The sequence below is a fragment of the Sphingomonas sp. UNC305MFCol5.2 genome, from assembly GCF_000712135.1.
Classification (GTDB): domain Bacteria; phylum Pseudomonadota; class Alphaproteobacteria; order Sphingomonadales; family Sphingomonadaceae; genus Sphingomonas.
This window is the reverse complement of the sequence record NZ_JOOE01000001.1, coordinates 1,183,933-1,239,798: the sequence shown is the minus strand read 5'-3', so window position 1 is coordinate 1,239,798 and position 55,866 is coordinate 1,183,933. Positions and strand designations below refer to the sequence as shown.

General features: G+C 67.0%; 53 protein-coding genes and 1 tRNA gene (2 of these 54 cut by a window edge). 32 read left to right on the top strand and 22 right to left on the bottom strand.

The window, feature by feature from the left end; all coding sequences use genetic code 11:
• On the bottom strand, positions 1-1,121 hold the 5' portion of the coding sequence (locus BR78_RS0105980; protein ID WP_029935678.1) for a methyl-accepting chemotaxis protein. The gene continues 769 nt to the left of window position 1, outside the view; only the first 1,121 of its 1,890 coding nucleotides appear in the window; its start codon is at positions 1,119-1,121; its stop codon lies off the left edge, out of view.
• Between the two features lie 259 nt (positions 1,122-1,380).
• Between BR78_RS0105980 and BR78_RS0105975 the strand changes: the two genes are divergently transcribed.
• Positions 1,381-2,763 carry an alginate export family protein gene (locus tag BR78_RS0105975; protein WP_029728723.1) on the top strand — a complete coding sequence of 461 codons (1,383 nt, stop codon included), beginning with the start codon at positions 1,381-1,383 and terminating at the stop codon, positions 2,761-2,763.
• Between the two features lie 7 nt (positions 2,764-2,770).
• On the opposite strand, the gene BR78_RS0105970 is transcribed toward BR78_RS0105975, so the two are convergent.
• Together BR78_RS0105970 and BR78_RS0105965 are read right to left on the bottom strand one after the other, a co-directional pair.
• Entirely contained in the window at positions 2,771-3,385 is a 615-nt protein-coding gene (locus tag BR78_RS0105970; protein WP_029935675.1) for a response regulator transcription factor, read from the bottom strand.
• Positions 3,386-5,977: a PAS domain-containing sensor histidine kinase gene (locus BR78_RS0105965; RefSeq protein ID WP_081855619.1), complete on the bottom strand. Its 2,592-nt coding sequence runs from the start codon at positions 5,975-5,977 to the stop codon at positions 3,386-3,388.
• 331 nt (positions 5,978-6,308) lie between these two features.
• On the opposite strand from BR78_RS0105965, the gene BR78_RS0105960 reads away from it, so the two are divergent.
• From BR78_RS0105960 to BR78_RS0105950, 3 genes are all read left to right on the top strand, one after another.
• On the top strand, positions 6,309-7,727 hold the full coding sequence (locus BR78_RS0105960) for an amidohydrolase (protein ID WP_029935671.1): 1,419 nt from the start codon (positions 6,309-6,311) through the stop codon (positions 7,725-7,727).
• Positions 7,727-9,034: an amidohydrolase family protein gene (locus BR78_RS0105955; protein ID WP_029935669.1), complete on the top strand. Its 1,308-nt coding sequence runs from the start codon at positions 7,727-7,729 to the stop codon at positions 9,032-9,034. The genes BR78_RS0105960 and BR78_RS0105955 overlap by 1 nt, the downstream gene beginning before the upstream one ends.
• A 104-nt stretch (positions 9,035-9,138) precedes the next feature.
• Positions 9,139-9,507, top strand: coding sequence for a hypothetical protein (locus BR78_RS0105950; protein ID WP_029935667.1), 369 nt, complete (start codon positions 9,139-9,141; stop codon positions 9,505-9,507).
• A 191-nt stretch (positions 9,508-9,698) separates the two neighbouring features.
• Here the strand turns inward: BR78_RS0105950 and BR78_RS0105945 are convergent, their stop codons facing one another.
• Positions 9,699-12,167, bottom strand: coding sequence for a PhoX family protein (locus tag BR78_RS0105945; RefSeq protein ID WP_029935665.1), 2,469 nt, complete (start codon positions 12,165-12,167; stop codon positions 9,699-9,701).
• A gap of 162 nt (positions 12,168-12,329) precedes the next feature.
• Here BR78_RS0105945 and BR78_RS0105940 point away from each other — a divergent pair, with 162 nt between their 5' ends.
• Genes BR78_RS0105940 through BR78_RS0105930 form a run of 3 tightly spaced genes read left to right on the top strand, consistent with a single transcriptional unit; the run spans position 12,330 to position 13,743 of the window.
• Positions 12,330-12,872 (top strand): hypothetical protein, encoded by a 543-nt coding sequence (locus BR78_RS0105940; protein WP_029935662.1) that lies wholly within the window; start codon positions 12,330-12,332, stop codon positions 12,870-12,872.
• Positions 12,869-13,327, top strand: a complete 459-nt coding sequence (locus tag BR78_RS0105935) for a hypothetical protein (RefSeq protein WP_029935660.1) — start codon at positions 12,869-12,871, stop codon at positions 13,325-13,327. The genes BR78_RS0105940 and BR78_RS0105935 overlap by 4 nt, the downstream gene beginning before the upstream one ends.
• A complete protein-coding gene (locus BR78_RS0105930) occupies positions 13,324-13,743 on the top strand; it encodes a hypothetical protein (protein ID WP_029935658.1) in 420 nt (139 codons plus the stop codon). The genes BR78_RS0105935 and BR78_RS0105930 overlap by 4 nt, the downstream gene beginning before the upstream one ends.
• On the opposite strand, the gene gspD is transcribed toward BR78_RS0105930, so the two are convergent.
• The 5 genes from gspD to gspG are packed head-to-tail and all read right to left on the bottom strand — an operon-like array spanning position 13,740 to position 18,087.
• Positions 13,740-15,806 carry a type II secretion system secretin GspD gene (gene gspD, locus BR78_RS0105925; protein WP_231478172.1) on the bottom strand — a complete coding sequence of 689 codons (2,067 nt, stop codon included), beginning with the start codon at positions 15,804-15,806 and terminating at the stop codon, positions 13,740-13,742. The two genes, BR78_RS0105930 and gspD, sit on opposite strands and share 4 nt — an antisense overlap.
• 10 nt (positions 15,807-15,816) lie before the next feature.
• Positions 15,817-16,662: a type II secretion system protein N gene (locus tag BR78_RS0105920; protein ID WP_029935655.1), complete on the bottom strand. Its 846-nt coding sequence runs from the start codon at positions 16,660-16,662 to the stop codon at positions 15,817-15,819.
• Entirely contained in the window at positions 16,659-17,090 is a 432-nt protein-coding gene (gene gspI, locus BR78_RS0105915; RefSeq protein WP_231478171.1) for a type II secretion system minor pseudopilin GspI, read from the bottom strand. Before gspI ends, BR78_RS0105920 begins: the two co-directional genes overlap by 4 nt.
• A 23-nt stretch (positions 17,091-17,113) precedes the next feature.
• On the bottom strand, positions 17,114-17,593 hold the full coding sequence (locus BR78_RS0105910; protein ID WP_231478170.1) for a prepilin-type N-terminal cleavage/methylation domain-containing protein: 480 nt from the start codon (positions 17,591-17,593) through the stop codon (positions 17,114-17,116).
• Positions 17,594-17,598: 5 nt separating this feature from the next.
• Positions 17,599-18,087, bottom strand: coding sequence for a type II secretion system major pseudopilin GspG (gene gspG / locus BR78_RS0105905; RefSeq protein ID WP_231478169.1), 489 nt, complete (start codon positions 18,085-18,087; stop codon positions 17,599-17,601).
• Positions 18,088-18,132: 45 nt separating this feature from the next.
• On the opposite strand from gspG, the gene gspL reads away from it, so the two are divergent.
• The 4 genes from gspL to BR78_RS0105885 are packed head-to-tail and all read left to right on the top strand — an operon-like array spanning position 18,133 to position 22,469.
• Positions 18,133-19,242: a type II secretion system protein GspL gene (gspL, locus tag BR78_RS0105900; protein ID WP_037565989.1), complete on the top strand. Its 1,110-nt coding sequence runs from the start codon at positions 18,133-18,135 to the stop codon at positions 19,240-19,242.
• Positions 19,239-19,736 (top strand): type II secretion system protein GspM, encoded by a 498-nt coding sequence (gspM, locus tag BR78_RS0105895; RefSeq protein WP_029935645.1) that lies wholly within the window; start codon positions 19,239-19,241, stop codon positions 19,734-19,736. Before gspL ends, gspM begins: the two co-directional genes overlap by 4 nt.
• Complete coding sequence (gspE, locus tag BR78_RS0105890; protein ID WP_029935643.1) at positions 19,733-21,217, top strand: type II secretion system ATPase GspE; 1,485 nt, start codon at positions 19,733-19,735, stop codon at positions 21,215-21,217. The genes gspM and gspE overlap by 4 nt, the downstream gene beginning before the upstream one ends.
• A gap of 25 nt (positions 21,218-21,242) precedes the next feature.
• Positions 21,243-22,469, top strand: a complete 1,227-nt coding sequence (locus BR78_RS0105885) for a type II secretion system F family protein (protein ID WP_029935641.1) — start codon at positions 21,243-21,245, stop codon at positions 22,467-22,469.
• A 40-nt stretch (positions 22,470-22,509) separates the two neighbouring features.
• Here the strand turns inward: BR78_RS0105885 and BR78_RS0105880 are convergent, their stop codons facing one another.
• Complete coding sequence (locus BR78_RS0105880; RefSeq protein ID WP_029935638.1) at positions 22,510-23,403, bottom strand: hypothetical protein; 894 nt, start codon at positions 23,401-23,403, stop codon at positions 22,510-22,512.
• 230 nt (positions 23,404-23,633) lie between these two features.
• On the opposite strand from BR78_RS0105880, the gene BR78_RS0105875 reads away from it, so the two are divergent.
• On the top strand, positions 23,634-24,080 hold the full coding sequence (locus BR78_RS0105875) for a hemerythrin domain-containing protein (RefSeq protein WP_029935636.1): 447 nt from the start codon (positions 23,634-23,636) through the stop codon (positions 24,078-24,080).
• Between the two features lie 277 nt (positions 24,081-24,357).
• Here the strand turns inward: BR78_RS0105875 and BR78_RS0105870 are convergent, their stop codons facing one another.
• Positions 24,358-25,050: a hypothetical protein gene (locus BR78_RS0105870; RefSeq protein WP_231478168.1), complete on the bottom strand. Its 693-nt coding sequence runs from the start codon at positions 25,048-25,050 to the stop codon at positions 24,358-24,360.
• A 23-nt stretch (positions 25,051-25,073) separates the two neighbouring features.
• Between BR78_RS0105870 and BR78_RS0105865 the strand changes: the two genes are divergently transcribed.
• From BR78_RS0105865 to BR78_RS0105855, 3 genes are read left to right on the top strand one after another with little or no spacing between them, the layout of a single operon-like run.
• Complete coding sequence (locus tag BR78_RS0105865; protein WP_029935632.1) at positions 25,074-26,117, top strand: ABC transporter substrate-binding protein; 1,044 nt, start codon at positions 25,074-25,076, stop codon at positions 26,115-26,117.
• 14 nt (positions 26,118-26,131) lie between these two features.
• Positions 26,132-26,740, top strand: a complete 609-nt coding sequence (locus tag BR78_RS0105860) for a type II secretion system protein GspJ (RefSeq protein ID WP_081855617.1) — start codon at positions 26,132-26,134, stop codon at positions 26,738-26,740.
• Positions 26,737-27,615: a general secretion pathway protein GspK gene (locus BR78_RS0105855; protein WP_037565986.1), complete on the top strand. Its 879-nt coding sequence runs from the start codon at positions 26,737-26,739 to the stop codon at positions 27,613-27,615. The genes BR78_RS0105860 and BR78_RS0105855 overlap by 4 nt, the downstream gene beginning before the upstream one ends.
• Here the strand turns inward: BR78_RS0105855 and BR78_RS0105850 are convergent.
• A complete protein-coding gene (locus tag BR78_RS0105850) occupies positions 27,612-28,934 on the bottom strand; it encodes a sensor histidine kinase (protein ID WP_029935626.1) in 1,323 nt (440 codons plus the stop codon). The genes BR78_RS0105855 and BR78_RS0105850 overlap by 4 nt on opposite strands.
• Complete coding sequence (locus BR78_RS0105845) at positions 28,924-30,318, bottom strand: sigma-54-dependent transcriptional regulator (RefSeq protein ID WP_029935625.1); 1,395 nt, start codon at positions 30,316-30,318, stop codon at positions 28,924-28,926. Before BR78_RS0105845 ends, BR78_RS0105850 begins: the two co-directional genes overlap by 11 nt.
• A 152-nt stretch (positions 30,319-30,470) precedes the next feature.
• Here BR78_RS0105845 and BR78_RS0105840 point away from each other — a divergent pair, with 152 nt between their 5' ends.
• The 5 genes from BR78_RS0105840 (at position 30,471) to BR78_RS0105820 (ending at position 37,846) form a co-directional block, all read left to right on the top strand.
• The gene (locus tag BR78_RS0105840) at positions 30,471-30,704 is read left to right on the top strand and encodes a hypothetical protein (RefSeq protein WP_029935623.1); all 234 of its coding nucleotides are present in this window, start codon (positions 30,471-30,473) and stop codon (positions 30,702-30,704) included.
• 58 nt (positions 30,705-30,762) lie between these two features.
• Positions 30,763-32,070: an efflux RND transporter periplasmic adaptor subunit gene (locus BR78_RS0105835; RefSeq protein WP_029935621.1), complete on the top strand. Its 1,308-nt coding sequence runs from the start codon at positions 30,763-30,765 to the stop codon at positions 32,068-32,070.
• Between the two features lie 20 nt (positions 32,071-32,090).
• Positions 32,091-32,771 carry an ABC transporter ATP-binding protein gene (locus BR78_RS0105830; RefSeq protein WP_029935620.1) on the top strand — a complete coding sequence of 227 codons (681 nt, stop codon included), beginning with the start codon at positions 32,091-32,093 and terminating at the stop codon, positions 32,769-32,771.
• A 121-nt stretch (positions 32,772-32,892) separates the two neighbouring features.
• On the top strand, positions 32,893-35,325 hold the full coding sequence (locus tag BR78_RS0105825; RefSeq protein WP_029935618.1) for an ABC transporter permease: 2,433 nt from the start codon (positions 32,893-32,895) through the stop codon (positions 35,323-35,325).
• A 10-nt stretch (positions 35,326-35,335) separates the two neighbouring features.
• Positions 35,336-37,846: an ABC transporter permease gene (locus BR78_RS0105820; RefSeq protein ID WP_029935616.1), complete on the top strand. Its 2,511-nt coding sequence runs from the start codon at positions 35,336-35,338 to the stop codon at positions 37,844-37,846.
• A 163-nt stretch (positions 37,847-38,009) separates the two neighbouring features.
• Here the strand turns inward: BR78_RS0105820 and BR78_RS0105815 are convergent.
• Positions 38,010-38,086: transfer RNA gene (locus tag BR78_RS0105815), tRNA-Pro, on the bottom strand.
• 90 nt (positions 38,087-38,176) lie between these two features.
• The gene (locus BR78_RS0105810) at positions 38,177-39,475 is read right to left on the bottom strand and encodes an FAD-dependent oxidoreductase (protein WP_029935613.1); all 1,299 of its coding nucleotides are present in this window, start codon (positions 39,473-39,475) and stop codon (positions 38,177-38,179) included.
• Between the two features lie 93 nt (positions 39,476-39,568).
• On the opposite strand from BR78_RS0105810, the gene pnuC reads away from it, so the two are divergent.
• Genes pnuC through lepA form a run of 3 tightly spaced genes read left to right on the top strand, consistent with a single transcriptional unit; the run spans position 39,569 to position 42,502 of the window.
• Positions 39,569-40,123 (top strand): nicotinamide riboside transporter PnuC, encoded by a 555-nt coding sequence (gene pnuC / locus BR78_RS0105805; protein WP_029935612.1) that lies wholly within the window; start codon positions 39,569-39,571, stop codon positions 40,121-40,123.
• Positions 40,120-40,638 (top strand): AAA family ATPase, encoded by a 519-nt coding sequence (locus BR78_RS0105800; protein WP_029935609.1) that lies wholly within the window; start codon positions 40,120-40,122, stop codon positions 40,636-40,638. Before pnuC ends, BR78_RS0105800 begins: the two co-directional genes overlap by 4 nt.
• A gap of 55 nt (positions 40,639-40,693) precedes the next feature.
• Entirely contained in the window at positions 40,694-42,502 is a 1,809-nt protein-coding gene (gene lepA / locus BR78_RS0105795; RefSeq protein ID WP_029935607.1) for a translation elongation factor 4, read from the top strand.
• A 521-nt stretch (positions 42,503-43,023) separates the two neighbouring features.
• On the opposite strand, the gene BR78_RS20865 is transcribed toward lepA, so the two are convergent.
• A complete protein-coding gene (locus tag BR78_RS20865; protein ID WP_051683204.1) occupies positions 43,024-43,875 on the bottom strand; it encodes a hypothetical protein in 852 nt (283 codons plus the stop codon).
• A 169-nt stretch (positions 43,876-44,044) separates the two neighbouring features.
• Here BR78_RS20865 and BR78_RS20860 point away from each other — a divergent pair, with 169 nt between their 5' ends.
• A complete protein-coding gene (locus BR78_RS20860; protein ID WP_051683203.1) occupies positions 44,045-44,791 on the top strand; it encodes a DoxX family membrane protein in 747 nt (248 codons plus the stop codon).
• Positions 44,792-44,797: 6 nt separating this feature from the next.
• On the opposite strand, the gene BR78_RS20855 is transcribed toward BR78_RS20860, so the two are convergent.
• Positions 44,798-45,334: a hypothetical protein gene (locus BR78_RS20855; protein WP_051683202.1), complete on the bottom strand. Its 537-nt coding sequence runs from the start codon at positions 45,332-45,334 to the stop codon at positions 44,798-44,800.
• Positions 45,335-45,463: 129 nt separating this feature from the next.
• Between BR78_RS20855 and BR78_RS0105775 the strand changes: the two genes are divergently transcribed.
• Positions 45,464-47,974 (top strand): DegT/DnrJ/EryC1/StrS family aminotransferase, encoded by a 2,511-nt coding sequence (locus tag BR78_RS0105775; RefSeq protein ID WP_029935599.1) that lies wholly within the window; start codon positions 45,464-45,466, stop codon positions 47,972-47,974.
• On the top strand, positions 47,971-49,014 hold the full coding sequence (locus BR78_RS0105770) for a glycosyltransferase family 2 protein (protein ID WP_029935598.1): 1,044 nt from the start codon (positions 47,971-47,973) through the stop codon (positions 49,012-49,014). The genes BR78_RS0105775 and BR78_RS0105770 overlap by 4 nt, the downstream gene beginning before the upstream one ends.
• Before the next feature lie 94 nt (positions 49,015-49,108).
• Here the strand turns inward: BR78_RS0105770 and BR78_RS0105765 are convergent, their stop codons facing one another.
• Positions 49,109-49,351 (bottom strand): hypothetical protein, encoded by a 243-nt coding sequence (locus BR78_RS0105765; protein WP_029935596.1) that lies wholly within the window; start codon positions 49,349-49,351, stop codon positions 49,109-49,111.
• Positions 49,352-49,627: 276 nt separating this feature from the next.
• Between BR78_RS0105765 and modA the strand changes: the two genes are divergently transcribed.
• Genes modA through BR78_RS0105750 form a run of 3 tightly spaced genes read left to right on the top strand, consistent with a single transcriptional unit; the run spans position 49,628 to position 51,663 of the window.
• Entirely contained in the window at positions 49,628-50,356 is a 729-nt protein-coding gene (gene modA, locus BR78_RS0105760; RefSeq protein ID WP_029935594.1) for a molybdate ABC transporter substrate-binding protein, read from the top strand.
• Position 50,357: 1 nt separating this feature from the next.
• Entirely contained in the window at positions 50,358-51,047 is a 690-nt protein-coding gene (gene modB / locus BR78_RS0105755) for a molybdate ABC transporter permease subunit (RefSeq protein WP_029935592.1), read from the top strand.
• The gene (locus BR78_RS0105750; RefSeq protein ID WP_029935591.1) at positions 51,037-51,663 is read left to right on the top strand and encodes an ATP-binding cassette domain-containing protein; all 627 of its coding nucleotides are present in this window, start codon (positions 51,037-51,039) and stop codon (positions 51,661-51,663) included. The genes modB and BR78_RS0105750 overlap by 11 nt, the downstream gene beginning before the upstream one ends.
• Before the next feature lie 29 nt (positions 51,664-51,692).
• Here the strand turns inward: BR78_RS0105750 and BR78_RS0105745 are convergent, their stop codons facing one another.
• Genes BR78_RS0105745 through BR78_RS0105735 form a run of 3 tightly spaced genes read right to left on the bottom strand, consistent with a single transcriptional unit; the run spans position 51,693 to position 53,352 of the window.
• The gene (locus BR78_RS0105745; RefSeq protein ID WP_029935589.1) at positions 51,693-52,556 is read right to left on the bottom strand and encodes a 2-dehydropantoate 2-reductase; all 864 of its coding nucleotides are present in this window, start codon (positions 52,554-52,556) and stop codon (positions 51,693-51,695) included.
• The gene (locus BR78_RS0105740; RefSeq protein ID WP_029935588.1) at positions 52,553-53,062 is read right to left on the bottom strand and encodes a DUF1993 domain-containing protein; all 510 of its coding nucleotides are present in this window, start codon (positions 53,060-53,062) and stop codon (positions 52,553-52,555) included. Before BR78_RS0105740 ends, BR78_RS0105745 begins: the two co-directional genes overlap by 4 nt.
• 32 nt (positions 53,063-53,094) lie before the next feature.
• The gene (locus BR78_RS0105735; RefSeq protein WP_029935586.1) at positions 53,095-53,352 is read right to left on the bottom strand and encodes a DUF6894 family protein; all 258 of its coding nucleotides are present in this window, start codon (positions 53,350-53,352) and stop codon (positions 53,095-53,097) included.
• A gap of 242 nt (positions 53,353-53,594) precedes the next feature.
• Between BR78_RS0105735 and BR78_RS0105730 the strand changes: the two genes are divergently transcribed.
• The 3 genes from BR78_RS0105730 to BR78_RS0105720 all read left to right on the top strand — a co-directional run bounded on the left by BR78_RS0105730 (position 53,595) and on the right by BR78_RS0105720 (position 55,720).
• Positions 53,595-54,347, top strand: coding sequence for a Crp/Fnr family transcriptional regulator (locus BR78_RS0105730; protein WP_029935584.1), 753 nt, complete (start codon positions 53,595-53,597; stop codon positions 54,345-54,347).
• A gap of 243 nt (positions 54,348-54,590) precedes the next feature.
• Complete coding sequence (locus BR78_RS0105725; protein WP_029935582.1) at positions 54,591-55,172, top strand: hypothetical protein; 582 nt, start codon at positions 54,591-54,593, stop codon at positions 55,170-55,172.
• Between the two features lie 53 nt (positions 55,173-55,225).
• Positions 55,226-55,720, top strand: a complete 495-nt coding sequence (locus BR78_RS0105720) for a DUF2846 domain-containing protein (protein WP_231478167.1) — start codon at positions 55,226-55,228, stop codon at positions 55,718-55,720.
• Between the two features lie 89 nt (positions 55,721-55,809).
• On the opposite strand, the gene rpoC is transcribed toward BR78_RS0105720, so the two are convergent.
• Positions 55,810-55,866, bottom strand: partial view of a DNA-directed RNA polymerase subunit beta' gene (gene rpoC, locus BR78_RS0105715; RefSeq protein WP_029935578.1) — the final stretch only. The gene runs 4,230 nt beyond the window's last position; 57 of the gene's 4,287 nt are visible here — the last part of the coding sequence; its start codon lies beyond the right edge, outside the window; its stop codon occupies positions 55,810-55,812.

Genomic DNA, 55,866 nt, shown 5'->3' with positions numbered 1-55,866 from the left:
CCGTCCATCTGGGTGACCGCCGCCGAAGTCTCTTCGAGGCTCGCGGCATTGGCTTCGGTGCGGCGCGCGAGATCCTCGGATGCCTGGGCGATCTCGCCCGAGCCGGTACGGATCGTCGCGGCGCTTTCCATCACGGTGCCGATCAGGTTGCGCAGCTCGGTGACCGCGGCGTTGAAGTTGACCTTCACTGATTCATAGGCCGGCGAGAAGGCGTCGTTGATCTCGCTGGTCAGGTCGCCCTGCGCCAGCTTGCTCAGGTTCACTTCGAGCGTCGAAACCACGCGCTGCTGCTCGGCATCGGCGATCTTCTTGGCCGCATCGGCCTTTTCCTTCTCGATCGCCTGCTCGCGGAACACCAGCACCGCCTTGGCCATCGCGCCGATCTCGTCGCCGCGGTCGGTGCCCGGCACGTCGGCGGCGTTGTTGCCCTCGGCGAGTGTCTTCATCCGTGCCTGAAGATTCGTGATGGGCGCCGTGATGCCCAGCCGCGAGACGAGCAGGCCGATGCCGATCGCGACTGCGATCGCGATCAGGCTGACGACGAGCATGGTGGTCGAAGTGCTGCTCGCGCTCGCCGAAAGATCGTTCGAAAGGGCCTTCGCGTCGGCGATGCGCTGGTCGTTCGCCTTGATGAGCTCTGCCGCCATCGTCACTGCCTTGGTGTCGAGATCCGCAAGGATCGCGCGCGCGGCATCATTTTCGTCGCGGCTGCCATGGCGGATCGCCTCGACTGCGCCCTTGTGGATTTCGTCGAAGGTTCCGCGGATCGTCGTGATCTCGCCGGCGAGGCCGGGATCCAGCTGCTTGACCTCGTCGAACAGCTTGACGGCGCCTTCATACGACGCGCGCTCTTCTTCCACGGCGGCGCGGCTTGCCGCGGACCCACCCGGATATGCCATCACGCGATAGCTGGCATAGAGCATCTGCGAACCGAGGCGGTTCGCGCGGGCAAGCTTGGTGGTGATCGGAAGCTTGACGTCGACCAGTACCGCATAATCGGCGTCGGTTTTCGTGAGCGCGCGCGAGCCATAAAAGGACACGCCCAGCGTGATCAGGCCGAGCATCAGCAGCAGCCCGAGGATCTTCACGGGAATTTTGATGCGGGCGAGGAGGTCCACCATAGGATAGCCTTTTCTGTTCGGAAGCGCGCAGCGCTCGCTGCTCGCGACAGGGATTCAGTATCTTATAGAAGCGGGCCGGGGCCGGAGGTCCTCGGCCGGGCGGATTGGCGCCTAGGGATTTTCCCGGATACGCGGGGCAGATCACCTCGGCGCGAGCCCTGTTTCCCGCAGTCCGGCACGGGCCAGTTCGTTGCCGCGCCACCCCGGCCCGCCGCTGCGCCTATAAAGAGGATCAGCCCTTTCATTCCCGGAGCCTGCCGTGACCTCGACTTTCCTCTCGCCCCTGTTGCGCGGCGCGCTCACGGGTTTTTGTGCGGTGGCGGCATTGCCGGCATTCGGGCAAATCGCCGGCGAGAAGGATGGTGGCGTCCAGTTCAGCATCGACGCCACCACGCGGGCGCGGGTCGAGGCGATCGGCGGCCAGTTCCGTCCCAATGTTGCAGCAGACGACGTGTTCGTCTCGTTCCGCACTACGGTTGCAGCGAAGGCCGAACTCGGAGCCGTCGCGATCGGAGGCGAGATCGTGGACGCGCGCGGCTATGGCCAGCGCGACGGTTCGTCGGTGCGGACCAGCGAAGTCAACGCGCTCGAGCCGATCCAGGCCTATGTCGCGTATCGCGCCTCCGACGCCTTCGCCAGGGGCGCGACGGCGACGATCACGGCCGGACGCTGGTCGCTCGATATTGGTTCGAGCCGCCTGGTCGGCCGCACCGACTTCCCCAACGCGGTTCAGTCCTATCTCGGCGGCCTCGTCGAGTGGCGCAGCAAGGGCAAGGACCGGATCGTCGCATTCTGGGCGAAGCCCTTCTCGGCGCTTCCCGATGACGTGGCCGGAATCGAAGACAATGCGATCGAGCTCGATCGCGCGGGCGGAAACCTGACCTTTTTTGGTGCCAGCGCGACGCTGGCCAAGGCCTTCCGCAATGTCGGCGTGGAGGCCTATGGCTATCGTCTCGCCGAAGATGACCGCGTGATGCGGCTGACGCGCAACCGCCATCTCGTCACGGCCGGCGTGCGCCTGCGCCGCGCGCCAGCAAAGGGCCAGTTCGATTTCGAAGGCGAGGCCGCGTATCAATGGGGCACCGCACGCGCGACCACCGCCGTCAGCGATGTGCGTAACCTCGATGTCCGCGCCGGCTTCGCGCATGTCGAGGCCGGGTGGACCGCGGCGCGGGGCTGGACACCTCGCGTCTCGGCGATGTTCGACTATGCCTCGGGCGACGGGCGCGACGCCGGCACATGGGGTCGATTCGATACGCTGTTCGGTGCGCGCCGTTCGGACTTCGGCCCGGTCGCGCTCTATGGCCCGGTGGGTCGCGCGAACCTGCTCTCGCCAGGGCTCCGGCTCGAAGCCAAGCCTTCGAAGCGGCTCGATTTCATGACTTCGCTGCGCGGACTGTGGCTGGCGCGGGCGACCGACAGCTTCGCCTCCACCGGCGTGCGCGATCGCAACGGCGCTTCAGGACGCTATGCCGGAACCCAGTTCGAAGCGCGCGCGCGTCGCTGGCTGGTTCCGGAGCGGCTGCGCCTCGAGGTCGGTGGCGCATATCTGGCGAAGGGCCGCTTCCTCGAGAATGCGACCAATGCCCCCGACACCGGCGACACGCGCTACGTCTATATGGACCTGGCCGCCAGTTTCTGAACGGGGCTCAGTTCTTCGGAAACAGCCCTGCCGCGAACGCGATGCGCAGCGCTTCCGAAAGGCTGCGCACTTCGAGCTTCTCCATCAGATTGGCGCGATAGATTTCCACCGTGCGCGGGCTGATGTCGAGCTCATAGGCGATGATCTTGTTCGATCGGCCTTCGATCAGTCCTTTGAGAACATCGGTCTCGCGCGGTGAGAGCTTGGCGATCTTCGCCTCGGCGGCGCCGACGCGGTTCGCCGCTTCATTATCCTCCTCGAGCCGGGCAAAGGCATTGTCGATCAGCTGGAGCAGCGTCTCGGCCTCATAGGGTTTTTCGATGAAGTCGAGCGCGCCGGCCTTCATCGCCTGGACCGCGAGGCCCACATTTCCCTGGCCGGTGAGAACGATCGGCACGAATCGCGGGCTGCCGTCGAGCGCGGTCAGCACGTCGAGGCCGGTGGCGCCGGGCATGTGAAAATCGAGCAACAACACGCCGGGGTCGAGTTCGTTCACGTCCTGGAGAAAGGCATCGCCCGATCGAAACCCTCGGACGATCAGATCCTGGCGTATCGACAGCAGGCTGTGAAGCGAGGCGCGGACAGCGTCATCGTCGTCCACGATGTAGATCGTTCTGCTCATCTATTCCACACCCTCCTCTATGGCGGGTAGAGTGAAGCGGAAGCTCGCTCCTCCCTCAGGCCGGTTCTCCGCGCTCAGTGTCCCGCCATGTGCCTCAATGATACGCTTGCTGATCGAAAGTCCAATACCCATTCCACCTCCGTTACCTTTCGTGGAGGTAAAGCGTGAGAATAGTTGCTCCAACACATGAGGAGGAATTCCAGGCCCGGAATCGCTTACGACAATTTCAACCATCTGGTTATTGGGCTTATGGGAAGAAATCGTGATGTGTCGATCCTGCAGGCCAGAAGTCCGCAGCGCTTCCATGGAATTGCGGAGAAGGTTGACGAGGACTTGCTGTACCTGAATGCGGTCTGCAAAGATAAATGGTGCTTCTGAATCAAGTTCGTAGCTTACCCGGATGTGGAACTGCCCCGTTCCGACCAATACCAGATCGACGGCGTCGTGAACCGTGCGCTCAACCGACTCGGTGCGCATCTCGACTTCGCCGCGAGCCATGAATGCTCGCATTCGTCGAATGATCTCCCCTGCGCGCTGGGTTTGTTCGGAGCCCATCCGGAGCAGCTCGACGACGCGCTCGCCGCTCTCCCCCTTCTCGATCAACATGCGCGCGGCGGCGAGGAAGTTGGACGTTGCGCTCAGCGGCTGGTTGAGTTCATGCGCGAGGTCCGCCGCGAGCTCGCTCATCGCGCTTTGGCGTGAGACATGCGCGATCTCGGCGCTTAGTTCGCTCAAGCGCTCCTCGGTGGCGAGCTGTTTCGAAAGATTGCGTACGAACACGGTCAAGAGCGTCTGGCCGTCGCTGCGGGCGACGCCAGTTCGCAATTCGATCGGGAAGCGGCGGCCGTCCGCCGATTCCGCTGTGCCCTTCATCACTTCGTTGACGATCCCTTCGCCGGTTTTCACATAGCGCTTCAGTGTCGCCATGTGCGCCGTACGCCGGTCGACCGGGACCAGCATCTGCGCCGATCGGCCGAGCACATCCGCGGCGCGATATCCCCAGAGCTCCTCCGCGGCGGCGCTGAACTGCATGATCGTGGCGTGTTGGTCGAGCACCACCATCGCGTCCGGGACCGTCTCGAGCACCGAGCGGAGCTGCGCCTCGCGCCGGCGGAGGGCCGCCTCGCGTTCTTCGCGCTCGGTGACGTCGAGAATGACGCCGACCGCGCGCACCAGATTTCCCTCCGCGTCATAGAAGGCCCGCGCGGAGCCTTCCACGGCGCGGATGCCGCCCAGCGGCTTGAGGAAACGGTATCGAAAGCTGAACTTGTCGGCCCGATCGCGGACCGTGCGCGCGAGTGTGTCGAGGATTTGCTGGACGTCCTCCGGCTCCACCTGCATGCGCCAGCTTTCGAAGTTGGACAACACGCCCGGAATGAGGCCGAGGCGTTGTTCGGTACCAGGCGACCATTCCACCTTGCCGCTCGGGACATCCCACTCGAACACGCCCAGTTCGTGCGCGGACATTGCCAGTGCGAGCCGCTCCTCGCTGACCTTCAGCGCTTCGATCGCGGCGACGCGTTGGGTGATGTCGGTGACCTTGAGCAGCACGACTGGGGGGGCGCCCGGGCTCGCGACCTGATGCAGGCGCTCGAGCACCGAAACCTCGCGCCCGTCGCGGCAAATCTCCAGGAGTTCGTGCCCGTCTTCGAGGCGATTGCCCCGCGTCGCGGAATCGAGGCGACACCGCGAATGCAGCAGAAGATATTTGTTCTGCCCGAGCGCCTCGCCCGACGCCCAGCCGTAGAGCTGTTCGCATCCGGCCGACCAGTGCGTGATGCGCCCCTCCGGCGTTGTCAGGACGACTGTCGTGTGATCGAGCGCCTGGCTCAGCTCCACCATCGCCGCTTGCCCGCGCGCGACCCGGATGACGGCCCAATAAGCGACGAACGCCACGATCAGGATGTTGCAGATCACGACCAGCGCCTCTGACATCAGCGGCGGCAGCAGGCCGTGGCGCGAAATCAGCAATTCCAGGATCGACGGTACCACCGGCACGATTACGGCGACGGGCACCAGGACGCGGATGACGCGCCAGTCGCCGCTGCGCATCGTCAGAGACCGGACCCACAGCAATCTGCTGTGCAGGATGAGGAAGGCGATCGCCAGCAACAGAGTCGCGACTGCCGCGGGCAGCGAGACGGAGAAGATCTGCGCCGTTGTATTGGTAGGGCTCGAGAACAGGATCAGCATGGCCGTGGCCGCGGTCAGCGCGAACGTGATCGCGGCGATCAGGCCGCTGGCTTCGCCCGATAGCCATTTGCGCACCCCCGCACCATAACCGGCCGTGGCGAGGAGGACGAAGATCGTGGTGGGACTGGGGCCAGGCCTGCCGGGATGCGGGGCTTCATAGGCGGACACCAGATTCCAGAACAACAGCCGGTCCGTGCCGAAATCGGTGGCCAGCGCGTTCTGCAGGATCGAAGCCAGCGCGATCAGCAACGGCACGAGCCAGAGCACCGAGGCGAGACGATCGCGGTCGAACAGGGAAGCGAGAAAGCCACATGCGAGGCAGAAATAGCCGATCGCGGTGAGCGGCCAGATCGGGAAATCGTCGAAGCCGAACCCGCGAAGTGCGGGAAGATCGAACATCCATCCGGAGAGGGCGATCAGGCTGCACAGAGCCGCGAGCGCAACAAGGACTGCCGCGACATTTCTTGCCGGAGGTGGCAGCCTTTCGGCCGGCGCACCGGGACGGTTACTTACTCGCAAAATACCTGCCCCTGTACAGGGTAAAGCGAAGTGCCTCTGCCTTAACACCGATCAATTCTCTGTGGAAAGCTCCGAACATCCGATGTGGGCATTCTTGTTAGCATACGATTTTGCGTGAGATTCCAATAGTCAGGGTGCGCTTGCCAAAACTGGCGTTTGCCACGATCAAAGCGCGGCGCCGCGAGCGCAACGAACAGGGAAGGAGTCGCGCTTGTTTCGACCGGTCTTGATCCTCGGTGCCATCCTGGCGCTGGCTGGCTGCGCAGAAAGCGGCGGCAGGGCGCAGAGCAGTTCCGCGGAGCCTGCTTCCTCCGGGCCGGGCAAGGGCAGGGGCTATTCGCACGATCCGTTTCCCTCGACCTATCGCGCCTATCCGGGCGCGCCGACGCTGGTGACCAACGTCACGATCCTCGACGGCGAAGGGGGGCGGATCGAGAACGGCTCCATCCTCTTCCGCGACGGCAAGATCGTCGAGGTCGGGCAAAATCTGGCGGCCGGGCAGGGCGTTACCGTGATCGACGGCCGCGGCAAATATCTGACCCCCGGCGTCATCGATATCCACAGCCATCTCGGCGATTATCCTTCGCCGGGCGTCGAGGCGAATTCTGACGGCAATGAGATGACTTCGCCGGTGACTCCGGAGGTCTGGGCCGAGCACAGCGTGTGGCCGCAGGACCCCGGCTTCGGCAGGGCGCTCGCCAATGGCGGCGTGACGACGCTGCAGATCCTCCCCGGCTCTGCCAACCTGTTCGGCGGCCGATCGGTGACGGTGAAGAATGTCTATGCCCGCACGATGCAGGGAATGAAGTTCCCCGGTGCGCCTTATGGCCTCAAGATGGCGTGCGGTGAGAACCCGAAGCGCGTCTATGGCGGCAAGGGACGCGCGCCTTCGACCCGGATGGGAAACATCGCAGTCGATCGCGCGACCTGGGCCAAGGCGGTCGAATATAAGCGCCGCTGGGACAAATATGAGGACAAGGGTGGCGATGCCCCGACCCGCGATCTGGCGATGGATACGCTGCGCGGCGTGCTCGAGGGTGAGATCCTCGTCCAGAACCATTGCTACCGCGCCGACGAGATGGCCGTCGTCCTCGATATGGCGAAGGAGTTCGGATACCATGTGACTGCGTTCCACCACGCGGTCGAGGCCTACAAGATCGCCGATCTGCTCAAGGCCAACGACACGTGTGCCGCGGTCTGGGCCGACTGGTACGGCTTCAAGATGGAAGCCTATGACGCGGTCCCCGAGAACCTCGCCATCCTCGAAAAGGAAGGCGCCTGCGCGATGATCCATTCGGACGACGGCAACGGCATCCAGCGGCTGAACCAGGAAGTGGCCAAGGCACGCGCTTCGGGCATCAAGGCGGGCTTCCCGATCACCGAGCAGGCCGCTTGGCGCTGGCTTGCGATCAATCCGGCCAAGGCGCTGGGCATTGCCGACAAGACCGGCAGTCTCAAGCCCGGCAAGATGGCCGATGTCGTGCTGTGGAACGGGAATCCGTTCAGCGTCTATACCCGCCCGCAGATGGTCTGGGTCGACGGCGCTTTGCTCTATGACGCGAATAATCCGAAGTTGCGGCCGGTTTCCGATTTCGAGCTGGGCCAGCCGGGCGAGGGGGATGTGAAGTGATCAGCAAGCTGCTTCTTTGCGCGAGTGCCACGCTCGCACTCGCCGCCCCCGCCGCCGCGCAGACCGTGGCGATCACCAATGCCAAGATCGTGATCGGCGACGGCTCGGGGCCGGCCGAGGGCGGCACCGTGGTCATCCGCGATGGTCGCGTCGTGGCGGCTGGCGCCGGCGTGGCCGCCCCCGCCGGCGCGCGCGTCGTCGATGCGGGAGGCCGCTGGGTAACACCGGGGATCTTCGCCGGATTCACGCGAATGGGCATCGTCGAGATCGATGCGGTTGACGGCACCAACGATACGTCGGGAGGAACCTCCCCGTTCAACGCGGCGCTCGACGTGACCCCTGCGGTCAACCCGAAGAGCAGCCCGCTTGCGATCAACCGGCTCGAGGGCGTGACTCGCGCGGTGGTGGCGCCCGATAACAGCAAGGGCTCGATCTTCGCGGGGCAGGGGGCGGTCATCGATCTCGGCGCCGATATGGGCCCGGTCGCCAAACCGCGCGCCTTCCAGTTCATGGAATATGGCGAAGCCGGCGCGCGCGCCGCGGGAGGCAGCCGCCCCGCCGCCTATGCGATGCTCAAGAACGCGCTGTTCGAAGTACGCGACTATGTCCGCAACCCTGCGAGCTTCAACGATCGCGGCAAGGATGCGCTGCTCACGCGCGCCGACGCCGAGGCGTTGACGCCGGTGGTGCAGGGGCGGGTGCCGCTGCTCGTCCATGTCGAGCGTGCCTCCGACATCCAGACGATGCTCGGGCTGAAGCGCGAGATGCCGACGCTTAGGCTGGTGCTGGTCGGCGCCAGCGAAGGCTGGACCGTCGCGCGCGAGATCGCCGTGGCGGGTGTCCCGGTGATCGCTTCCGCGCTGGCCGATCTGCCCGAAAGCTTCGAGCAACTCGCGGCGACGCAGTCCAACATCGGCCGTATGAAGGCGGCGGGGGTGCTCGTCGGGATCGGCACGATCAACCAGGACGAAGCGCGCCAGGCGCGCTGGGAAAAGCAGTATGCGGGCAATCTCGTCGCGCTCGGCCGCATCCCTGGGGCGAGCGGGCTCGACTGGGGCGAGGCATTTGCGACGATCACCTCGCGGCCCGCGGAAGCGCTCGGGCTCGGCGACGAATTCGGCTCGTTGAAGCCCGGCCGGCGCGGCGACGTGGTGATCTGGGACGGCGATCCGCTCGAAATCGGCACCAGCGCCGTCTCGGTGTTCATCGACGGCGTAGAGCAGCCGATGACCAGCCGCCAGACCCGGCTGCGCGAACGCTATTGGGATCCGAAGGAAGGTCCGATGCCCAAGGCGTATCAGCACTGATCGGGGTTCGCCCTCGGAACCTTCACGACGGGTGCGGCATTGGCGCTGCACCGGAGAGCTTTGACCGGCTGGCGCCAAGGCAGCCGGCGAACGGGAGAGTGCAGATGATCAAGCGCATTGCCCTGCCGGCGCTCGCGGCGCTGACCCTCGCGGGATGCGGGCCGGCCTCGGAGCCGGCGAACACGGTCAAGGCCGACAATTCCGATGTCGAAGCCAATGCGGTCGGCAACGAGGCCGCGCCGGGCAACGCGCTCGCCGCGGTACTCGGCATGTCCGATCGCCAGCGCAACGTGGTCTTCATCCGGGCATTGCTCGATGCGGGCATCGAGTGCCAGTCGGTGACCTCGTCCACACGGCTGCCCGATCAGGACGGCAAGCCGCTGTGGCGCGCGAATTGTTCCGACAAGACCGCGCACATGATCAGCATCACGCCCGACGGCACCGCCAACATCGTCAGCAGGACGGATCGGTAGCGAGTGCAGTTGGGTTGGGGCGATCCCGGCGAAGGCCGGGGCGCGGTTGCGAGACATCCTCGATCGTAGGACTAAGCCTCATGTCCGCCGATACTGGGCGGTCCCGCCTTCGTCGGGAACACCGACAGCAACGAACGCAAAGAAGAAGGGAGGCTCCTTGCGGAACCTCCCCCAAGTCGGGTGGAAACGGGTCAGAGGGCGACCACGCCGCCGTCATCCTTGGTGATCACCACCACTGCCGAACGCGGGCGCACGGTGGCGCCGGCGGTGCCGGTCGCCTGGCTGTCGGGCCAGTGGCTGGTCGGGGCCGCCGGCGTGCCGCCTTCGCCCGGATGCTGGATGCCGACGAACAGGGTACGACCGTCGGGCGTGGTGTCGATGCCGGTGATCTCGCATTCCACCGGGCCGACGAGGAAGCGCTTGAGCGTCGCCGCGCTCGGCGCTGCGCCGACACGGGTAGCCTGCGTCGCGGTCGCACCGCCGGTCCCCGTGTTGGTGATCGTCCGGGCGCCGCCGTCGCCGACAGTACCCGGCACCGCCGCAAGCAGCATGCAGTTGGTCACGTCGGTATAGGCTCCGTCGTCGGTCTCGATCCACAGCAACGGCTTGACCTGCCCTGCGGCGTTGGTCGAGCGGCTGAAATAGAGGCCGTCGGGGCTGGAGAAATCCTGATCGGCGGTCAGCCCCGAGATGTTGATGTTGGCGGGATCGAGATCGGCGCCGGCGCCGAACAGATAGATGTCCCAGTTGAAGGTCAGCGCCTCGGTGCTGTTGCCGGTTTCCTTGAGGCGGATGATGTGCCCGTTGGGATTGCCGTATTGGGCGCTCGCCGCGGCGCCGAAGGGGTCGTTATAGTGGCGCGGATTGGCGGCGTCGGTGCCGTTCAGCGGACGCAGCGTGGCGTTGTTGTTGGTGAGCGTCAGATAGACGTCGCCGGTCACCGGGTTGACCGCGGTCCACTCGGGACGATCCATCGGCGTCGCACCGACCACATCGGCGGCGAGGCGGGCGTTGACGAGAACATCGGCCTGGTCCGCGAAGGGGTAGACAGCAGCGGTCGAAGTGATGCCGTTCTGGCCGAACACCAGAGGCAGCCAGACGCCGGTGCCGTCGGCGTTGAACCTGGCGACGTAGAGCGTGCCGCTGTCCATATATTTGTCGCCGGTCGCGAGGCGGTTGGCCGCAGTCGCGTCGGCCGCCACCCATGCGGTGGCCGAGACGAACTTGTAGAGATACTCACGGCGTGAATCGTCGCCCATGTACCATGCCGGCTTGCGACCAGCGACGAACGCGCCGGGCCAGCAACCCTCATGGCCGAGGCGGCCGAGCGCGGTGCGCTTCTTCGGGACCGAAGTGGGCGAATAGGGATCGATCTCGACCACCCAGCCCATCTGATTGGGCTCGTTTCGATAGTCGGTGGTCGCGGTGCCACCGACAGTCGCGCGCGCGTCCCAGCGGCGGAACATGGTGTTGGTGGCGTCGGCCGGAGTCACCGTCGACCAGCCGAAGCTGCCGGTGCTGCTGGTTACGCCATAGCGGCTGAGCGCGGTCAGTTCCTTGGCGGTGCGCGCCGCATTGTCGCCGCTGCGGCGGAAATAGCCCGCCCAATTCTCTTCGCAGGTCAGCGCCGTGCCCCAGGGCGTGGTGCCGTTGGCGCAATTGTTGACCGTGCCGCGGCCGTCGGTGCCGGCGGTGGAGAAGGGCGTCTTGAGCAGATCCGAACCGCGCGCCGGGCCGCTGAAGGCCATCGGCGTGTTCGGCGTGATGCGGCGATTGAAGCTGCTGTTCTGGACCACGCTCCACGCGCGATTGGCGCCCTCGACGGCTTCGGTGACGCTGACGCCGTGATTCTCGATCTCCTTGAGCGCCTCGGCCTCGGGGCGAACGCCGCCCGGGCTCGTCGCGCCGGCGGGGTGGAGATATTGCTGGTTGATATTCTCGTGGTTCTGGACGAGCAGCCCGCGGGTCGAGCTGGTCTCGTCGCGCGCGGTGCCGGTGGCGGCGAGGCCATACCAGTAGAGTGCGTCGCCATGATCGCCGATGCGCTGGGCGAAATTGGTGTCGGTGCCGTCGTTCTTATAGGCGGGCACGCCCGCGGCGATCGGATCGCCGGTGCGGTTGATCACCTGCACCTTGTAGCCCGTGGGCACCGTGACGACGTCGAGCTTGTTCTTGGCGACGGCCGTGAAGCCGAGCTGCGCGGGGTTGACGGTAACCGTGGTGGTCGCGGTCGCCGCGGTGTTGCCGTTCGCCGCGGCGAACTGGAAGGTCAGCACCGTCGCGCTCGCGACGCTGGGGGCGAGGAAGGTGGCAGTTGCGCCGCCAGCGCCGTTCAGCGTCACCGCCGGACCGCCGGTCTGGGTCCAGGAGACTGCGCTCGCGTCGCTCGTGCCGGTCAGGGTGACGACGCGTCCGGCGGTGGTGGTCGTGGAGGCGCCCGCGCTCACCGTCGGCGCAGGAACGCCGTCCACGTCTCCGGAGTCGCAAGCGGAAAGCACGGAACCGCCGAGCGTCGCGGCGATGATGGCCGATCCGCCGCGCAGCGTCTGGCGACGCGAGAGCCGCTGCGCCGCGAGCTCGTTCAGAGTCACGGTGTCGGTGCGATTGGTGTCGGTATTGCCATCGGTATAACCGAAGGACGCGGGCGTCAGATCGTTCATGGAAAACCCCCAGGCACCCGGGTCAGGCGCGACCCGGTTCTTCCTGCCTTTGGAAGGGTGGCTTTACGGTGTGATGGAAGCGGCGTGGCTGTCTGATGACTCTTCGTGGACGCGATTGTGACGCTTTGCCCTGAGCGCCGCCAACGGCTAATCGGCGACACGATGCACGTCGGCAAACCCGATCCGGAAACCACGCCTCCAGCGCAGCCGAGCCTTGCCCAGCGCCTGCTGACCGCCGCTCGTAGCATGCCGGGAGGAGTCGGGCCCGCCACCTGGCCGGGTGGCAGGGTGGCGATGGCCGTTGCGGTGCTGATCCTCGCCGGGCCGCTGCTGACGATCGGTGGCGCGCAGGTGCTCGCCGACCAGCAGCGCGCCACTGCGAGCCGAATCGAGGCCGAAGTCGCGCCGCGTATCGCCGCCGCCGCGGCGGCGGCCGAGGCACGGACACAAATGAATGCGTTGCTCAGGCGGCGGACCTTGGGCGCAACGATCGAAACGCTCGCCCGTGCGCTCCCCGCAGACGCGACGCTGGTCCGCGCCGAACGCAACATGCAGGGCCGCCTTGCGCTCGAGATCGCCACCGCGGACCCCGACAGGCTGCGCACCGCGCTGCGGCGCGTGCCGACGCTCGCCCGGTTGCGCAACACCGGCCAGCGACAGGCCGATGCTGCGATGATCGTGCTGCTTGAAGGTACGGCGGAATGAGGCCGTCACCGCTTCTGCTCGGCGTGGGCGCAGGTCTGATCGGCCTGCTCATACTCTCGCCGCTGACGGGCGCCGCGCTGGACGATCTGGCCGCGGCGCGGGCGCAGCGTGCCCAGATGGCGCAGGCGGCGGCGCTGCCCGAGCATCAGGCCCCGATCCTTGCAAAGGACAATGCGCTCGGCGCCATGGACGCCGCGGCGGGGCGGGCGGCGATGATGGCGCGCGTCCAGCGGCTGGCGAAGGCAGGCGGCGTTCTGGTCGAGGAAACCAGTGCGGCGAACGCGCCAGAAGGACTGGTGGCGCTGCGGCTGCGAGCGTCGGGGGCGGAAAAGGCGCTCCTCGCCTTTGCCGACGCATGCGAGCGCGAGCGGCCCCTGATGCGCTTCCGCAGCTGGAAGCTCGAGCCGGTTGCGGGGGGCGTGCGGCTCACCGCCGAAGCGGTTGCAGCGCGATGAGCGCGCGCTACGACAGGATTGCCCTTGGGCTCTCCGGCGGGTTCGCGGTGTTGATGCCGCTGCTGTTGCTGACGGGCGGGATTGGACCATCCCCGTCGCCCAAAACGCTTCAGCCGACGATCCCGATGGTGGAGAATTCGATACCACCGCTCGCCGCGGCGTTCGAACGTCCGCTGTTCGGCGCGCCGGCACAGGCCGAGGACGCGGCGCTGCCGGGCGATGCGCCGGCGTTGGTCGGCATCGTCGGGCGCCTCGGTGCGGATGCAGTAGCGCTGGTGCGGACCACCGACGGCACAACGCGCGCACTGCAGGTTGGGGAGAGCGTCGACGGCTGGCAGCTCGCCAGCCTCGCGATCGACGCCGCCTTCTTCACGCGCGGCGCGCAGCGCGTCCGCGTGCCCTTGCCCGCGGGCTAGTAGATCCCGTCGATCTCGACCGTCAGCCGTGGCGTCGGCGGGGCAAGCAACAGGCTGGAGCGCCGCGTATTGGCGATCTCGTCCGAGCGCAGCCGCGCGTATTTGTCCTTCGCCGCCGCCGCCGCATCGGCGGGATCGCGCAGGATCGTCGGCTTGAGGAAGATGAACAAGGTGCGCTTCTGATGGACCTCGCGGCGGCTCTTGAACAGCTCGCCGACGATCGGGATGTCGCCGAGGATCGGCACCTGCTGGCGCGAATCCTGCCGGTCGTCGGTGATCAGCCCGCCCAGCACGATCGTCTGGCCATTATCGGCGAGCACCGTGGTGTTGATCGCGCGGCGATTGGTGACGAGATCCGACGCCGCCTGGGTCTGCGCCTCGGCGATGGACGACGCCTCCTGGTTGACCTGCAGCCGGATCGTGTCGCCCGCGTTGATCCGCGGCAGCACGCGCAGCGTGATACCGACGTCCTTGCGCTCGATCGTCGTATAGGGGTTCACCGAAGTCGAATCGGTCAGCACCGATCCGGTGACGAAGGGCACGTTCTGGCCCGAGACGAATTCGCCGGCGACATTGTCGAGCACGGTGATCTGCGGCGTCGAGAGCAGGTTCGCGCGCGTCGAGGTACCCAGCGCCTGCACCAAGATCGAGAAATCGTCGCCGATGCGGATATTGCCGGTCAGCCCGTTGCTGATCAGCGCGCCCGCGGGAACGTTGAGCGCCTTGAGGATCGTGCCGAGCGAGGTGCCCGCCTGGTCGAACGACGTGCCGACGCCCGTCGGCTGGAGCGCCGCGCCGGTGGTGCCGAGCTGGATGCCTAAAGCCTCGGCGTCGTCGCCGGTGATCTCGGCGATCGCCGCTTCGATCAGCACCTGCGGGCGCCGCACGTCGAGATCGGTGATCAGCTGTTCGATCGATGCGATCGCGGTCGGCGTGCCGCGCACCACCACCGCATTGAGCTCGGGCGCGGGCTGCACGGTCAAGTCAGGGGTGGAGAAGCCCCGCGGCGTCTCCGCCGGCTTGTTCTCCATCACCGGCTGCGTCGCTGCGTTGGCCGCCTGCATCGCATTGCCGAGCCCGCCGCCCGTCGACGCCGCGCTGTTGGAAAGCGCGGAGATGTTGGGCGAGCCGCTCAGCCGCGCGAAGGGATTGCTGTTCGACCCCGAAAGGCTGCGCGCCACCGGATTGTCGGCACTCTCGCCCTGGCCGAGCACGCCGCGCAACACTTCGGTCACGGTCTCGGCATCGGCATAGTTCAGGCGGAACATGCGCGTGATCGGCGTGGCGCCGCCCGGCTGGTCGAGCGAAGCCGCGATCCGGCGCGCCTCTGCGACGGCGGCGGGCGTGCCGCGGATGATCACGGTGTTGCTGCGCTGGTCGGCGGCGACCCGCGCGCCGGTGCCACCCTGCTGGTCGCCGAGCACGGTCTGGAGCGACTGCGCGACGTCCGCGGCATTGCCGTTGCGCAGCGTTATCGTCGCAAAAGTCGCGCCACTGCCGCCGTCGAGCTGGCGGGCAATCGCCTCGACGCGGCGGACATTGTCGGCATAGTCGGTGATGACGATGGCGTTCGGGCTGGTCAGCGGCTCGACGCTGCCGAAGGTCGCGACGAGCGGCCGGACGACGCGCGCGACATCGGCGGAAGGGACGTTGGCGAGCCGGACCATCCGCGTCACCAGTTCCTGCCCGCCGGCCGCACGGCTGGGGACGCCGCCGTCGCGCACGGCATTGGCCGCGGGGACGATGCGCCAAGCCCGGCCCGAACGCACCGCCGAAAAGCCGTTGGCGCGCAGTACCGACTGGAACAACTCCCACACCCCCGAGGGCGAGAGCGGCGTCGCCGAAGTCACGGTGACGACACCCTTGACCGCGGGATCGAGGATCAGCGTGCGGCCGGTGATGCGCGAGATCTGATCGGCGACGTCGGCGATCTCGACTCCGCGCATGTTGATCACGATGTCGCCGGGCTCGGCCTGCTCGGCGGCAGTCTGCGCGACGGCGACGCTGTCGAGCGCGATGCCGGCGAGCGCGAGGGCGGCGAGGGTGGAGCGAATCTTGTGCACTTGTGTCTCTTTATCGGAGCGGCACGGTTAGCGTGAGGCGCTTTCCGTCGCGGAGGATCTGGATCTGGGCGGTGCCGCTTGCCTGAGCGGAGGCGAATGCGGCGTTGGCGGCATTGGGGTCGCCGAGCGAAGTGCCATTGACCGACTGGATCACGTCGCCCGCAACCATTCCGGGCGGGCCATTGTCGCCGATGCGAAAGCCGCCGCTGACCGGCGTCGCATCGAAGCGCTGGAGCAAACCGGCAGTGGCCGCGGCGGGAGGAGCGGCGGGGGGCGGGGGTGCGCCGCCGCCGGGTGAGATTGCCGGCGCGCCCGGCTGGGGCGTCGTCTGCGCTGCCTGGTTCTGCGCTGCCTGGTTCTGCGCGGCCTGGTTCTGCGCGGCCTGGCGCTGCTCAGGCGACAAGGTCGGGTCGGGGAAGGCGAGGAATTCGGTGCGTCCGCCGATCGCGAGGATCACGCGATCGCGCAGGATCGACTGGATGGTCGCGCCACTCACCACTTCGCCGACATGAAAAGGCACTGCCGGCTTTCCGTCAGCTGCGATGAAGGCAGTGGAGAGCTCGGCAGGAATTGCTGCGATCACGCCCTTGAGCTCGAGCGGCAGGGCGGTTGCCTGCGAAGCATCGGCCGCAGCGGCCTTGCCGAACGGCGCGAGCGCGACCGCGGGCGCAATGTCCGGCGCCACGGCCGGCCCGCTGCGGCCCGACGGCACGGTGATCGCGCCGGTGCCGGCGTGCCCCGCCAGCCGCCAGGTCAGGCCGGCGAGCGCGAACCCGACCGAGATCACGACGAGCCCGGTGAAAATGTCGAGCGCAGTGCGTGCCTGGCGCGGCGTGAGGGAAAAAGCGGGGCTCATCCCCTCCGTCCGTCCACGAAGCCATCGAGCGATGCAAGGGGGACGCTGCCCTGCGCCGGGAATATGTCGATCCGTACGCGCTGGATTTCGGGATCGTCGGTGCTGCTGCGAGCGACCGCGACGCGCCATATCTGACCGAGCATCTCGACCTGATCGGCGTTGGCGGTGGGCGCCTTCGCCTCGAGCTCGGCAAGCCGGTTCTCCGCCACCCACATGGCCGTAGTGCGCCGCTCGACACCGCGGGTGGAATCGATGTGCGATTCGACGGTGCGCATCAGTCCGACAGTGGCGATTGCGAGCACCGCGAGCGCAACCAGTGCCTCGATGAGGGAAAAGCCATCCTCGCATCCAGTGCTCCTGCGAAAGCAGGAGCCCAGAGTTTCAGGCGTGTTGCTTGCCGCTCTGTGCTCCTGCTTTCGCAGGAGCACAGTATAAAGGCGATGCGGCAGGCTCACGCTTTCGGCGCCGGTGCCGCGTGCGCGGTCAGGCCGTCATACGTGACCAGCCACCGCTGCGATCCGCTTTCCACCGTGGCCGAAAGCGGTCGTCCCGCGCCGTCGATCCCGAGGATCACCGGCGGGCGCACGCTGAGCGTCATCACCATGCCTCCGGGCAAACGGTGGAAACCGAACGCATCATCGGTACGCGCGACCATCCGGCCGTTGGCGCCGATCGTCGCGAAGCCATAGCCATGCTTCTCGACCGTGAACGCCATGATCCGGTCGCCGAGCATCGCATCATCCGCGGCCGCCTGCAGCCGCGTGGCAAGGCGGCGCGCCTCGGTCTCGACGCTCGGCGCGCGCGTGACGCTGCCGATGCCGAGCGTCACGGCGCCTGCCATCACGCCGATGATGACGAGCACGATCATCATTTCGAGCAGGGTGAAGCCCGCGTCGGTACGATCGATATCGGCCCGCTGCTCCCCCCGCACGTTCGTCAGCCCTTGCCGTCGATATCGGCGTCGACGCCTTCACCGCCCGGCTTGCCGTCGCGCCCGAGCGAACGGATCGTGAAGCTCATGCCGTCGGACTGATATTCATAGGGCTTCTGCCACGCGTCGAGCGGCGGCGCAGACAAGTAACCGCCTTGCGCCCAGCTGCCCGGGACCGGCGCCGTGGTCGGCTTCTCGACCAAAGCCTTCAGCCCCTGCTCCGAGGTTGGATAATTGCCATTGTCGAGGCGATACATCTTCAGCGCGGCGTTGATGCTGGTGATGTTGGATCTGGTGGTCGTCGCCTTGGCCTCGTCAGGCCGCCCCATCACGTTGACGGTGATCAGGCCGGCGATCACGGCGATGATCACCAGCACGATCATCATTTCGAGGAGCGTGAAACCCTGCTCGCCCTTCGCGCGGGGAGCGTCCTTCGGGATTGTGCGGCGCTTGCTGTTCTGCCTAAGCAGTGCGATGTCACTAAACTGTTTCAAAACTATGCGCATCCCCGCCCCATGCGTCCTTCCCATGAAGCAAATGTGACAGCCTCCGCGCGTGCCTTGGGAGCGCCCGACGCGTCGGAACCGCTCGCCGCGGGTGTCTGGACGCTGGCGGGCGGTCGGCTGATCATAGCCGAGCGGGGAGGCCCTGCAACCATCCTCGTGCCGACCGAGCAGGTGCGGCTGCTCGCAGTCGATCTGCCGCTGGCGAATCGCGCCAAATGTCTCGAAGCGTTGCCGTTCGCGATCGAGGACCAGATCGCCGAGCCGATCGAGAGCGTCCATCTCGCGCTGGGCGCGGAGATCGCGCCGAAGCGCTATCTGGTAGGGGTGGTGCGGCACGAAGTGATGGCGGGCTGGATGGCTACCGCCGAGGAAGCGGGGCTGGGTCAGGCAGCGATGGTGCCCGACGCGCTCGGGCTGCCGCGCCCGGCGGAAGGTGAATGGGCAGTCGATCTAGCCGCCGAGCGCGCCATGGTCCGCGCCGGCGACGGGACAGGCTTTGCGATTCCCCCGGCGATGCTGCAGCCGGCGTGGCAGGCCGCGGGGCGCCCGGCCGCCTCGTCCTATGGCGCGCCGCTTCCGGCGGAGATGATGGCGGATGGATCGACGCTCGCGCCCGAAGCACTTTCCGAGCGACTGCTCGCCCCCGCGCTCGATCTGCGGCAGGGTCTTTATGCCCGCCGTCGCGCCGCGCTGCCCGATATCTGGCGCCGCCTCGGCTGGATCGTGGCGCTGGGTGCGGCGGCGCACATCGTGATCGCCACCGCCGACACCGTGATGCTGCGGACGATCGCCGATCGTCGCGAAGCCGATACGCGTGCGCTCGCCGCCATCGCGGCGCCGGGGGCGAATCTCGGCGGCGATCTCGCCTCGAGCGTCGCCGATCTGTTGCCGGCCGGCAGCGGCGCACCGCCCGACACGTTCCTGCCGCTGCTCACCCGCGTATCGGGCGCATTGGGCCCGCTCTCCGGCGCGATCAACGTTCGCGCGATCAATTATCAGGCCAATGCCCTGACCCTCGACCTAGACGGAACCGAACCCGGACTTGTCGGCCGTATCGACGCAGCGCTTCGCGCCTCGCGCGTGCCGGGAAGCGTAACCCGCTCGCCCGACGGCAGCATCCGCATTACGGCGAACAAACTATGAGATTCGTGATCGCCCGCCTGCCTGCGCTCGACTCCGCCCTGATCCGCTTCGACAATTGGTGGAGCGGCCTCAGCCGGCGCGAGCGCGTGCTGGTTTCGGTGCTTGGCGGCCTGCTGGCGTTCGCGGTGCTGGTCTATGGCGTGGTCAAGCCGCTCCAGGCGGCACGCGCCGATTCGCTTGCGGACATTCGCACCTATGAGACGCTCAGTGCCCGCATCCGGGCTGCGGGCACCCTGACGGCGGCACGCCCGGCGCGGCGGCAGGGCGCACCGGCACAAATCGTCAGCAGCTCGGCGGCCAGTTTCGGACTGACGGCTGCTCCGGAAGTCATCCCCGGCGGAGTCCGCGTAGTGATCGCCGATGCGAGCTATGACACGCTGGTGGCGTGGCTCGCCGATCTTGCCGGGTCGAGCGATCTTCGGGTGAAGCGCCTTTCGATGCAGCGCCGCCCGACCACGGGCCGCGTCTCGGCGAGCGTGGATTTCGGCGCATGAACGCGACACGGGTCCTCGACGACCTCCCGGCGACCTTGCCTTACAGCTTTGCGCGCAAGAACGGCGTGCTGCTTCGATCCGGGCCGGCAGGCGTGGAGTGCGTCCATCGTGCCGGCGCCGGCCTCGATGCGCTGCTGGAGGTCCAGCGCGTCGCGCCCGGCGCAAGCTATGTCGCGGTGAGCGACGAGGCTTTCGACGCGGCGCTGGGCGCGACCTATAGCGGCGGGGCGGGCGCGGCCGCCGACTTCGATCTGGGCGACATGGATTTGGCCGCGCTCGCCGACAGCGCCGCCTCGGTCGACGATTTGCTCGACACGCGTGACGACGCACCGGTGATCCGCCTGATCAACGCGCTGCTGCTCGAAGCGGTCAAGGAAGGCGCCTCCGACGTCCATATCGAGACGCAGGAGAAGCGGCTCGTGGTTCGTTTCCGCGTCGACGGCGTCCTGCGCGACATGATCGAGCCGCCGCGCGCGCTGGCACCGTTGCTGGTCAGCCGCATCAAGGTGATGGCCAAGCTCGACATTGCCGAGCGGCGGGTGCCGCAGGACGGGCGCGTGACGCTGCGCATCGGTGGGCATGACGTCGACGCGCGCGTCTCGACGATCCCGACTCAGCATGGCGAGCGCGTGGTCATGCGTCTTCTGGAGAAGGGTTCGCTGCGGCTCGACATGGAAGTGCTCGGCATGAGCGCGCGCGACCGCGATGTGTTCAATCGCCTGCTCGAACGCCCGCACGGCATGCTGCTCGTCACCGGTCCGACCGGATCGGGCAAGACCACGACGCTCTATGCTGCGCTCAACCGGTTGAACGACCGCAAGCGCAACATCATGACGGTCGAGGACCCGATCGAGTACGAACTGCCGGGCATCGGCCAGACCCAGGTCAATCCGCGCACCGACCTGACCTTCGCGCGCGGGCTACGTGCGATCCTGCGGCAGGATCCGGATGTTATCATGGTCGGCGAAATCCGCGATCAGGAGACCGCGCAGGTCGCGGTGCGATCGTCGATGACCGGGCATTTCGTGCTTTCGACGCTGCACACCAACAGCGCGATCGGATCGGTGACGCGATTGATCGACATGGGCGTCGAACGCTATCTGCTCGCGCCGATGCTGGTGGGGTTGGCGGCGCAACGGCTGGTGCGCAAGCTCTGCCCGAGCTGCCGCCGCGAGGACATCGCGCGCGATGCCGATTCGATCCTGCTCGGCGGTGCGATCCGGCCGGGCGAGACATTGTGGCGCGCAGAGGGCTGTGCGGAATGTCATCAGGAAGGCTATCGCGGCCGCGCCGGGCTGTACGAAGTCGTGGCGGTCGACGATCAGCTCCAGAAGATGATCCATGACGGCGCCTCGGAGGCCGATCTCGAGGCCCGTGCCCGGAAGGACAATCCGAGCCTGCTCGACGACGGCATCGCCAAGGTGCGAAGCGGCGTGACCACAGTCGAGGAAGTCGCGCGCGTGGTAAGGGAGGAAGCGTGACTCCCCCCGGCACGGAGAGGATCTGATGCCCGCTTACGCCTGGCGTGCGGCGGACCGCACCGGCACCAGCCGCAAGGGGATCATCGAAGCGTCCAGCCCCGCCGCGGCCCGCGCGCTGCTGCGCGAGCAGGCTTTGCTGCCGTTGTCGGTGGAGGCCGCCGCGGAGCGGGGCAGGTCGTTCGGCAGCATCGAGCTGCCCCGGCTGCGCCGCTCGGGCATCTCGTCCAAGGCGCTCGCCACCGTCACGCGCCAGATCGCCACACTCGCCGGATCGGACATCGCCATCGAGGAGGCGCTGCGCCTCGTCGCCACCCAATCCGAGCAGACGCAGGTCAGTTCACTGCTCCTCGATGTGCGTGGCGCGATCCTCGACGGACGCAGCTTTGCCGCGGCGCTCGCGCAGCATCCCAGGGCATTCCCCGAATTCTACCGCGCCTCGGTTGCGGCGGGCGAAGCTTCGGGCCGGCTGCCCGACGTGCTCAACCACCTCGCCGAGTTCGTCGAGAACCGTCAAGCGAACGGGCAGAAGCTCCAGCTCGCCTTGCTCTACCCCGCGCTGCTCGCCGCCGTGTCGTTCGGCATGATGGTGTTGCTGATGATCTATGTCGTGCCGGACATCGTCCGCGTTTTCGTCTCGCGCGGTGCCGATCTGCCGCTGCTCACGCGGATGCTGATCGCGATCAGCTGGTTCCTGCAGAATTTCGGGCTGTATCTGCTGCTCGCCCTGGCGGTGGGGGGACTGTTCGCGGCGCGCTGGATGCGCGTGGCCGCCAATCGGCTGCGGCTGCACCGGATGTTCACCGAACGCCGGCCGTTCCGCCGCTTCAGCCGCCAGATCAACGCGGCACGCTTCGCCGGGAGTCTGGCGACCCTGGTGGGAAGCGCGGTGCCTCTGGTCGAGGCGCTCCACGCGGCGGCGGCAGTGACGCCCAATCGCTGGGTGCAGGAAAAGGCGCTTGGCGTCGCCCAACGGGTGCGTGAGGGCATATCCTTGCGCGCGGCGATGCAGGAGGCGGGCGTGTTCCCGACGATGCTGGTGGCGATCGTCGCTAGCGGCGAATCGAGCGGACGACTCGCCCCGGCGCTGGGCCGCGCCGCGCACGAGCTCGAGCGCGAGCTGGATGCACTGGTTTCGACCCTCGTTTCGCTGGTCGAGCCGCTGGTTCTGCTGGTGATGGGCGGGCTCGTGCTGCTGATGGTGCTCGCGATCCTGCTGCCGATCATCAACCTCAATAATCTCGTGACGCTCTAGCCGGGACGAGCGGCCGATCAGGAATGCGTCCAAAGGGGGCTTATTTCGCGTCCGCCCCCTGGACTTGTCGCGCGACTTCGCGGCGGATCGCGGCGCGCTGGGCACCGGAATAGGCATTCAGGGGACTCTGGTAGAGCCCGCGCAGATAGCCAAGATCCCAATCCGTGAGACTGGGCGGCACCGCGCTGCCCATCGGCGCCTCGAGTACTCGCAAGATGGTGGGCGCCGCGGAATCCCCAAGTCGCGACGGGTCCATGCCGGCATAGGCGCGCATGGCGGCATAGTCCGCCACCTCGGTCGTCGTTAGCCCGGTCACCGCCCTGGTCTCGACTATCACGACGGCGGCGTCGAATTGCGGCCGTGCCGAGGGGGTCAGGCGCGACGCCGGTTCGGTCGTCCTGTTCAGGAGAAGACCGGTCGCCGGGTCGACATCGATCGGGGTGCCGCGCGCGCTGAGCGGCTGTCCGCGCAATTGCCAAGCCACGGCCGGCCCGGGTTGCGCCAGCAGCTTGCGGATTTCGCTGGGCGACATGTCGCCGAAATATTCGGGCTTCTTCTCGCGAAGCGCCTTTAGAAAGACGCGCTTGTCCGGCGTCACCACCACGACGACATTCCCGCTGCATTTCGCCTCGCCGACGCGGATGCCGGCGGCCTCGGCCACGCGCCGCATTCGCTGGATCAGGGCGCCACGCTGGGCGGGCGCGAGCCCAATGGCGGTGGGGCAGACCGATTGCTCGAAGCGGCTCAACTGGCGTTGCACCGGCGTTTCCGCCAATGCGCCGACGAAATCGCGAATTTCGCGGTCTATGCTCCGTTTGCCAGTGACGACGATCTGTTGCGTCTCGGGGGCGGCGGGCTGGTCCTGAGCGGCCGCGGACCCTGCGGCGACAAGCGCCGCAGAAAAGAGAGAGCCGCGAACGATTCCCGCTATCATGCCTTGGTCCTCCGACGTTCATCCGCGCGAACAGAATGCACGATTTCTGCTCCGACAGGAAGGCAATGGCGCATCCGATTCCCCCTGAATCCGTGCTCTCGCCGACAGCCCGAAGAGGGCAGGATCGGCACCGCTCCGGTCCTCACAAATGGTTAATGCGGCTCTCCGTCTAATAGCGGAATATCAGAGGGATAGCCGACAGGTTAGGCCGGCCTGACCGGAGAATTCCCATGATCACGCAATTCCATACAGAGCATCGCGAGATCGTCGCGCTCGCCAATCGGCTCATCAGGATCATCGATCCTGACAACCCTCCTTCGATCGAGGATCTGACCAAGGTCCGCGTCGAACTGGCGGCGAGTTCCGACGCGCATCTGGTTCGCGAAGCCAAATTCGTCGAGCGGACGTTGGGCATGCGCGACGATGTGATCGCGCAGGGAATCGGCAAGCGCTACAAAGCGGGCCTGATGGACCTGCAGCTCACGCTGGCGTCGCATACGGGCCGATGGAACCCTGTTGCGATTCGGGCCGATTGGGCCGGTTACCGCACGGCGGTCAGGGATCAGCTCGCGCTGTCGATCGAACGGATCAAATGGGAGGAGCGCGTGGTGTTTCCTCTCATCCAGCAACTCGAGCCCGGCGCCGCGGAAACGCGACCATTCGTCGAGTTCATCTAGGCGGAATCGACTTTCAGAATTTTTGGAGCGGTTCCCAAAATCCTGGCGTCACCCCGGCCCCTTCGACTGCCTGCAAGGCAGGCGCTCAGGACAGGCTAGTGCCGGGGTCCACTAAGCCTCACCGGCAGCGCTCGAGCCTCTTGTCTGGCACTTGCCTCTCGGTGGACCCCGGCACTTCGGCCGGGGTGACGGTTGCGGAGATGGCCGACCGCCTTCTCCAGCGCCCGAATGTCGATACTGCTTAACAGACACTCACGCCACGGTGCGAACCTGCGGCCTACATCTGCCCCTGGATCCGCGCGCCCGCCGGTACTCCGAGAAACGGCATCATCGTCGCCCCATCGGGCGTGACCGACAGATCGACGGCGCCGCTCTCGGAAAGCTCGAACGTCACCAATGTCCTGCGACGCTGCGCCATCGGGGCGATGCGGATCAGCGATCGATTGCCGATATGCTCGGCGGTGAGAATCAGCGCGGGGACCGCCGAGGCCGCGCCGGCGTTTTTCGGGCGGCAGCTTCCGGGATCGCTCGTCGCGTTTCCGCTGATCATCTGCGCCCCGCCGCCGATCGCGATGCGCTCCATCTCGACCTGCATCGTCAGGTCGCAAGTGAACGGCAGGTTGGGTTGTAGCGCCTGCAGCAAGCTGCCGTCGGCCGAGCCGCTGACCTTGTCGAGCACCGTGCGCCCGCCGAGATGCGCCAGAAGACGTCCTCCGAGATCGGTGTTCGGGCCCGTCGCCTTCCAGTCCGCGGAATAAGCGAGGCTGGTGAGCGAGCGAAGCGGCGCCATCTGCCACTCGAACTTCGCGCCACCGGCGACGCCGACCTCGCCGTTCCACACCGTCCCCGCCACGCCGGTGCGCCACGGCCGGTTCTTGAGCACTGCGCTGGCCGGAAGCGTGACGATCAAGGCGAGCAGATAGGCCCCTATGCCGAGCGCGGCGAAGACGATAATACGCCGGCGTGCCACACCCCCCCTATCCGGAGTCGGCAATGGACCGGCGGTCCCTGCTGAGGTTGCTGCAATCAGGCCTGGTCGCGTCAGCGGCATCGGTCGTGCTTCCCTCGCATGCTCTCGCAACAGCCGAGAAGAAGGACAAGCGCCCTGTCGCCCTGCTGGTGCCGCTCACGGGACCGCGAGCGCGGCTGGGCCTTAGCATGCGGCAGGCGGCGTTGCTCGCGGAAAACAGCCAATATGTCCTGACCTTCGACACCGGCGGGACTGCCGCGGGAGCGGCCGCCGCAGCGGGGCAGGCGCTGCGCAGCAAGCCCGCCCTGATCCTCGGGCCGCTATCGGCCGAGGAAGTTCCGGCGGTGACCAGCACCGTTGCGGGCCGCGTGCCGATCATCGCGTTCAGCAACGATGCGGTGCTGCGCGCGCCGGGCACGTACATCTTCGGGATCACCGCGCGGCAGTTGACCAGCGCGATCCTGCGCTACGCCCGCTCGCGCGGAGTGAAGAATGTCGCGGTGATCGACGACGGCAGCCCGTGGAGCGCCGCGGCATCGCTGGCGGCGGGCCAGCTCGAAGGCGAGCTCGGTCTGCGGCTGCGCGTGCTCGAAGTGAAAGCGGGGCAACCGCTTCCCGCTCCCGGCGAGGCGCCCGACGCGGTGCTGATCCCGGGCAGCGGTCCGGCAGTGCTCGCCGCCGCGCGCGGGCTCAAGGATAGCGGTGTCCAGCTGCTCGGCACGCTGCAGGGCATCGACAATCGGCCCGAAGCGCTGGAGGCGCTGAACGGCGCGTGGATCGCCAGCCCGGACCCGGCGGCGTTCGGCACCTTTGCGAGCGAGTTCGCCGCGCGCAACGGCGGCGAGGCCGGGACGATCACGGCCCTCGCTTATGACGCGGCGGGGATCGCCAATGCATTGCGCAACGCCAATACGCTGAACGCCGCGGGGCTGCTCGACAGCAAGGGCTTCCGCTGCGTGACCGGTCCTGTGCGCTTCCGCACCGATGGATCGGTCGCGCGCGATTTCGCGATCCTCGTGGCCCGGCCGCACGGCTACGAACCGGTGGCGGTGAGCTCGGGGTCGTGAAAACCTCTTGCGGGATGCGGCACCGGCCCGCTCCCCCACATGATCCTGCCGTTGGGAGGCCGGGTGGAGGAGCGGGCCGGTGCCGACCTTCCCACGAAGAATCCGGCTTCACGCTGATCGAGCTGATGATCTCGCTCGGACTGTTCGCGCTGATCGCGGTGGCCGGGCTCGCGCTGGTCGAGGGCATCATCAATGTCCAGGGGCGCACCGAAAAGCGGTTCGATCGGCTCGCCGATCTGCAGCGCACGATGTTCGTCGTCTCCAGCGATGTCGAGCAGATCGCCACCGGACCGATTTCCGGGAGCGGCGCCACTATCTCCTTCACTCGCTCGGCGCCCGGAATGGGCGGCGCTGCGGTGCCGCTGCGCTACGGCGTGACGGGCGGCGCGCTGGTGCGCATCGTCGGGCCGGCGCCGCAGCTCGTGCTGGCGGGGGTGGCGAGTGCGCGCTGGCGCTTCTGGGATGGGGCGTGGGTCGATCGCTGGCCCATGAAGGAAGCGGACAAGGACCGCTGGCCGCGCGCAGTGGCGCTCGAGATGCAGGTCGCCGGGCCGGGCGGCGCGCCGGGGTCGCTGCGCCGCGTGATCGCGCTGCCGGCACGGCCCGAGGAGAAGAAACAGTGACGCGGCGGCGCGACGAAGAGGGGATGATCCTCGTCAATGTGCTGATGTTCGTCGCGATTGCGGCGGGGCTCGTGCTGCTGATGATCAACCGCGAGGAACTGGCGCTCGATCGTGGCCTGCGCACGCGCGAGGCGGCCCGCGCGCTGGCGATCGTGCGTGGCGGCGAGCTCTCGGCGGTGGTGGCACTGCGCCGCGATGCCGAGCAATCGCCCGAAGTCGATCATGTCGGCGAGCCTTGGGCCAAGCTATCGGAGAGCGGCGCCCCGATCGAGGGCGGCAGCTTCGACCTCGCGATCGCCGATGCCGAGGGCCGTTTCAACATCAATTCGGTGCGCACGGGTGAGGTCGCATCGACGGTCCTGTTCCAGGCGATCGGCAACGACGTGGGTCTGAAGCCCGAGCAGATCGTCGCCGCAGTCGAATATGTGCGGCTGAGGGGGCCGATCACCGATCTGCGTCCGCTGCGGCTGACTGGCATCGAGCCCAAGGTGGCGGACCGGCTGGAGAGACTGGTGACTGCGCTGCCGGGGACGACCTCGCTCAACCTCAACGCCGCCAATCAGGAGATGCTGGCCTTGCTGTTCCGCGATCCGCTGATCGCCGAACGCCTCGTCGCGATACGCGATCGACAGGGCTTCCTTACCGGGAAGGACCTGACCGATCAGAATGTGTCCTTGCCTTGGGGCACGTCCTTCCGCTCGAACACCTTCTGGGTGCGCACCCGCGCGACGATCGGAGGCACGAGCCAGCAGGCGGCGACCCTGATCCAGCGGCGACGGGCGCCGGACGGCGCGGTCGAGGTCGTCCCCGTCGAGCGCTGGCGCAATGCCGCGGTGCCGCCGGGCGCACCGCCTCTGCCGGTGGCGAAGGGCTAAAGCACGATCCGGAACAGCGCGCCGCCGTCCGGCGCGTCAGTGACTTCGATCGCCCCGCCGTGCGCGATGACGATCTGGCGGGCGAGATTGAGGCCCACGCCGGTGCCCGCGGCGCGCGTGGTGAAGAAAGGCAGAAACACGTCCTGCCGCAGGCTCTCGGGTACCCCCGGGCCATTGTCCTCGACTTCGATCACCGTCGCCTGCCCGTGGCCCGACAGGCGCAGCGTCAGTCGCGGCTGATCGGTCGCGTGCATCGCCTGCACCGCGTTCTGCATCAGGTTGATCACCACCTGCGCCAGCAGATCGGGATCGGCGTCGAGCGCGAGGTGATCGGGAGCGACGGCGACCGAAAGCGGCACCTCGGGCGCTTTTGCCGCGAAGATCCGGGCGAGCTCGTCCGCCCAGGGGCGCGCCGTGAAGGTCTGGCGCTTGATCTCGGGAGTCTGTGCCACCGCGCGATAGGCTTCGATGAAGTTGCTCAGCCCTTGCGCGCGCCGGGCGAGCGTCTCGACCGCCACGCGCGCATCGTTGACGCGCGGATCGGAGGAGAGATCCGGGTCAGCCAGCAGATCGGCCGCAGTCGCGGCGAGCGAAGTGACCGGCGTCAGCGAATTGAGGATCTCATGGGTCAGCACGCGGACGAGATCGGTCTGCGCCGCCATTTCGACGGCGTCGAGCGTCCCCTGGATCGGCTGAACGCTGATCGCGCGGGTGCGCTGGCCCAGCCGTTCGAGCGTCGCCGCGCGCACCAGCATCCGCTGCGGGCGTCCCGCGATATTGAGAATCAATAGCTCTTCACCTTGCGAACTGTTCGCAAGGCGCCGGGCGAAGGTTGCGCCGTAGACTGCGAAATCTCCGGGCAGCGTCCCGTGCTCGTCGGTGAATAGCCGTCGCGCCGCCTTGTTGGCGAGGGTGATATGACCATCCGGGCTCACCGTCAGCACCGCGACCGGCATATCGTCGACCAGAGCATCGAGATAACGCAACTCGCCTGCGACCCGGTCCTGTCCGGCACGGAAGCGGCCCAGCGCCTCGTTGAGCGATTCGCCTAGTTCGCCGAACCCCGCGCCGCCCTGCGCGTCGAACTGGAGCGCGGTATCTCCGAACTTGAGCGCCTCGAGGAAGCGCGCGACCGTCCGGTTGGTGCGTGTGACGTGTCGCCACAACCCCGCGAAGGTTGCCGCGGCGATTCCGATCGCGACGATCCGCGCCGCGCCGAGCCCGGGGGTCGCGAACGCTGCGATGCACGCCAGCAGCACCGCCACCAGCGCTCCGATCCAGGCGATCAGCCCGATCGTGAAGCGCTGGTCAAAGCCCATGCTTCTCCATTCGCCGATAGAGTGCGGCGCGCGACAGCCCCAGCTCGTGCGCGGCGAGCGAGATGTTGTAGCCGTGCTTCTTGAGTGCTTCCTCGACCAGCCGGCGCTCGACGCGCTCTAGGTTGAGATCGTCCGCCGGCCGCGGTGCCACCACCGCCGAGGGGGCGATCCGCGGCGCCCCCGAAACCAGCGCGAAATCCTCGGGCTCCAGCGGCACGTCGCGCGCGAGGATCACCGCGCGTTCGAGCGCATGGCGGAGCGCGCGGACGTTGCCCGGCCAATCGTGGCTGAGCAAAGCGGTGCGCGCCGCAGCGCTCAGCTGAGGGTGGGGGCGGCCATAGCGCTTTGCATAATGATCGAGAAAATGCTCGATCAGCTCGGGCACGTCCTCCAGCCGTTCGCGGAGCGGCGGCAAATCGATCTCGACGGTGTTCAGCCGGAACAGCAGATCCTGCCGGAAATGGCTCTCGTCGCGCAATTTCTCGGGCGGCAAATTGGTCGCGGCGATCACGCGGATGTCGACCGGGACCGGCTTGTTGGCGCCGACCGGGGTGACCTGGCGCTGCTCCAGCACGGTCAGCAATTTGGGCTGGAGCCGCAACGGCAGGTTGCCGATCTCGTCGAGGAACAGGGTCCCGCCATCCGCCGCCTGGATACGTCCGACGCGGTCGGCACGCGCGTCGGTGAAGGCGCCCTTCACATGGCCGAACAATTCGGAATCGATCAGGTCCTCGGACACCGCGCCGAGATCCACCGTCAGCATCACGTCGTTCGCGCGCAGCGACTGCCGATGGAGCTCGCGTGCGACCAGCTCCTTGCCGGTACCGTTCTCGCCGAGCACCAGGACATTGGCATCGGTCGGTGCTGCACGGGAGATCAGCGAATGCACGCGCGCCATTGCGGGCGACTGGCCGAGCAGCGCCGAGCCGGCGACCACCGAGGAAGCCGGGACCGGCACCGCTCCACCGGCCACTGCCGCCTTGCGCGATCGCCGTAGCGAGGCCGCGGTGCGCACCGTCGCGAGCAATTTGTCGTTGGACCAGGGCTTGGAGACGAAATCGGTCGCGCCGCGCTTCATCGCCGCCACCGCCACCTGCACCCCGGCATGCGCAGTGATCATCACCACCACCATCTCGGGATCCATGCCGAGCAGCTTCTCGAGCCAGGCGAGGCCCTCGGCCGCGTCGGTCGCGCCGCGCGCGAAATTGGCGTCGAGCAGTACCACGTCGGGCGTGCGTGCCTGGATGAGCGGGAACGCCTCGTCGGGACTGCGGACGGTGGCGACATCACCGAACAGCCGGCGCAGCAACAGCCGCGACGCCATCAGGATGTCGTCGTCGTCGTCGATCACGACGCAATAATCGAATTCGGGCCCGCTCCCCATGCCGTCCACTCCCGTACAGCGGCTGTTCGGTACCGGACAATCAATTTGCGTGCCAAGGGCCGATCGCCGTCGCCGTTCGTCGCAAAGTCGCGGAAATGCGCGGTTGGCACGGCTCCTGCTGAGCGTCCCGCCAGAATCACGGAACGGGGATCATGCAGGTGTTTGGCAACCGGAGCGGAAAACTGGCGAGAAACGCCGTGCTGCTGGCCGCGCTCGTCTGTGCGGCGCTGGCATTCGCAGGCAAACCGCAGGCGATGCTCGACGTCGCGGTGCGCGAGAACAGCGGACACGCACTGCTCCGGCTCGGCTTTGCGTCGATCAGCCTGGCGTTCGATTTCGGACAGAAGTGTCCGAATTCGAACGCTTGTACGGGCGCGATCCTGTGATCAGTCTCGCAACCTGCCTCCGCACCGGGCTTGGCACGGGGGTTGCTAAGTCATGACCATGGGTGTCGTTCGGATGCAGAAGAATATGGGGGACCGTCCGGTAACCGGCAGCGGCATGGACGAAGTCGTCGAGACGCGGAAGCTCTCGACGAGGGTCAAGATCGCGATCGGCGGGGCGGTGGTGCTGGTGGCGGCGTTGCTGTTCTGGTGGTTCGCGCCTTCGGGCTCCAGCCAGACGGTCGGGGCGGATCATGTCACCATCTCGACGGTGACGAAGGGCACATTCGACGATTTCATTCCGCTCCGCGCCCGGGTCACGCCCCTGCTCACCGTCTATATCGATGCCGTCGAGGGCGGGCGTGTCGAGAAGATGCTGGTCGAGGACGGCGCGACCGTCGCCCAAGGCCAGCCGATCGCGTTGCTCTCGAACGCCGAGCTCCAGCTCTCGACTCTCGCGCGCCAGACCGAAGTCGAGCAGCAGATCAACAATATGCGCAGCCAGGAACTCGCGCTCGCCCAGACCCGGCTCTCGAACGAGCGCGCAGTGCTCGCGGCCGAAACGGTCAATGACAAGGCGCGCCGCCAATATGAGCGCGAGAAGCCGCTTGCCGCGAAGGGCTTCGTCTCCGCCAAGCAGTTCGCCGATACCCAGGCCGACTACGAGCTCAGTCAGCGCACCCTTGCAGCGTTGAAGCGCAGCCAGGCCACCGACGCCCGGCTGCAGACCAGCCAGCTCTCGCAGCAGCAGGCCGCGGCGCAATCGATGCAATCGGGCCTTTCGATTGCCCGGGCGAACCTCGATGCGCTCCAGTTGCGCGCGCCGGTCGCTGGCCAGCTCTCGGGCTTTTCGGTGCAGGTCGGCCAGTCGCTCCAGCGCGGCGAGCGCGTCGGACAGATCGACAGCCCCGGCCGCAACAAGCTGATCGCCGGGGTCGACGAATTCTATCTCGGCCGCGTCCAGCTCCAGCAGAAGGCGAGCCTCGATTTCGGCGGCAAGCGCTATGACGCCAAGGTCACCAAAATCTACCCGCAGGTGCAGAACGGCCAGTTCCAGGTCGACCTGCAGTTCGTCGGGGCCGAACCTGCCAATATCCAGCGCGGCCAGACGATGCAGGCGCGGCTGACGCTGGGCGACCCCACGCCCGCGCTGCTCGTTCCCAATGGCGCATTCTACAACGAGACCGGCGGCAACTGGATCTTCGTCGTCACGCCCGACGGCGGCAGCGCAGTGAAGCGCCAGGTCCGCCTCGGCCGCCGCAACGCCGAATTCATCGAAGTGCTTGAGGGGCTCGAGGCCGGCGAGAAGGTGCTGACCTCACCCTATACCGGCTACACCGACAAGACGCGCCTGGACCTGACCAAATAATTCCAATGAAAGGGATTTTCATGCTGACGATGCGCGAACTCTCCAAGGTCTACCGAACCGACACGGTCCAGACGACCGCGCTCGACGCGATCGATCTCGACATCGCCGAGGGCGAGTTCGTCGCGATCATGGGGCCTTCGGGTTGCGGCAAATCGACTCTGCTCAACATGATCGGGATGCTCGATAGCCCGTCGAGCGGCTCCTACGTGTTCAACGGCAAGGAAGTCGCCGGCCTCTCCGAGAGCAAGCTTGCCGACGTCCGGAAAGAGAGCATCGGCTTCATCTTCCAGAGCTTCAACCTGGTCGACGAGCTGTCGGTGCGCGACAATGTAGAGCTGGCATTGCTCTATCACAATGTCTCGGCCTCGGAGCGCAAGCGCCGGGTCGATGAAGTGATGGACAAGGTCGGCATCGCGCACCGCGCGAAGCATCGGCCTAGCCAGCTCTCGGGTGGCCAGCAGCAGCGCGTCGCTGTGGCACGCGCGCTCGTCGCCAGCCCCAAGCTGATCCTCGCCGACGAGCCGACCGGCAACCTCGATACGCATCACGGCGAGGAAGTGATGCGGATGCTGCAGACTTTGAACGGCGAAGGATCGACCATCGTCATGGTCACACACTCGCCCGCGCACGCCGATTATGCCGGGCGGATCGTCTCGATGCTCGACGGCCGCATTTTGCAGGAACGCCGCCGGGCGGCGTGAAGAGGTCGCCCTCTCCCCGCTTCCGGGGAGAGGGCTGGGAGAGGAGCAGTGGCCGACCCTCGCGCCACGCTCCTCTCCCTCCCCCCAAATGAGGGGGAGGGGAGCAGCAAGGGGATGCCGAATGTGGCGTAACTATCTGACGACTGCGCTGCGGCTGCTGGCCCGCAACCGCATCTATGCCGGGATCAATATCGGCGGGCTGGCGCTGGGGCTGGCGGCGTGCCTGCTGATCCTCAATTATGTGCGCTACGAGAGCAGCTATGACGCCTGGCTGCCCGACAGCGGGCGCATCTATCAGGTCCAGACGAAGTTCAACTTGCCGGGCCAGCCGGCGCGGAACGTTCAGATGAGCCCGTTCATCGTCTACGAGAAGCTGCCCGGCGGCTTCGCGCAGGTCGAGGCGGTGACCTCGCTCGCGCCCGGCAAGACCGTCACCGAGCGCGACGGCCAGCCGGCCTTCATCGATGCGGCTACGGTCGACGCCAACTTTTTCGACGTGCTCGGCCTTCCCTTCGCGCAGGGCGGGGCGGCGACCGCGCTTCCCGACACGAATTCCATCGTGCTCACCGAGAGCGAGGCGATCCGCCATTTCGGCACCGCGGACGCGCTGGGCAAGCAGCTGAGCCTCGGTGCCGGACCGGGCAAACGCGATTATCGCGTCACCGGCGTGCTGCGCGATCTGCCGCGCAATACCAGCCTGCGCCTGAGCCTGCTTTTCCGCCGCGACCTCGGCGCGATCCCCCTTGAGCAGCGCGGTTGGAGCAATTTCAACCAGCAGCATTACGTCAAGCTGCGCCGCGCCGCCGACGCCGCTTCGATCAACGCGGGCCTTCCGGGCTGGGAGAAGCGCAATATCCTCGGTATGTCGGACGCCGTCGATCTCAAGCTGGTGCCGCTGGCCGATGTCCATCTCGGCACCACACAGGACTCGGCGCTGACCCCAGGCGGCGATCCGCGCGCGCTCGCCACCTTCGCCGTGGTCGCCTTGCTCACGCTGGCGATGGCGGTGATGAACTTCGTCAACCTGTCGACCGCGCGCGCAACCCAGCGCGCCCGCGAAGTGGCGCTGCGGAAGGTGCTCGGCGCCTCGCGCGGCCAGTTGATCGTGCAATTCCTCGGCGAGAGCGTCGTGATGGCGGGCGTTGCGATGCTGTTCGCGCTGACTATTGTCGAGCTGGCGACGCCGTGGATTAGCGCGGCGATCGGCGCGGGCATCCGCATCGCCTATCTCGGGCCTGCGGGCATGCTGCTTCCCGCGCTGGGGCTGTTCCTCGCGACCGGCCTGCTCGGCGGGCTCTACCCGGCCTTCTATCTCAGCCGCTTCCGTCCCGCAGACGTACTGCGCGCCAACAAATCCTCGGTCGAGACGCCGGGCAATGGCCGTTTCCGCACTGGGCTGGTGATAATCCAGTTCGCGATCGCGATCGGCCTAATCGCCTCGACTTGGGTGATCTTCTCGCAGACGCGCTATGTCGAAACGGTCGACCCCGGCTATCGCCGGGACGGGCTGATCCAGATCGTCAATGCGTGGCGCTTCGCCAAGGGCAGCGAGTACGACGCCGCCCATACCGCGATGACCGCAATTCCCGGTGTCACCGGTACCACGCGGATTTCGATCCCGCTCGCTTCCGACATGCGGCCGGTATGGCTGGTGAAGCCCCCCGGCGCTGAGGAATATCAGTCGCTTAGCTATTATGGCGTCGATGCCGAATATCTTCAGACGACCGGCATCGACCTGCTCGCCGGTCGCCGGTTCGACGATCGCATCGCGCTCGATCGGGTTCCGGCCGGCGATGATCAGGCGCGCGCCGTGCGGGGCGTCAACATCGTGATCAACCGCGCCGCGGCGCGTAAGCTCGGCTTCCGCACCCCGCAGGCGGCTATCGGGCAAACGGTGCGGGCGATGCGCGGTGGCCCTCTGGTCCCCTCGACGATCGTCGGCGTGGTCGAGGACATGCGCTTTCGCAGCGCGCGCGAGGCCATTGAGCCGGCTTTCTATTCCGTCGATCCGGACGCGACCGAGGTGGTGCTGGTCCGCTTCGTCGCAGCGCGTCCGGGCGAGGTGATGGCGGCGTTGAACAAGATCTGGCGCAAGTTCGAGCCCGAGATCCCGTTCGAGGCGCGCTTCGTCGACGATATCGCGCACGAGCTCTACGCCGCCGATCGCGCACGGGGCATGTTGTTCGCCGGCTTCTCGGCGCTGGCGGTGCTGATCGCCTGTCTCGGGCTCTACAGTCTTGCCTCGTTCGCGACGGAACGGCGGACCAAAGAGATCGGCATCCGCAAGGTGCTCGGCGCCAAGGTGCGCGACATCGTGCGCCTGCTGGTCTGGCAATTCTCGCGGCCGGTGGTGCTCGCTAATCTGATCGCCTGGCCGGCGGCGTGGTGGGCGATGCGCGACTGGCTCAACGGCTTCGATATCCGCATCGCGCTGACTCCCACGCCGTTCGCGCTCGCCGGGTTGCTCGCGCTCGCCATCGCGATCGCCACTGTCGCGGGCCAATCGCTGCGGGTCGCCCGCACCAATCCCATCCACGCGCTTCGCTACGAGTAGGAACCAGACCATGTGGCGCAATTATGTGACCGTAGGCCTGAGGGCCCTGGCCAAGAACAAGGTCTATGCCTTCATCAACATCTTCGGCCTGTCGCTGGGCATCGCCGCGTGCCTGCTGATCCTCACCTTCGTGCGCTACGAATTCAGCTATGACAGCTGGCTTCCGGGCGCGAAGGATGCCTACCAGCTCCAGGATTTCTACAAGCCGACCGAGCGGGGCGGCGAGGAGATGAAGCTCCAGGTGACGAGCTTCGTTTCGGGTACCGCCCTCGAGAAGGACTTCCCGCAGATCGAGCAGCGCGTTTACATCACGAGCCAAGGAATGATCTTCCTCCAGAATGGCCGGGCGGTGCGCCCCGAAAACGCCTATTTCGCCGACGGCAACATCTTCGACGTCCTGCAGGCGCCGTTCGTCGCGGGCGATCGCACCCACGCGCTCGACGATCCGCACGCGCTGGTGCTCAGCGAGAGCGAGGCCAAAGCGCGCTTCGGCAACGTCAATCCGATAGGCAGGACGATCGCAGTGATGACGGACGAGATTCGCGAGGATTATCGCGTGACCGGAATCTTCAAGGATTTTCCGCGCAATAGCCATTTGCGGCCAAACGTCGTCGCCCGGTTCAATCCGCAGACCTATTTCGCCAAGAATCCCACTTTCCTCACCTCGTGGAACTCGCAGGGAGGCGTGGTTTACGTAAAGCTCAAGCCGGGCACCGACGTGAACACGATCATGTCGCAGATGCCGGCGTGGGAGAAGCGCAATATTCCAGACACTCCCGGCGATACGGGGCCGCTGAGGAACCCCGGCACGTATCAGGATTACCGCCTGACCAACATTCGCGACATTCACCTCGGCGAGGCGCAGAACGGGGCCTCGACACCGGGCAGCGACAAGCAGACCATCCTCACCTTCGCCGTGGTCGCGCTGATGATTCTCGGCATGGCCTGCATCAACTTCACCAATCTTGCGACGGCGCGGGCCTCGCAGCGCGCGCGCGAAGTGGCACTGCGCAAGGTACTCGGCGCGACTCGCCGACAGCTCGTCGTCCAGTTCATCGGCGAGTCTATTCTGGTCTCCGCCATCGCCACTTTGGTCGCGCTTGCGCTGGCCGAGCTGGCTTTGCCGCTGCTCAACGGCTTCCTCGATGCGGAGATGCAGATCCGCTATCTCGGCAGCCAGGGCATCCTGCTCCCGATAGTGGTCCTTGCGATTCTCGTCGGCCTCGCCGGCGGGGTCTATCCGGCGCTCTATCTGTCGCGCTTCCAGCCGGCGCGCGTGCTCAAGGCCAACAAGTCAGCCGCCGATGCCGAGGGCAATGGACGGCTGCGCAACCTGCTGGTGGTCGGCCAATTCGCTGTGTCGATCGGGCTGATCATCTGCACGGCCGTGGTCTATTCGCAGACCATCTACGCGCGGACGACGGATGCGGGCTATCGCCGCGAAGGCCTTATCCAGATCAACGGCATCGCGGCGCCGCAAGCCGAAGCAGTTGCGGCGACGATGCGCGAGGAGATCCGAAAGATTCCCGGCGTCACGGCCGTCGCCCGCACGTCGATCGGAGTCAATCCGGGCAACAATTCGATTACCGATGCGCGGCTGCCCGGGCAGACCAGTACGATCAACCTCGGCGTCTATGGAATCGAACCCGGCGTCATGGACTCGCTGGGAATGAAGCTGCTCGCCGGGCGGAACTTCTCCGAAGCCAATGCCATGGACGATTCGACGACGCCGTACCCGGTCGACATTGCCGCGGAAAAAGCGTTCGTCGCGCGCGGCACCAACGTCATTCTCTCCGAATCCGCCACGAAGCGGCTCGGCTTCAAGAGCGCGCAGGAAGCGATCGGTAAGCCGATGCAGGTCGGCTTCACTGTGCCCGAGGCGGGCAATTGGGTGCCAGCGACAATCGTCGGGGTGGTTGCCGACGTGCGCTACCGCACCGTTCGCGAACCCCTCCAGCCGATCGTCTATTTCTATCAGACGCGCGGCTATAACCGCCTGCTGGTGCGCGCCAGCGGCGATATGAAGCCCATCCGCGATCAGATCGAAGCGATCTGGAAGCGGCTCGTCCCCGAGCTTCCCTTCACCGCACAATATGTCACCGAGATCGTCCACAACCTCTACAATCGCGACGAGACCCGCGCCCAGCTGTTCGGGATGTTCGCGATCCTCGCCGCGATGATCGGCTGCCTCGGGCTGTTCGGGCTCGCCGCGTTCACCGCCGAGCGACGCACCAAGGAGATCGGCATCCGCAAGGTGCTGGGCGCACGCACGCGGGACATCGTGCGGCTGCTGGTGTGGCAATTCAGCAGGCCGGTGCTGATCGCGAACCTGATCGCGTGGCCGGTGGCTTGGTGGGTGATGCGCGACTGGCTCAACCAGTTCGACATCCGCGTCAGCCTGACGCCCACCCCGTTCGTCCTTGCGGGATTGCTGGCGCTGCTGATCGCCATCGGAACGATCGGCGCGCACGCCTTCCGCGTCGCGCGCACCAATCCGGTCCATGCTCTGCGCTACGAGTAGGCGCGTCAGCTCAGGGCATGGTCCGGGCGGGCGAGGGGGCAACCCCTCGCCCGCTTCACATGCGGCTGCGGCGGATATGGATCCGGATCGAGTGATCAGGAGACCGCGGTTCGGCCTTTGCCTCGCGGGATTTCCTCGGCGATATCATTCGATTCTGAAAATTTGGTCGGGAAGAGAGGATTCGAACCTCCGGCCCCTGCCTCCCGAAGACAGTGCTCTACCAGGCTGAGCTACTCCCCGACGGAGTATCGATTCAGCGCCTTCGATGGGCGAACCGATGCTGGAGCGGCGCCTATAACCATGGCGCTTGAGTCGCGCAAGCGTCCAAGATCACGGATTTCTGGCGGCGAGCAATGCATCGATGCTGGTGAATTTCTCGCGCGGGGATCCTTCGCGCGCCGCGGCATTTTCGGCTGCCTCGATCTTCTGCCAGTCGCGGAAGGTCACGACCTCGACGCCGCGCCCGGCGAGCAATGCGTCGAGGCCGACGCGCCCCTGCTTTCCCGCACCGTCGCCGATATCGGCGGCGATCTTGTCGGCGATGGCGAAGCCGTCGGGACGATTGGTGCCGATCGTTCCGGTCGGCCCGCGACGGGCCCAGCCGACTGCGTAGAGTCCGGGCAGCACACGCCCCTCGTCATTGGCGAAGCGGCCGGAGCGATCGTCATAGGGCACGCCTTCGATCGGCGGCGTGCGATAGCCGATGCAGCTCACCACCAGGCTGGCGGGCACCGTATAGCGCTCGCCGGTGCCGTTGGCGCGGCCCTCGGCGTCGAGCGCGGTACGTTCGACCACGACGCGCTCGGCCCTGCCGTCGCCTTCGATCGCGACGGGCATCGCGAAGAAATCGAAGACGATGCGGATCGGCTTGTCCGCGCCGTTGGCGCCGCTGAAATTGCGCAGGTGCATGACCGATTTGCGCTGGCCGGGATCGAGCAGCGAATCGGTGTCGAGGGGAGGGAGGTCGACCGGATCGACGATCGGCCGCGCGCGCTCGAGCTCGCCGAGCTCGCCGAGTTCCTTGGGCGTCATCGCGATCTGGTGCGGGCCGCGGCGGCCGAGGAGCGTGATGGTGTCGATATGGGCGCCCTGCAGCGCCGTGAACGCATGACCGACGATGTCGGAGCCGACGAACTCCTCACTGGTCTTGGCGAGGATCCGCGCGACGTCTAGCGCGACGTTGCCGTTGCCGATCACCACCGCGGGGCCGGTGAGCGGCGGCGCGAGATCGGCATAATCGGGATGGCCGTTATACCAGCCGACAAACGCCGCTGAGCCCACGACGCCGGGTAGCTCGGCACCGGGGATGTCGAGCTTGCGGTCGTGCGGTGCGCCGGTGGCTAGCACCACGGCGTCGTAGAGTGCGCGCAGCTCGTCGATCGATATGTCCTGGCCGATGGTGACATTGCCGACGAAGCGGACATTGTCGGTGAGCGCGACGGCTTCGTAGCGTCGCGATACGCCCTTGATCGATTGGTGATCAGGGGCGACGCCGGTGCGGATCAGCCCGAAGGGCACCGGCAGGCGATCGATGATGTCGACCCGCACACTCTCCCCGAACGCCTTCTGGCAAGCTTCGGCAGTGTAATAGCCGGCCGGCCCGGAGCCGATCACCGCGATGTGACGCATACTGCCCTCTCGCATTTTGGGACAGCCTAGCGCGACAATTCCGCAGGGCAACCCACTCGACCCCTGCGCGAAGTTGCTGCTAGGCATGCGCCGGTGAGCCCGATCGAAGCCGCCGCCACCCTGTTCGGGCTGATCAACGTGACGCTGGTGGTCCGGCGGAGCATGTGGAACTACCCGTTCGCGCTGGCGATGGTGTCGCTCTACGCGTGGATATTCTTCCATCAGAAGCTCTACAGCGATGCGCTGCTCCAGCTCTTCTACATCGCCGTGAACCTCTATGGCTGGTGGAATTGGACCCGTTCGCGTGTCCGAACCGGCGAAGTGCGCATCGAGCAGCTGGGGAATGCCGCCCGGCTGGTCTGGTTCGCGGGCTGCGTCGCCGCGTCGGCCGCATGGGGCGCGCTGATGCACCGCTACACCGATGCCGCCTTTCCCTGGTGGGACGGCAGCATCGCAATGTTCAGCATCGCCGCGCAGATCCTCCAGTCGCGCCGCAAATGGGAAAGCTGGGTGCTGTGGATCCTCGTCGATCTGGCCGCGGTGCCGCTGTTCGCCCTCAAGGGGCTCTGGCCTACCGCGGGGCTGTATGTCGTTTTCCTCGCCCTGTCGGTCTGGGGCCTGATCCAGTGGAACAAAGCCAAAGCATGATCCCGCGTACCATCTGCCTTCACGGCCCCGAAAGCGTGGGAAAGACGACGATCGCCAGGCGATTGGCCGAGCATTTCGGCGGCGAGATGCTCGACGAATATGGTCGCGACTATGCCGAGGCGAACGGCATCATGTTCACGATGCGCGACCTGATCGAGATCGCGCAGAACCACGATGCCGGCGCCCGCATGCTGCTGGCACAGGGCGCGGACCCGCTGATCCTCGACACCGATCCGCTGATGACTGCGGTGTGGGCGGACATGTTGTTCGCGAAGCGCGATCCGTGGTTCGACGCCTGGGACAACACTGCGGACCTGTATCTGCTGTTCGACATCGACTTGCCGTGGATCAAGGACGGCACGCGGATGTTCGGCACCGAGACGCTCCGCCGCCGTTTCTTCGAGCTGTCCAAGGCCGAGCTCGAGCGCCGTGGCGTGCGCTGGGCGCTGATCGGCGGGCAAAGCGAGGCGCGGTTCGAGGCTGCGCTCGCGGCGATCGCGGCGTATCGGCCCTAAGGTCGGCGCGCACCCCCTTCGCATCGCGCGTCGCCCCTGCTAGGGCCGCGCGATCATGGCGACCGAACTTTCCAAGATCCGCAACTTTTCGATCATAGCGCATATCGATCACGGCAAATCGACCCTGGCCGACCGGCTGATCCAGCGCACCGGCGGGCTCTCCGAACGCGAGATGTCCTCCCAAGTCCTTGATAACATGGACATCGAGAAGGAGCGGGGGATCACGATCAAGGCGCAGACCGTGCGCCTCGACTGGAAGGGGTACGTCCTCAACCTGATGGACACGCCCGGGCATGTCGACTTCGCATACGAAGTGAGCCGCAGCCTCGCCGCGTGCGAGGGCGCGCTGCTCGTCGTCGATGCCGCGCAGGGGGTCGAGGCGCAGACGCTCGCCAATGTCTATCAGTCGATCGAGCACGATCACGAGATCATCCCGGTGATCAACAAGATCGACCTGCCCAGCGCCGAGCCGGAGAAGGTCCGCAACGAGATCGAGGAGATCATCGGCCTCGACGCGAGCAACGCCGTCCTCGCCAGCGCCAAATCGGGGATCGGCATCGACGAGATCCTCGACGCGATCGTCGAGCGCATCCCGGCGCCCACGGGCGATGCCGACGCGCCGCTCAAGGCGATGCTCGTCGACAGTTGGTACGATCCATATCTGGGCGTCGTCATCCTCGTCCGGGTGATCGACGGCACGATTCGGAAGGGCCAGCAGATCAAGTTCATGGCCGCAGGCACGACGCATCTGATCGACCGCGTCGGCGCCTTCCGCCCCAAGATCGAGCAGCTCCCCGACCTCGGCCCCGGCGAGATCGGCTTCATCACCGCGCAGATCAAGGAAGTCGCGCAGGCGCGCGTCGGCGACACGCTCACCGACGCCAAGCGCCCGACCCCGGAGGCGCTCCCCGGCTTCAAGGAAGTCCAGCCGGTCGTCTTCTGCGGGCTGTTCCCGGTCGACGCCGCCGACTTCGAGAAGCTCCGCGAGAGCATCTCCAAGCTGCGCCTCAACGATGCTTCGTTCTCGTTCGAGATGGAAACCAGCGCCGCGCTCGGCTTCGGCTTCCGCTGCGGCTTTCTCGGCCTGCTCCACCTCGAGATCATCCAGGAGCGGCTCTCCAGAGAATATGATCTCGACCTGATCACCACTGCCCCCTCGGTGGTCTACAAGATGCGCCTGACCAAGGCCGCGGGCGAGGCCGAGGGCAGGTCGATCGAGCTCCACAACCCCGCCGACATGCCCGATCCCAACCGGATCGAGGAAATCGAGGAGCCGTGGATCAAGGCAGTGATCTACGTCCCCGACGAATATCTCGGCTCCATCCTCAAGCTCTGCCAGGACCGCCGCGGCATCCAGAAGGACCTGACCTATGTCGGCGGCCGCGCGCAGCTCACCTACGAGCTGCCGCTCAACGAAGTCGTGTTCGATTTCTACGACCGGCTCAAGAGCATCAGCCGCGGCTATGCGAGCTTCGATTACGAGCAGATCGGCCATCGCCCGGGCGACCTCGTCAAGATGGGCATCCTCGTCAACAACGAGCCCGTCGACGCGCTCTCGATGATCGTCCACCGCTCGACCGCCGAGAGCCGCGGCCGCGGCATGTGCGAGCGATTGAAGGACCTGATCCCGCGCCACCTGTTCAAGATCCCGATCCAGGCGGCGATCGGCGGCAAGGTGATCGCGCGCGAGACGATCGCGGCGATGCGCAAGGACGTGACCGCCAAATGCTATGGCGGCGACGCCACGCGCAAGCGCAAGCTGCTGGAGAAGCAGAAAGAGGGCAAGAAGCGCATGCGGGAGTACGGCAGCGTCCAGATCCCGCAAGAGGCGTTCATCGCGGCGCTGCGGATGGGCGAGGAGTGAGGCCTGCCCGGCTTACGCACTGAATGTGGGTGGGAAAGCTGTCATTGCCGCCAGTTCTCCCTCTCCCCTAAAGGGGAGAGGGGAAGTGCGGCAAAGTCGTGGTTCTTGCCCCTCTCCCGGCTCGCTTCGCTTGCCACCCTCTCCCCTAAAGGGGAGAGGGAATGAACGTCCGCAACTGCGTCGTCAGCGCACATTCAGCGCCGCTGGCCCGACGGTGCCGGTAGCGGTGCGGAACGCTCCGCCGCGCGGGGGTGCCCCGGCGCGCCTTGGCGTGGATCGGCGGAAGCGTGCTGCGCAAGCAGCCGCGCCATTCGGCGTATGGAACACATGATACAACCCTCCCCGCATTCTTCATCGCGGCAGGGGCACAATCCCCGGATCGCCGCCATGTTCCGAACAATCGAGGTTAACCCGCTGGAACGCAGGGAGCTTTGCTGTTGAGCCGATAGTGAGTCCTCTGCTCGGCGCGGCCTCCTCCGTTGGAGGAAGTCGTGTCGCTTGGGCCCGCTGCTTACAAGGTTTCATTTCTCTAGCCCGTCGGTCGAATCGCCGCGTTCTTCCGGCACCCACAAATCTTCGCTTTCAAGCCCGCTCTCCAGCTCGCCGGCATATCCTGCGGGATTCTCGACCTCGCCCGCACTGACATAGGATTCGTCGGGATCGTCCTCGAGCGGGAGGGTGCGCTGGCGTTCGGCGCAGGCTTCGAGCGCGGCCAGGATATCGGCCTCGGCCTGAGGATCGAGCGCGACGCCGTCGAAGGCGGCGAGTGTAGCCGCAGCGATATCGCATCGCTCGGCGGCGGCGGGGCCTGCCGGGGCGGTCATGGTGGTCCGCAGCGTGGTGGTGGAGGCCTGGGCATGGGTGAGCGCCGCCTGTGGCTGTTGCCCTTCCACCAGAGGCTGCGCCGCCGCGTCGGCGCCGGCGCTCGCCTTGCTGCTGAAATAGTTGATCGTCACGCGCTTGCCCTGCGCGTCCTGCCCGTAATGGCGCAGGCAGAACATCAGCAGCCGGTCGCTTTTCACCCGCCGATAGCCGAGCAGCTTGCCGCCGACGAAGACGGGGACGAGCTGGCCATTCATCGCGCGATCGAAAGCCTCGTCCTTGAGGCGCTGGACGCCCATGTCGAGCGCCGCCTCCCATGCGCGACGGAACTCGTGCGCCTGAGGGTGGCGGCGCAGCAGATAGGCGCCGACCGTCGTCATGTTGACCATGCGACATGCGGTGGAGACCGAGCCGGTCTCGGCGAGCGCTTCGATGAAAGCGCGCTGGCGCTGGGGCGTCCAGCCATCGTGGCGAGCGCAGGTGCGGGGGACCGGAACAAAGTCCGGGAGCGGCGCGCGTTCGTCGCGCGGGACGGGGACACGGTTCTTCATTTGCGGGAATATAACCAAAAAGGTTCATAAATGAAAGAAAAATGTTCCATTCATGTTCCAAGAGTTAGGCGGCGAACGTTCGCCCGCAAATCCATGACGCTCGCGCGCAGGGATCGGGCGGAGTGCCGGCGCGCGGCTATGAGTCGGCGCCAAACCAGGGGAGGGGAACATGCGCGCACGCGACGCGATCGACACCGATGCGCTGGCTTATGGCGCGGGGGCGATCGGAATGGGGGCGGTGGGGCTCGCCTTCGCCGACTTCGCACTGCAATGGCAGCCGGTGCCGCCGGCGCTGGCGGGTAATGTGCCGCTGGCGATCGCGAGCGCGCTGGTGCTGATCGCGGGCGGCGCGCTGGCGGTGATGCGGCGGACGGCTTTCTGGGGCGCGGCCCTGCTGGGGGCGTGGTTCGGGCTATGGGCGATCGGGCTGCACCTGCCGATCGTGCTGCGGACGCCGGCGGGCGGTCTGGTCGGCGAACTGCTCGGGCTGTGCGAGATCGCTGCGATGAGTGCGGGCGGCGCGCAGCTGGCGCTGGCCGCGCGCGGCGGTGGCGTGCCGGGCTGGGTGCGGATACTGCCGCGAACGGGGTTCGGGCTGTGTGCGATCGTCTTCGCGATCAGCCACTTCGTCTATGCCGATATCACCGCGGCGATGGTGCCGGGCTGGATCCCGGGCGGATTGTTCTGGGCCTATGCCACGGGCGCGGGGCATCTCGCGGCGGGGCTGGCGATCCTGAGCGGGATCCGGCTGCGGCTCGCGGCGACCCTGCTCGCGGCGATGGCGGGGAGCTTCGTGCTGCTGGTGCACGTGCCGCGGATCGCGGCGGCGCCGGGGAGCCATCTCGAATGGACGATGGGCTGCGCGGCGCTGCTGATCGCGGGCTCCGCCTGGGCGATGCGGACGGCAGCGAAATAGCGCGGCTCAGGCGAAGGCGGCGCGGAGCTCCGCCATGCGCGCGTCGATGGGGTCGAGGCGGCGTTGGTCCTCAGGGCTGAACAAGGGGAGGACGTCCATTCCCGGCTCCCAATAACGATCGGTGATGTCGCCGCGGGCGGCGACCAGTGCGATATATTCGCGCACCGCCGCGCTGTCCCCGTCGGGGGCCATGATGTTGCGGCGAAAGGTGGCGGGATCGTAGGGCGCCGAGGGATCGGGCAGGAACAGGATGCGAGAAGGATCGCCGGCCTGCGGCGTGACGTCGAGCAGGTCGCCGTCGGGCGTGTGCCAGACGGCGTGATGCTCGGCTTCGAACCAGCGGCCCGGCCAGTGCCAGATCGCCCAGCCATAGACCGCCGATCCGCCGTGGCGCAGCGCCTGCGCGACCGAATTGTCGAAGCAGTAAGCGGGTTTGGCGCCGCGGACCGGCTCGACGCGGACGTAGAGCGGCGGCTCGGGCGAGATCGTGGCGCAGAAAGCGCGGGTGGCCGAATCGATCTGTTCCGGGGGACCGAGGATCATGGTTCAGCGCTAGCCCGGGTGCGCGGCGGCGTCCATGCGGACGGCTTTACGAAATCGAAGGTTCGACGCGGCTAGGCTCCGCCCGACAAGTGCCGGCACGTCCGGCGGGACTGGAGCTGGGGGAAGATTATGGATCGGCTGCCGCTGATCGCGCCGCGACCGCCGAAATTGAGCGGGATGGCCGATGCGCTCGCGGAGATCGAGGCGCGCGGAATCTATTCGAACGGCGGGCCGGTGGTGCGCGGGTTCGAGGCCGCGGCGACTGCGCGATTGTTCGACGGCGCGGGGGACTGCCTCGCAGTGAGCAATGCGACTGTGGGACTGATGCTGGCGATTCGACACGCCGCGGGTCCGCGCGCGGGCAAGGGCAATTTCGCGCTGATTCCCGCCTTCACCTTCGCGGCGACCGCGCATGCGGCGGAATGGGCGGGACTGACGCCTTTGCTGTGCGACGTCGACCCCGAGGATTGGGCGGCGAGCGCCGAGGCGGAGGCGCGGGCGTTCGAGAAATATGGCGATCGCATCGCGGCGGTGGTGCCCTATGCCACCTTCGGCGCGGGGATCGATCTGGCGCGCTACCGCGGCTATGCCGAACGCGGTGTCGGCGTAGTGATCGACGCCGCCGCATCGCTGGGCGCGCTGGATGCCGAGGGCAGGCAGTTCGGGGCGGGGGCGCCCTTCGCAATGGTCTATTCGATGCACGCGACCAAGGTGTTCGCGACGGCCGAGGGCGGGCTGGTCCATTCGGGCGATGCCGCGCTGATCGAGGCGCTGCGGCGGATGAGCAATTTCGGTTTTGCCGGCGGGCGCTCGGCCGAGGGGCCGGGGTTCAACGCCAAATTGCCCGAAGTGCTCGGGCTGGTGGCGCGCGCCAGGCTCGACGAGATCGAGGGCGTGGCGGCGCACCGGATGAAGCTCGACGCCGTGTATCGCGCGGCGCTGGGCGGGTTCGCCGCCGAGAAGGGGTTCGAGTTCCAGGAACTGCGCGGATCGCGGCCGGCGCTGCAATTTCAGTCGCTGCTGCTGCCGCGCGCCTTTGCCGGGCACCGCCGCGCGATCATCGAGACGCTGGCCGAACAGGGGATCGGCGCGGCCAGCTATTTCAGTCCGCATCTGGGCGAGCAGCCCTGGTTCCGCGCGCATGGCGTCAGCGAGCCGCTGCCGGTGTGCGACGATGTCGGCGCGCGGGTGCTGTCGCTGCCGGTGACCGACGGGATGACCGAGGCCGATGTCGAGCGGGTCTGCGCCGCGCTGATCGACGCGTGCGCGGCATCGGGGCTCAAGAGCCTGCCGGGTGCCGAGCGGCGCGGCGCACACGTCCATGCGGCACTGATCGTCGGCGGCGGCCCCGCCGGCACCGCCTTGCTCACCGCGGCGAGCAAGAGCGACGCGCTGGTGCGGCTGGCCAATGCGGGACTCGCGGTGGTCGAGCGTGACGCCGTGCTCGGGCGCGGCGAGATCGGCACCTATGCGATCACTTCGGACAGCACCGCCGAGACCTTCCTCACCGCAGTGAAGGACAATGCGCATGACGGCATCGCCGCGCTCGAGACGCATTCGTCGGGACAGGAAGTCGCGATGCATGCCGGCAAACTGGGTGTGCCGCTGGCACGGGCCACGCCGTTCCTCGAGGCGACCGGCGCGCAGCTGGGCATGATCGTCGCGGAGCAGGGCGGCACGGTGGTGACGCGCAGCGACGTAGTGGAGGCACGGCGCATTGCGGATGGTGTCTGGGCAGCGCGCGTGCGCAACCGCGTCACTGGCGAAGTGCGGGTGATGCGCGCCGAGAAACTGGTCATCGCGACCGGCGGCTATCAGGCGCGCGCGCATGTCGAGGCCGAACAGGTTGCCGGGGTGGCGCTGGGTGCGCTGGCCGGCGAGCGGCTGATGGCAGGCGACGAATTCCTGCGGATCGGCGGGCTCGACGCGTTGCGCGCGCGGATCGCCGGAACGCCGGCCCCGCGCATCGCCATCGTCGGCGGATCGACCAGCGCGCTCGCCGCGGCGGCGCTGATCCTCAAGGCGGCGCCGGCACTGCCGCTCGGCGCGGGCGCGCTCGCACTCTATCATCGCCGGCCACTGCGGCCCTTTTACCGTTCGGCGGAAGAGGCGCATGCCGACGGTTTCACCGATTTCGGGCCACAGGACATCTGCCCGGTGAGCGGGTTCGTCTACCGACTGGCGGGCTTCCGGCTCGAGGCGCGCGAACTGGTGCTGCGGATGCTCGGCGTCGGCGGGCGCGCGCCGGATCCGCGGATGGCGCTCAGGCGGATCGGCGAGATCGACGATGCGGCGGTGCGCGCGGAGATCGAAGGCGCGAACGTGGTGATCGGCGCACTCGGCTATCGCCCGCGCGCTTTGCCCTTGTTCGACCAGGAGGGCAACCGGATCGCGCTCGCCGCCGACGCGCCGGGGCGGCCCCGGCTGGTCGACCAGCAATGCCGGGTGATCGACGCCGAGGGACGGCCGGTGCCGGGCGTGTTCGGGATCGGCCTCGCTTCGGGGCATGTGCCCGACGGGCGGCTCGGCGGCGAGGCGAGCTTCAGCGGCAAGGCCAACGGCCTGTGGCTGTGGCAGAACGATATCGGCCAGATGATCGTCGACCAGTTGCTAGACAGCCAGGCGCAGGCGGTCGCATGAACGGGACGCCCATCGTCTCGGTCATCATGGCGGTTTACAACGGCGCGGCCCTGCTGCCCGAGACGCTGGCCAGTCTCCGGGCGCAGACATTCGGCGATTGGGAATTGGTCGCGGTCGACGATTGCTCGAAGGACGACAGCATCGCGGTGCTGGAGCGGCTGGGCGATCCTCGCGTGCGCGTGATCCGTTCGGAGGCCAATGGCGGGCCGGTGGTGGCGCGCAACCGGGCCTTCGCCGAAGCGCGCGGACGCTATGTCGCGGGGCTCGATCAGGATGATATCAGCCTGCCCGAACGGTTCGCGCGGCAAGTGACGTTCCTCGACGCGCACCCCGACGTCTCGCTGGTGAGCTGCGCCACTGATTTCCTCGTCGAGGGCAGGCGCCTCCCCGGCAACTGGCCGCGGCCGCTGACTCCGGTGCTGATCGACTGGCTGATGCTCGTGCAGAACCCGATCGCCTGGTCCTCGGTGATGTTCCACGCCGATGCCGCGCGCCGGCTCGATCCGTTCGAGCGGCCCGAGATGCGCTATGTCGAGGATTTCGACCTGTACCAACGACTGCGCCCCTTCGGGCGGCTGGCACAGATCGACGAGGTGCTGATGCTCTATCGCTGCCATGCCGGCGGCGCTTCGAACGTGTTCAACTGCACGATGCGCGCGCACGCCGAATTGCTGCTGCGCGAGCGGCACGCGGCGTTGCTGGGCGATGCTGCCCCGGATATTGCCGGGCTGCTGGTGCGCCACGTCATGGCGCGCGAGCCGGTTCCCGATGCCGAGACGCTCAATCGGTTGTTCGCGGGCATCGGCATGCTCCGCACAGCGTTTGCGGCCGCGTATCCGGGCGAGGATTTCGCGGCCGTCGATCGCGAGATCTCGCAGCTCTGGTGGCGCGTGTGCCGCGCCGGCGTGCGCTCGGGATCGCTGCTGCTTCACAATACGCTGGGCAGCCAATCGCTGCCGCTCGGCCAGGCCGCGGACCTCATCGCCAGCCAGATGATCGGCGGCATGCGCGCCGTGAAACGCGGGCTTTCGCGGCGCTGACGGGCGGGGCCGAGGGAGGCGGTTCAGATCTTAGGTAAGGACGCCTGCCATCGCTCCGAGATCGGTCGTTTTTGCCGTGCGTTGGCGAACGGCTCTAACCTTGCGGCTTATTCTGCGCTGCCTTGCGATCGTTGCGGGCCGCGATGAAAAACAACATGATCCCGACCCCCAGCAGGCCTCCCATGGCCATTCCCATTGTCTGGCCGAGGACCGCCTGGAAATCCGGTGTGACGCGACCGGGATTGGTCATGCCGTAACGGGCGAGATACCACCATAAGCCTGCCAAGCCCGCTTCGATGATCACCATAACCAGGATCAGTCTCGCCTTCCTGCTCATAACCCCTCCTCGCCCAAGACGCCTTTGGCCTAGCATGGCGGATCGAACGGCGACAACATTGGCGGCTGCGGCGTTCGCCGGGATGCCTGGAAGCTGCCCTTCGTTCACAGTGCCGAGCTACGGCAGCTAACGTGCCGAGGACGGACATTGAATCTATTACCGCGCCGGTTGCGATCAGCAGGAAGGCCGGAATTCTTGCCCTCTACCCGCGACCTGCTTCATAGCGGCGGCATCGAGGAGACGGAATTGATCGATCGGCGCGAATTCCTGACCGGCATGGTTGTGACGATCGCGGTGGCCCCGCGTGCTTTCGCCGTGCAGCGCGGGCCGCTGGTGCTCGCGGCGGCGAGCCTGCAGGAATCGATGAACGCCGCGGCGGACGCCTGGGCGCGGCTGGGGCATGCGCGGCCGGTGCTGTCATTCGCGGCCTCGTCGGCGCTGGCGCGGCAAGTCGCGGCCGGCGCGGCGGCGGACCTGTTCGTCTCGGCGGACGAGCCATGGATGGACGATGTCCAGCGGCGCGGGCTGATCGTACCGGGAACGCGCGCCAATCTGGTCGGCAACCGGCTGGTGGTGGTGCAGCCCGCGAGCGCACGACCGACGAGCGCCAATGTCCCGCTCGGGCGCCTGCTGGCGAGCGGACGCGTCGCATTGGCCGATCCCGGATCGGTGCCGGCAGGGCGCTATGCACAGGCTTCGCTGACGCGGCTCAAGCTGTGGGGCGGGATCGCGCCGCGCGTGGTGCGGGCCGAGAATGTCCGTGCGGCGCTGGCACTGGTCGAGCGCGGCGCGGCCGAATGGGGCGTGGTCTATGCCACCGACGCGCGCGCCTCTCGGCAGGTGCGCGCGGTTCGGATGCTCCCCATGAACAGCCATCTGCCGATCCTTTATCCGCTGGCACGGCTCAAAGCCTCGACCAGTGCGGACGCCGAGGGCTTTCGCCGCTTCCTGCTCTCGGGCGCCGGCAAGGCGATCTTCGCGCGCTTCGGGTTCACGGCGGCGTGAGATGCTGACGCCCGAGGAATTGGGCATCGTCGCTTTGTCGCTCAAGGTGGGCGGCGTGGCGGTACTCGTCAGCCTGCCGCTGGCGTTCGCACTGGCCTGGCTGCTCGCGCGGGTGCGGTTTCCGGGACGCGTGCTGGTCGATGCGCTGGTGCACTTGCCGCTGGTGGTGCCGCCGGTGGTGACCGGCTGGCTGTTGCTGCTCGCCTTCGCTCCAGCCGGGCCGATCGGCGCGTGGCTCGAAAGCTGGTTCGGGGTGAGCGTGCTTTTCCGCTGGACCGGTGCGGCGGTCGCGGCAGGCGTGATGGCGCTGCCGCTGATGGTGCGCGCGATCCGGCTGTCGATCGAGGGCGTCGACCGGCGGCTCGAACAGGCGGCGCGGACCTTGGGCGCGGGACGCTGGCGGACGTTCGCGACGGTGACGGTGCCGCTCAGCCTCCCCGGGGTGATCGCCGGCGTGGTGCTCGGCTTCGCACGCGCATTGGGCGAGTTCGGCGCGACGATCACCTTCGTCTCCAACGTCCCCGGCGAGACCCAGACGCTGCCGCTGGCGATCTATGCCGCGTTGCAGACTCCCGGCGGCGAGGCTTTGGTGCTGCGGCTGGCGGGGATTTCGGTTTTGCTCTCGCTGGCGGCCTTGGTTGCCTCCGAACTGATCGCGCGGCGCGCGGGGCGGGGGCTGCATGTCCTTTGATATCGATGTCGGGCTGCAACTCGGCGACGCCACGATCACCTGCCGCGTCGAAGGCGGCGATGGGCTGACCGTGCTGTTCGGCCCCTCGGGCGCGGGCAAGACCAGCGTGCTCAACATGGTGGCAGGGCTGTTGACGCCGGGCTGGGGGCATGTTCGCGTCGAGGGCGAGACACTGTTCGAGGCGAGCGACGATCCCTGGATACCGGATTTCGATCTGCCCCCCGAGCAGCGGCGCGCGGGCTATGTGTTCCAGGAGCCGCGGTTGTTCCCGCACAAGCGCGTACGGGCGAACCTGCTCTATGGCTGGCGACAGGGGGCGGGCGCAGTCGATGTCGACGATACGATCGCACTGCTCGGGCTCGCGGCGCTGCTCGACCGCTGGCCGCGTACGCTTTCGGGCGGCGAGGCGCGGCGCGTGGCGATCGGGCGTGCGCTGCTCTCGAACCCGCGTTTCCTGCTGCTCGACGAGCCCTTGTCGTCACTCGACCGCGCGCGGCGCGAGGAGATCATGGGCCTGATCGAGCGGCTGCGCGACGCACTGGGGCTGCCGATCCTGATGGTCACCCACGACCGCGCCGAGGCCGAGCGGCTGGGGAACAGGATCGTGGAGATCTAGTGAATTCCCCTCCCTTGCAGGGAGGGGAGTCAGAGGGAGGAAGCCCCCACCAACGCCGCCAGCGCCCGGTTCAACGGCGTCGGGATCCCGTGCTTTTCCCCGAGCCGGACGATCACGCCGTTGCGGGCGTCGAGCTCCATCGGGCGGCCGGCGACGAAATCGGCGTGGAGCGAATTGACTGAGTCCGGGTGCGCTTTCCGGGTCCATTCGACGACCTGATCGGCGAGCTTGTCGGGCAGGGTCGCGCCCTCGGCGCGGCCGACCGCGATGCATTCGCGGACGAGCCCGCGCATCACTTCCGCGACACCCTCGTCGTTCGCAACCTCGGCCGCGCGGCGGGTGATCGCGCTGACGATCCCCGAGCAGTTGATCGCGAGCTTGCGCCATGCGGCGGTGGTGAAATCGGGCGTGGTGGCGGCGTCGACCACCGTTTCGGCGAACAACGCGGTGAATGCATCGCCCGCATCGCCTTCGGGAACGAGGATGGTGCCTTCGCGGCGCTGGACGATGCGGCCGGGCGCGGTGCGCTCGGCGGGGAGATCGATGATCACCGGCACGATGCGTTCGGGTGGGATCATCGGGAAGCGCTCGCGCTGCTCGACGCCGTTCTGGATCACCGCGAGCCGCGTGTCCGGAGCCATCAGGCCGGGCAGCCAGGCCGCGGCGGCGGCGCAGTCATAGGTCTTGGTGGTCGAGAGCACCCAGTCGACGGGTTCGGCGCGGGCGGGATCGGTGAGGATGCGCGGGGCGGCGCGCAGGATGCCCTTGGGCGTTTCGATCTCCAGATCGCCGAGCCCGCTGCGGGCACAGACCGTCACCGCGTGGGTCTGCGCCAGCCAGGCGGCGAGCGTGCCGCCGATCGCGCCGGCGCCGATGACTGCGATCCGGCTCAACCCATGCCGCCGATATAGTCCATCTTGCCGAGCGGCACGCCCATGTGGCGGAGGATGCCGTAGGCGGTGGTGACGTGGAAATAGAAATTGGGCAGCGCGAATCCGAGCAGATAACCGCGGCCCTTGAATTGGACGCTGAACGACGGGGTCTTCAATTCGACATCCGCATCCTCCCGCCCGTCGATTGCCTCCCGGGGGACCGAGTTCAGGAACGCGACGGTCGCCGCGATCCGTGCCTGGAGTTCTTCGAAGCTCGCCTCGGTATCGGGCATCGCCGGCGGCTGGATCCCGGAGAGGCGCGAGACGGCGAACTTGGCCGTGTCGCTGGCGCGCTGGATCTGCCCGGTCAGCGGCGCCATGTCGTCATAGAGCCGCGCGGTCAGAAATTCGTCATGCGCGATGCCGTGTTCGTCGGCATATGCGCGGGCCTTTTCGAGGAATGCGGCCATCGCCTTGAAGCCGCGGAGGAGGACGGGGATCGTGAGGTCGTAGAGTTCGGTTGCCATGCGTGGGAGATAGGGCGCGAGCGGTCGCTTGGCTAGCGGGGCAGGGGCGTCGGCCAGATGATCGTCAGCGCATCGGCGAAGGCGAGCTGGTGGACGACGATACCGGACTGATCCTCGACATCGATCACCTGGTCGAGGCAGAGCCGGCCGGTGCGGGCCTCGGCACTGAGCATGTCCCGGGCTTCCGCGAGCGTCGTGGCGACGATCGCGTCATGGCCTTCGAGTTCGCGCCCTTCGGGGTCGAGCAGGACGTCCGTACCGTCACGCAAATGGAAATAATAAAGCGGCATGACCGCGCTCCGCAGGGTCGAGCGTGCAAATCTCTCAGCCGCCGAACCCGGTCCCTGAAGCTCGGCGAGCCCAACCCGCTTCAATTACGTATATTAATCCACGCTAGTTCCATAAATAACAACATTTGTTGGTTATGCGGCGCGGCATATGGTATTGTGGTGCAATCGCCATACGATATCTCGGCCATTGGCGACTGAGAGAGGTTTTGTGCTCCCGCCCAGGTTAGCGGGAGTAGGTTGAAATGGCAGATGCCGACCATCCGTTCAGTCCGCTGACCCGGAGGCTCGACCGTAATCATTCGCTGACGCGCGAAGACCGCGAGGCGCTGCTGACGCTTCCGTACAAGCTGCGATGGCTCGATCCGGCGACCTATACCGTGCGTGAGGGCGACAAGCCGCGGATATGCGGCGTGCTGATTTCGGGCTACGCTTTCCGCCAGAAGACCACCGGCGACGGCGCGCGCCAGATCATCGGACTGCACATTCCCGGCGAGGCGCTCGACTTCCAGAACCTGTTCCTCGACGTCTCGGACCACAACGTCCAGATGCTCACCCGCGCCAAGATCGCCGAGGTTCCCATCACTGCGTTCCAGCAGATCGCGCTGGAGCGGCCCAATATCGGCAGGGCGATCCAGGTGACGACTTTGATCGAGATGTCGATCTTCCGCGAATGGGTTCTCAATGTCGGCCGCCGCGATTCACGCAGTCGGCTGGCGCATTTGCTCTGCGAGTTCGCGCTGCGGCTGGAAGCGCAGGGCGCGGCGCGGCCGGACCATGGTTACGAACTGCCGATGACGCAGGAACAACTCGCCGATGCCACGGGCCTGACCTCGGTGCACGTCAATCGCGTGCTCAAGGTGCTGGAGTCGGAAGGGCTGATCGTGCGCAACCGCCGCAACATCGGCTTTCCCGATTGGCGACGGCTGCGCGAAGTGGGCGATTTCAACCAACGCTATCTGCACCTGCGCGGCCGCGAGGAACTGGGCGTGTTTTAGGGCCGAAGGTCCGATGGACGCATGTCTCAGAACCCCAATCCTGTCGCGATGTGACCTCGACACACTGTCCTCGAACGCGCCGGTGGTGCTCGACCGGCGGTGCCTCCACGACATCGGCGATTTCGGCAAGTGCCATCGCACCATGCGGTGTGAGGAGTCGTGCCGAAAACTCCTTGCAGCCTGAACAAAGGTTGGCCTAGCTTTGGCTAAATGCCGGGGGGCTCCGTGATCTATCTGTCAAGAATGGCTGCGTACGCGGCCGTGATTTCCGTGTCGGTCGACGGTACCGCCGCGCAGGTGTCGGCGCCGCAAGTCGGCGAAGCTGCCGTCGCCGGCGTCGTTCGCTTGCCAGCGTTGACGCCGGTGGAATTCGAATTCGCCGGCGCTTTGAACTCGAAGACCAGCAAGATCGACGACATGTTTCCGATCCGTCTGACTGCACCGATCCTGATCAATGGGGCGATCGCCGTTCCGGCCGGCACCATCGGCGAAGGCCAGATCGTTCATGCCGCCAAGGCCGGCGGCGCGGGGAAGGCGGGCGAGCTGATCGTGACGGTTCGCTATCTCGAGCATCGGGGCGTTCGGATCCCGCTGCGCCGCTTCCGCATGGGAGGGCTGGGCATCGGTACCGATCGGCGCGACGGCGCACTGGGGGTCAGCATGGTGATCCCGTTTTCTGGATTTCTCATGCGCGGAGGCGAGAAGACGATCGAGGCGGGGGCCCGCGCCAATGCGATCATCGCCACCGACATTGAAATCCCGACGGCGCCCGAGGCGGCTCCGACGGGTGAGACGCAATCACGAGGTTCAACGGAAGGGGAGTAGGAATGAGGATATTTGTCGGATCGGCGCTGCTGCTGGCGTCTATCGCATGCGCTATGCCGGCTAGCGCACAGGAAGCAGCCCCTACGGTCGAAACGGCGGCCATTCCAGCGGCTGCGCCCGCTCCCCCGGCACCTGCTCCGGCGATCATCACCAAATCCGGTACGATCGGCGAGGCGCCGACGGGCAAGGCACAGATCGTGTTCTGGCGCCCCGGCAGCCTGATGGGAATGGCGCTCGGCTGCACCGTCCGGGAAGGCGAGGGCGCCGATGAGGTTGAGGTCGCCCGGCTCGGCGCGGGCAAATATTGGGTGCACACCGCCGAGCCCGGCAAACATGTCTATTACACCACCGGCGAGGCGACCGACCGGCTCAACATGGAGCTGGAAGACGGTGAAACCTATTTCGTCCGCTGCTCGATCGGCATGGGGATCATGTCCGGGCGTGCCCAGGTGTCACCGTCCGACCGCACGACCTTCAGCGGCCGCGCGAAGAAAATGAAGCTCTGGGACAAGAAGGACGAGAAGGAAAAGGCTGCGAAAACCAGCTGATCCTTATTGTCGACCAAAGAAAAAGCCGCCGTCCGGGAGACCGGACGGCGGCTTTTCTTGTCAGTGCTTTAGCAGCTGAACCTCAGCGATCACTCGCTCTCGTTCAGATACTCCCCGGCGTCCGCGTCGGTGCCGTGGCCCGAGGG

Excerpts from the sequence above, each read along its gene's own strand:
- BR78_RS0105810 (WP_029935613.1), bottom strand. The coding sequence starts at position 39,475 with ATGCGTCACATCGCGGTGATCGGCTCCGGGCCGGCCGGCTATTACACT.
- BR78_RS0105875 (WP_029935636.1), top strand. The coding sequence starts at position 23,634 with ATGATCACGCAATTCCATACAGAGCATCGCGAGATCGTCGCGCTCGCC.
- BR78_RS0105730 (WP_029935584.1), top strand. The coding sequence starts at position 53,595 with ATGGCAGATGCCGACCATCCGTTCAGTCCGCTGACCCGGAGGCTCGAC.
- BR78_RS0105940 (WP_029935662.1), top strand. The coding sequence starts at position 12,330 with ATGCACGTCGGCAAACCCGATCCGGAAACCACGCCTCCAGCGCAGCCG.
- BR78_RS0105880 (WP_029935638.1), bottom strand. The coding sequence starts at position 23,403 with ATGATAGCGGGAATCGTTCGCGGCTCTCTCTTTTCTGCGGCGCTTGTC.
- BR78_RS0105840 (WP_029935623.1), top strand. The coding sequence starts at position 30,471 with ATGCAGGTGTTTGGCAACCGGAGCGGAAAACTGGCGAGAAACGCCGTG.
- gspE (WP_029935643.1), top strand. The coding sequence starts at position 19,733 with ATGAACGCGACACGGGTCCTCGACGACCTCCCGGCGACCTTGCCTTAC.
- BR78_RS0105750 (WP_029935591.1), top strand. The coding sequence starts at position 51,037 with ATGTCCTTTGATATCGATGTCGGGCTGCAACTCGGCGACGCCACGATC.
- BR78_RS0105825 (WP_029935618.1), top strand. The coding sequence starts at position 32,893 with ATGTGGCGTAACTATCTGACGACTGCGCTGCGGCTGCTGGCCCGCAAC.
- BR78_RS0105735 (WP_029935586.1), bottom strand. The coding sequence starts at position 53,352 with ATGCCGCTTTATTATTTCCATTTGCGTGACGGTACGGACGTCCTGCTC.
- BR78_RS0105800 (WP_029935609.1), top strand. The coding sequence starts at position 40,120 with ATGATCCCGCGTACCATCTGCCTTCACGGCCCCGAAAGCGTGGGAAAG.
- BR78_RS0105865 (WP_029935632.1), top strand. The coding sequence starts at position 25,074 with ATGGACCGGCGGTCCCTGCTGAGGTTGCTGCAATCAGGCCTGGTCGCG.
- BR78_RS0105740 (WP_029935588.1), bottom strand. The coding sequence starts at position 53,062 with ATGGCAACCGAACTCTACGACCTCACGATCCCCGTCCTCCTCCGCGGC.
- BR78_RS0105850 (WP_029935626.1), bottom strand. The coding sequence starts at position 28,934 with ATGGGCTTTGACCAGCGCTTCACGATCGGGCTGATCGCCTGGATCGGA.
- BR78_RS0105860 (WP_081855617.1), top strand. The coding sequence starts at position 26,132 with ATGCGGCACCGGCCCGCTCCCCCACATGATCCTGCCGTTGGGAGGCCG.
- BR78_RS0105950 (WP_029935667.1), top strand. The coding sequence starts at position 9,139 with ATGATCAAGCGCATTGCCCTGCCGGCGCTCGCGGCGCTGACCCTCGCG.
- BR78_RS0105830 (WP_029935620.1), top strand. The coding sequence starts at position 32,091 with ATGCTGACGATGCGCGAACTCTCCAAGGTCTACCGAACCGACACGGTC.
- modA (WP_029935594.1), top strand. The coding sequence starts at position 49,628 with ATGGTTGTGACGATCGCGGTGGCCCCGCGTGCTTTCGCCGTGCAGCGC.
- gspM (WP_029935645.1), top strand. The coding sequence starts at position 19,239 with ATGAGATTCGTGATCGCCCGCCTGCCTGCGCTCGACTCCGCCCTGATC.
- BR78_RS0105835 (WP_029935621.1), top strand. The coding sequence starts at position 30,763 with ATGGGTGTCGTTCGGATGCAGAAGAATATGGGGGACCGTCCGGTAACC.
- BR78_RS0105820 (WP_029935616.1), top strand. The coding sequence starts at position 35,336 with ATGTGGCGCAATTATGTGACCGTAGGCCTGAGGGCCCTGGCCAAGAAC.
- lepA (WP_029935607.1), top strand. The coding sequence starts at position 40,694 with ATGGCGACCGAACTTTCCAAGATCCGCAACTTTTCGATCATAGCGCAT.
- BR78_RS0105945 (WP_029935665.1), bottom strand. The coding sequence starts at position 12,167 with ATGAACGATCTGACGCCCGCGTCCTTCGGTTATACCGATGGCAATACC.
- BR78_RS0105885 (WP_029935641.1), top strand. The coding sequence starts at position 21,243 with ATGCCCGCTTACGCCTGGCGTGCGGCGGACCGCACCGGCACCAGCCGC.
- BR78_RS20865 (WP_051683204.1), bottom strand. The coding sequence starts at position 43,875 with ATGAAGAACCGTGTCCCCGTCCCGCGCGACGAACGCGCGCCGCTCCCG.
- BR78_RS0105920 (WP_029935655.1), bottom strand. The coding sequence starts at position 16,662 with ATGAGCCCCGCTTTTTCCCTCACGCCGCGCCAGGCACGCACTGCGCTC.
- BR78_RS0105770 (WP_029935598.1), top strand. The coding sequence starts at position 47,971 with ATGAACGGGACGCCCATCGTCTCGGTCATCATGGCGGTTTACAACGGC.
- BR78_RS0105765 (WP_029935596.1), bottom strand. The coding sequence starts at position 49,351 with ATGAGCAGGAAGGCGAGACTGATCCTGGTTATGGTGATCATCGAAGCG.
- BR78_RS0105720 (WP_231478167.1), top strand. The coding sequence starts at position 55,226 with ATGCCGGCTAGCGCACAGGAAGCAGCCCCTACGGTCGAAACGGCGGCC.
- BR78_RS0105970 (WP_029935675.1), bottom strand. The coding sequence starts at position 3,385 with ATGAGCAGAACGATCTACATCGTGGACGACGATGACGCTGTCCGCGCC.
- BR78_RS0105775 (WP_029935599.1), top strand. The coding sequence starts at position 45,464 with ATGGATCGGCTGCCGCTGATCGCGCCGCGACCGCCGAAATTGAGCGGG.
- BR78_RS0105845 (WP_029935625.1), bottom strand. The coding sequence starts at position 30,318 with ATGGGGAGCGGGCCCGAATTCGATTATTGCGTCGTGATCGACGACGAC.
- BR78_RS0105935 (WP_029935660.1), top strand. The coding sequence starts at position 12,869 with ATGAGGCCGTCACCGCTTCTGCTCGGCGTGGGCGCAGGTCTGATCGGC.
- BR78_RS20855 (WP_051683202.1), bottom strand. The coding sequence starts at position 45,334 with ATGATCCTCGGTCCCCCGGAACAGATCGATTCGGCCACCCGCGCTTTC.
- BR78_RS0105930 (WP_029935658.1), top strand. The coding sequence starts at position 13,324 with ATGAGCGCGCGCTACGACAGGATTGCCCTTGGGCTCTCCGGCGGGTTC.
- modB (WP_029935592.1), top strand. The coding sequence starts at position 50,358 with ATGCTGACGCCCGAGGAATTGGGCATCGTCGCTTTGTCGCTCAAGGTG.
- BR78_RS0105725 (WP_029935582.1), top strand. The coding sequence starts at position 54,591 with ATGGCTGCGTACGCGGCCGTGATTTCCGTGTCGGTCGACGGTACCGCC.
- BR78_RS0105965 (WP_081855619.1), bottom strand. The coding sequence starts at position 5,977 with ATGTTCGATCTTCCCGCACTTCGCGGGTTCGGCTTCGACGATTTCCCG.
- BR78_RS20860 (WP_051683203.1), top strand. The coding sequence starts at position 44,045 with ATGCGCGCACGCGACGCGATCGACACCGATGCGCTGGCTTATGGCGCG.